47 protein-coding genes and 3 pseudogenes (1 of these 50 running past the window's edge) are annotated in these 57,671 nt (G+C 46.7%); 20 read left to right on the forward strand and 30 right to left on the reverse strand.

Annotated elements, in window-relative coordinates; genetic code table 11:
* Window positions 1–274 precede the first annotated feature (274 nt).
* Window positions 275–2,719, forward strand: coding sequence for an EAL domain-containing protein (locus tag SOHN41_RS00130; RefSeq protein WP_007644047.1), 2,445 nt, complete (start codon window positions 275–277; stop codon window positions 2,717–2,719).
* On the opposite strand, the gene SOHN41_RS00135 is transcribed toward SOHN41_RS00130, so the two are convergent.
* Together SOHN41_RS00135 and SOHN41_RS00140 are read right to left on the reverse strand one after the other, a co-directional pair.
* The gene (locus tag SOHN41_RS00135; protein ID WP_007644049.1) at window positions 2,676–3,659 is read right to left on the reverse strand and encodes an alpha/beta fold hydrolase; all 984 of its coding nucleotides are present in this window, start codon (window positions 3,657–3,659) and stop codon (window positions 2,676–2,678) included. The two genes, SOHN41_RS00130 and SOHN41_RS00135, sit on opposite strands and share 44 nt — an antisense overlap.
* Window positions 3,660–3,751: 92 nt before the next feature.
* A complete protein-coding gene (locus tag SOHN41_RS00140) occupies window positions 3,752–5,563 on the reverse strand; it encodes a DUF885 domain-containing protein (RefSeq protein ID WP_037457676.1) in 1,812 nt (603 codons plus the stop codon).
* 210 nt (window positions 5,564–5,773) lie between these two features.
* On the opposite strand from SOHN41_RS00140, the gene add reads away from it, so the two are divergent.
* Complete coding sequence (gene add, locus SOHN41_RS00145; protein ID WP_007644051.1) at window positions 5,774–6,769, forward strand: adenosine deaminase; 996 nt, start codon at window positions 5,774–5,776, stop codon at window positions 6,767–6,769.
* Between the two features lie 158 nt (window positions 6,770–6,927).
* On the forward strand, window positions 6,928–7,143 hold the full coding sequence (locus SOHN41_RS20245; protein WP_083820706.1) for a hypothetical protein: 216 nt from the start codon (window positions 6,928–6,930) through the stop codon (window positions 7,141–7,143).
* A gap of 5 nt (window positions 7,144–7,148) precedes the next feature.
* Here SOHN41_RS20245 and hemN read toward each other — a convergent pair whose 3' ends face one another.
* The 5 genes and pseudogenes from hemN to SOHN41_RS00175 all read right to left on the reverse strand — a co-directional run bounded on the left by hemN (window position 7,149) and on the right by SOHN41_RS00175 (window position 12,328).
* Window positions 7,149–8,525: an oxygen-independent coproporphyrinogen III oxidase gene (hemN, locus tag SOHN41_RS00150; protein WP_083820707.1), complete on the reverse strand. Its 1,377-nt coding sequence runs from the start codon at window positions 8,523–8,525 to the stop codon at window positions 7,149–7,151.
* A 260-nt stretch (window positions 8,526–8,785) separates the two neighbouring features.
* Window positions 8,786–9,252, reverse strand: a pseudogene (locus SOHN41_RS00155) (DUF2489 domain-containing protein).
* A 74-nt stretch (window positions 9,253–9,326) separates the two neighbouring features.
* On the reverse strand, window positions 9,327–9,887 hold the full coding sequence (yihI, locus tag SOHN41_RS00160; protein WP_007644054.1) for a Der GTPase-activating protein YihI: 561 nt from the start codon (window positions 9,885–9,887) through the stop codon (window positions 9,327–9,329).
* A gap of 90 nt (window positions 9,888–9,977) precedes the next feature.
* On the reverse strand, window positions 9,978–10,616 hold the full coding sequence (locus SOHN41_RS00165; RefSeq protein ID WP_037457678.1) for a class I SAM-dependent methyltransferase: 639 nt from the start codon (window positions 10,614–10,616) through the stop codon (window positions 9,978–9,980).
* A 1,088-nt stretch (window positions 10,617–11,704) separates the two neighbouring features.
* On the reverse strand, window positions 11,705–12,328 hold the full coding sequence (locus tag SOHN41_RS00175) for a c-type cytochrome (protein ID WP_007644057.1): 624 nt from the start codon (window positions 12,326–12,328) through the stop codon (window positions 11,705–11,707).
* 169 nt (window positions 12,329–12,497) lie between these two features.
* On the opposite strand from SOHN41_RS00175, the gene yihA reads away from it, so the two are divergent.
* Window positions 12,498–13,157: a ribosome biogenesis GTP-binding protein YihA/YsxC gene (gene yihA, locus SOHN41_RS00180; protein ID WP_007644059.1), complete on the forward strand. Its 660-nt coding sequence runs from the start codon at window positions 12,498–12,500 to the stop codon at window positions 13,155–13,157.
* Between the two features lie 999 nt (window positions 13,158–14,156).
* Here the strand turns inward: yihA and polA are convergent.
* Window positions 14,157–16,919 (reverse strand): DNA polymerase I, encoded by a 2,763-nt coding sequence (polA, locus tag SOHN41_RS00185; protein WP_007644066.1) that lies wholly within the window; start codon window positions 16,917–16,919, stop codon window positions 14,157–14,159.
* A 386-nt stretch (window positions 16,920–17,305) separates the two neighbouring features.
* On the opposite strand from polA, the gene elbB reads away from it, so the two are divergent.
* On the forward strand, window positions 17,306–17,962 hold the full coding sequence (elbB, locus tag SOHN41_RS00195) for an isoprenoid biosynthesis glyoxalase ElbB (protein ID WP_007644069.1): 657 nt from the start codon (window positions 17,306–17,308) through the stop codon (window positions 17,960–17,962).
* Between the two features lie 63 nt (window positions 17,963–18,025).
* Here the strand turns inward: elbB and glpG are convergent, their stop codons facing one another.
* From glpG to SOHN41_RS00220, 5 genes are all read right to left on the reverse strand, one after another.
* The gene (gene glpG, locus SOHN41_RS00200; protein ID WP_007644070.1) at window positions 18,026–18,865 is read right to left on the reverse strand and encodes a rhomboid family intramembrane serine protease GlpG; all 840 of its coding nucleotides are present in this window, start codon (window positions 18,863–18,865) and stop codon (window positions 18,026–18,028) included.
* A complete protein-coding gene (gene glpE, locus SOHN41_RS00205) occupies window positions 18,862–19,167 on the reverse strand; it encodes a thiosulfate sulfurtransferase GlpE (protein WP_007644071.1) in 306 nt (101 codons plus the stop codon). Before glpE ends, glpG begins: the two co-directional genes overlap by 4 nt.
* Before the next feature lie 107 nt (window positions 19,168–19,274).
* Window positions 19,275–20,300, reverse strand: a complete 1,026-nt coding sequence (gene tdh, locus SOHN41_RS00210) for an L-threonine 3-dehydrogenase (protein ID WP_007644073.1) — start codon at window positions 20,298–20,300, stop codon at window positions 19,275–19,277.
* Between the two features lie 11 nt (window positions 20,301–20,311).
* On the reverse strand, window positions 20,312–21,505 hold the full coding sequence (locus SOHN41_RS00215) for a glycine C-acetyltransferase (RefSeq protein WP_007644075.1): 1,194 nt from the start codon (window positions 21,503–21,505) through the stop codon (window positions 20,312–20,314).
* 332 nt (window positions 21,506–21,837) lie between these two features.
* Window positions 21,838–22,485 carry a TetR/AcrR family transcriptional regulator gene (locus tag SOHN41_RS00220; protein WP_007644077.1) on the reverse strand — a complete coding sequence of 216 codons (648 nt, stop codon included), beginning with the start codon at window positions 22,483–22,485 and terminating at the stop codon, window positions 21,838–21,840.
* A 183-nt stretch (window positions 22,486–22,668) separates the two neighbouring features.
* On the opposite strand from SOHN41_RS00220, the gene waaA reads away from it, so the two are divergent.
* The gene (waaA, locus tag SOHN41_RS00225) at window positions 22,669–23,934 is read left to right on the forward strand and encodes a lipid IV(A) 3-deoxy-D-manno-octulosonic acid transferase (RefSeq protein WP_007644080.1); all 1,266 of its coding nucleotides are present in this window, start codon (window positions 22,669–22,671) and stop codon (window positions 23,932–23,934) included.
* 13 nt (window positions 23,935–23,947) lie between these two features.
* Here waaA and SOHN41_RS00230 read toward each other — a convergent pair whose 3' ends face one another.
* Window positions 23,948–24,703, reverse strand: coding sequence for a 3-deoxy-D-manno-octulosonic acid kinase (locus SOHN41_RS00230; protein ID WP_007644082.1), 756 nt, complete (start codon window positions 24,701–24,703; stop codon window positions 23,948–23,950).
* A 97-nt stretch (window positions 24,704–24,800) separates the two neighbouring features.
* Here SOHN41_RS00230 and SOHN41_RS00235 point away from each other — a divergent pair, with 97 nt between their 5' ends.
* The 3 genes from SOHN41_RS00235 to SOHN41_RS00245 all read left to right on the forward strand — a co-directional run bounded on the left by SOHN41_RS00235 (window position 24,801) and on the right by SOHN41_RS00245 (window position 28,104).
* The gene (locus SOHN41_RS00235; protein WP_007644084.1) at window positions 24,801–25,844 is read left to right on the forward strand and encodes a glycosyltransferase family 9 protein; all 1,044 of its coding nucleotides are present in this window, start codon (window positions 24,801–24,803) and stop codon (window positions 25,842–25,844) included.
* Window positions 25,845–25,922: 78 nt separating this feature from the next.
* Complete coding sequence (locus SOHN41_RS00240; RefSeq protein ID WP_007644086.1) at window positions 25,923–27,008, forward strand: glycosyltransferase; 1,086 nt, start codon at window positions 25,923–25,925, stop codon at window positions 27,006–27,008.
* A 19-nt stretch (window positions 27,009–27,027) separates the two neighbouring features.
* On the forward strand, window positions 27,028–28,104 hold the full coding sequence (locus tag SOHN41_RS00245) for a CDP-glycerol--glycerophosphate glycerophosphotransferase (RefSeq protein ID WP_007644088.1): 1,077 nt from the start codon (window positions 27,028–27,030) through the stop codon (window positions 28,102–28,104).
* Between the two features lie 122 nt (window positions 28,105–28,226).
* On the opposite strand, the gene SOHN41_RS00250 is transcribed toward SOHN41_RS00245, so the two are convergent.
* The 3 genes and pseudogenes from SOHN41_RS00250 to SOHN41_RS00260 form a co-directional block, all read right to left on the reverse strand.
* The gene (locus tag SOHN41_RS00250; RefSeq protein ID WP_037457683.1) at window positions 28,227–28,622 is read right to left on the reverse strand and encodes an adenylyltransferase/cytidyltransferase family protein; all 396 of its coding nucleotides are present in this window, start codon (window positions 28,620–28,622) and stop codon (window positions 28,227–28,229) included.
* Window positions 28,615–29,382 carry a LicD family protein gene (locus tag SOHN41_RS00255; RefSeq protein ID WP_158091846.1) on the reverse strand — a complete coding sequence of 256 codons (768 nt, stop codon included), beginning with the start codon at window positions 29,380–29,382 and terminating at the stop codon, window positions 28,615–28,617. Before SOHN41_RS00255 ends, SOHN41_RS00250 begins: the two co-directional genes overlap by 8 nt.
* 249 nt (window positions 29,383–29,631) lie before the next feature.
* A pseudogene (locus SOHN41_RS00260) lies at window positions 29,632–30,703 on the reverse strand (glycosyltransferase).
* Window positions 30,704–30,996: 293 nt separating this feature from the next.
* Between SOHN41_RS00260 and coaD the strand changes: the two are divergent.
* Window positions 30,997–31,488, forward strand: coding sequence for a pantetheine-phosphate adenylyltransferase (coaD, locus tag SOHN41_RS00265; RefSeq protein WP_037457717.1), 492 nt, complete (start codon window positions 30,997–30,999; stop codon window positions 31,486–31,488).
* Window positions 31,489–31,573: 85 nt separating this feature from the next.
* Window positions 31,574–33,046 carry a capsule assembly Wzi family protein gene (locus SOHN41_RS00270; protein WP_007644097.1) on the forward strand — a complete coding sequence of 491 codons (1,473 nt, stop codon included), beginning with the start codon at window positions 31,574–31,576 and terminating at the stop codon, window positions 33,044–33,046.
* Between the two features lie 58 nt (window positions 33,047–33,104).
* Here the strand turns inward: SOHN41_RS00270 and SOHN41_RS00275 are convergent, their stop codons facing one another.
* Window positions 33,105–34,112: an NAD-dependent epimerase gene (locus SOHN41_RS00275; RefSeq protein WP_007644098.1), complete on the reverse strand. Its 1,008-nt coding sequence runs from the start codon at window positions 34,110–34,112 to the stop codon at window positions 33,105–33,107.
* 35 nt (window positions 34,113–34,147) lie between these two features.
* Window positions 34,148–35,311, reverse strand: a complete 1,164-nt coding sequence (locus SOHN41_RS00280) for a nucleotide sugar dehydrogenase (protein WP_007644100.1) — start codon at window positions 35,309–35,311, stop codon at window positions 34,148–34,150.
* Window positions 35,312–35,549: 238 nt separating this feature from the next.
* On the opposite strand from SOHN41_RS00280, the gene SOHN41_RS00285 reads away from it, so the two are divergent.
* From SOHN41_RS00285 to SOHN41_RS00295, 3 genes and pseudogenes are all read left to right on the forward strand, one after another.
* Window positions 35,550–36,281 carry a glycosyltransferase family 2 protein gene (locus SOHN41_RS00285; protein ID WP_037457718.1) on the forward strand — a complete coding sequence of 244 codons (732 nt, stop codon included), beginning with the start codon at window positions 35,550–35,552 and terminating at the stop codon, window positions 36,279–36,281.
* 2 nt (window positions 36,282–36,283) lie between these two features.
* Window positions 36,284–36,944, forward strand: a pseudogene (locus tag SOHN41_RS00290) (TVP38/TMEM64 family protein).
* 13 nt (window positions 36,945–36,957) lie between these two features.
* Complete coding sequence (locus tag SOHN41_RS00295; RefSeq protein ID WP_007644106.1) at window positions 36,958–38,682, forward strand: ArnT family glycosyltransferase; 1,725 nt, start codon at window positions 36,958–36,960, stop codon at window positions 38,680–38,682.
* Between the two features lie 52 nt (window positions 38,683–38,734).
* On the opposite strand, the gene mutM is transcribed toward SOHN41_RS00295, so the two are convergent.
* The 8 genes from mutM to SOHN41_RS00335 form a co-directional block, all read right to left on the reverse strand.
* Window positions 38,735–39,550: a bifunctional DNA-formamidopyrimidine glycosylase/DNA-(apurinic or apyrimidinic site) lyase gene (gene mutM, locus SOHN41_RS00300; RefSeq protein ID WP_007644108.1), complete on the reverse strand. Its 816-nt coding sequence runs from the start codon at window positions 39,548–39,550 to the stop codon at window positions 38,735–38,737.
* Window positions 39,551–39,584: 34 nt separating this feature from the next.
* Complete coding sequence (locus tag SOHN41_RS00305) at window positions 39,585–40,040, reverse strand: hypothetical protein (RefSeq protein WP_037457686.1); 456 nt, start codon at window positions 40,038–40,040, stop codon at window positions 39,585–39,587.
* Between the two features lie 90 nt (window positions 40,041–40,130).
* A complete protein-coding gene (moaA, locus tag SOHN41_RS00310; RefSeq protein ID WP_007644112.1) occupies window positions 40,131–41,114 on the reverse strand; it encodes a GTP 3',8-cyclase MoaA in 984 nt (327 codons plus the stop codon).
* A gap of 16 nt (window positions 41,115–41,130) precedes the next feature.
* A complete protein-coding gene (locus SOHN41_RS00315) occupies window positions 41,131–42,930 on the reverse strand; it encodes a bifunctional molybdopterin-guanine dinucleotide biosynthesis adaptor protein MobB/molybdopterin molybdotransferase MoeA (RefSeq protein ID WP_007644114.1) in 1,800 nt (599 codons plus the stop codon).
* Window positions 42,931–42,959: 29 nt separating this feature from the next.
* Entirely contained in the window at window positions 42,960–43,553 is a 594-nt protein-coding gene (gene mobA, locus SOHN41_RS00320; protein WP_007644115.1) for a molybdenum cofactor guanylyltransferase MobA, read from the reverse strand.
* The gene (locus tag SOHN41_RS00325) at window positions 43,537–44,247 is read right to left on the reverse strand and encodes an ABC transporter ATP-binding protein (RefSeq protein WP_007644117.1); all 711 of its coding nucleotides are present in this window, start codon (window positions 44,245–44,247) and stop codon (window positions 43,537–43,539) included. The genes mobA and SOHN41_RS00325 overlap by 17 nt, the downstream gene beginning before the upstream one ends.
* Window positions 44,248–44,250: 3 nt before the next feature.
* Window positions 44,251–44,958 carry an ABC transporter permease gene (locus tag SOHN41_RS00330; RefSeq protein WP_037457688.1) on the reverse strand — a complete coding sequence of 236 codons (708 nt, stop codon included), beginning with the start codon at window positions 44,956–44,958 and terminating at the stop codon, window positions 44,251–44,253.
* Window positions 44,955–45,779 (reverse strand): substrate-binding domain-containing protein, encoded by an 825-nt coding sequence (locus SOHN41_RS00335; RefSeq protein ID WP_037457690.1) that lies wholly within the window; start codon window positions 45,777–45,779, stop codon window positions 44,955–44,957. Before SOHN41_RS00335 ends, SOHN41_RS00330 begins: the two co-directional genes overlap by 4 nt.
* A 237-nt stretch (window positions 45,780–46,016) precedes the next feature.
* On the opposite strand from SOHN41_RS00335, the gene SOHN41_RS00340 reads away from it, so the two are divergent.
* A complete protein-coding gene (locus SOHN41_RS00340) occupies window positions 46,017–47,447 on the forward strand; it encodes a sigma-54-dependent transcriptional regulator (RefSeq protein ID WP_007644119.1) in 1,431 nt (476 codons plus the stop codon).
* 1 nt (window position 47,448) lies between these two features.
* Window positions 47,449–49,578: a sensor histidine kinase gene (locus SOHN41_RS00345; RefSeq protein ID WP_007644125.1), complete on the forward strand. Its 2,130-nt coding sequence runs from the start codon at window positions 47,449–47,451 to the stop codon at window positions 49,576–49,578.
* 235 nt (window positions 49,579–49,813) lie between these two features.
* Here the strand turns inward: SOHN41_RS00345 and SOHN41_RS00350 are convergent, their stop codons facing one another.
* Window positions 49,814–50,272 (reverse strand): GNAT family N-acetyltransferase, encoded by a 459-nt coding sequence (locus SOHN41_RS00350; RefSeq protein WP_007644127.1) that lies wholly within the window; start codon window positions 50,270–50,272, stop codon window positions 49,814–49,816.
* Window positions 50,273–50,370: 98 nt separating this feature from the next.
* Window positions 50,371–51,030: a 7-cyano-7-deazaguanine/7-aminomethyl-7-deazaguanine transporter gene (locus tag SOHN41_RS00355; RefSeq protein ID WP_007644129.1), complete on the reverse strand. Its 660-nt coding sequence runs from the start codon at window positions 51,028–51,030 to the stop codon at window positions 50,371–50,373.
* 263 nt (window positions 51,031–51,293) lie between these two features.
* On the opposite strand from SOHN41_RS00355, the gene SOHN41_RS00360 reads away from it, so the two are divergent.
* Entirely contained in the window at window positions 51,294–52,019 is a 726-nt protein-coding gene (locus tag SOHN41_RS00360; RefSeq protein WP_007644131.1) for an ABC transporter substrate-binding protein, read from the forward strand.
* Between the two features lie 41 nt (window positions 52,020–52,060).
* Here SOHN41_RS00360 and SOHN41_RS00365 read toward each other — a convergent pair whose 3' ends face one another.
* Window positions 52,061–53,419, reverse strand: coding sequence for an isochorismate synthase (locus SOHN41_RS00365; RefSeq protein ID WP_007644132.1), 1,359 nt, complete (start codon window positions 53,417–53,419; stop codon window positions 52,061–52,063).
* A 413-nt stretch (window positions 53,420–53,832) separates the two neighbouring features.
* Between SOHN41_RS00365 and SOHN41_RS00370 the strand changes: the two genes are divergently transcribed.
* The 3 genes in view from SOHN41_RS00370 to SOHN41_RS00380 are tightly spaced (at most 1 nt apart) and all read left to right on the forward strand, a layout consistent with a single transcriptional unit that may run on beyond the window.
* Window positions 53,833–55,914 (forward strand): TonB-dependent receptor plug domain-containing protein, encoded by a 2,082-nt coding sequence (locus SOHN41_RS00370; protein ID WP_007644137.1) that lies wholly within the window; start codon window positions 53,833–53,835, stop codon window positions 55,912–55,914.
* A gap of 1 nt (window position 55,915) precedes the next feature.
* Window positions 55,916–57,280, forward strand: a complete 1,365-nt coding sequence (locus SOHN41_RS00375; protein ID WP_007644139.1) for an ATP-binding cassette domain-containing protein — start codon at window positions 55,916–55,918, stop codon at window positions 57,278–57,280.
* On the forward strand, window positions 57,270–57,671 hold the 5' portion of the coding sequence (locus SOHN41_RS00380) for an energy-coupling factor transporter transmembrane component T (protein WP_037457694.1). It continues 285 nt past the right edge of the window; only the first 402 of its 687 coding nucleotides appear in the window; it begins with the start codon at window positions 57,270–57,272; its stop codon lies off the right edge, out of view. The genes SOHN41_RS00375 and SOHN41_RS00380 overlap by 11 nt, the downstream gene beginning before the upstream one ends.

The following is a 57,671-nucleotide window of genomic DNA, read 5'->3' on the forward strand; positions in this document are numbered from 1 at the left end:
AGTAGGTCATCGCCAAGCGCCTAATAAGCTCTGAAAAGAGCAGTAACGAAGCCAGCTGAATAAGCTGGCTTTTTTGCATTTGATGTTTTTAAATTTGAATTCCAATTGCTTGCAAATCCGTTATTTTTATTCCATTGCACACAGATGTTTGACCTGAATTTCAAAATTTTGTTGAAGATTGCTATAGGTTTCAATTAAGTCCTTTTGCTTAGTAGCTGTTTTCCCGTTAGCATACAGGGCTATTCATCATTTTGTTAAAGGTTGTCGGGCACCTATGCTTCGTAAACTTTCTCTCGCGGTATTGATCCCACTGTGCATGCTGACACTTTATTTAGTGTTAGTCGTTGGTGAGTATCTGTATGAGAGCGATGAAGTTCGTGGTGAACTTGTCGAGCGTCAGGTGAATCAGATTAAGCAACAACTATTCAGAATGCAGACGGTTGTGCAATCGGCACAGGCTTTACAGGATGTGGAGCGTATCGAGCAGGAAGTCTCCTTGGCTGCGCTGGATATGAGTACTATGGTGTATATTTTAGTCGATGCGGATAGTCGAATTCGTTTCGCTAACCATACGGTTTGGCGTGATAGTAATGCCATCCAAGTGATTGATGGCTACGATGTAGTCAAACATCATGCCGTTGTGCAATCCTCCCTGCAGCAGATATCCGTGAACCTCGAACGGTTAAGTATTCAAGCTTATTATCCGGTAGTACCTCAATACCCTGGTGCTATTGAGTTGATCTATCTTGAATCCGATCTTGCCCCCTTAGTTTCTGAAGCTTCTGCCAAATTACAGCAACGTTTTATCCGTGTCTGGGGGCTCGGTGGTTTGTTATTGATAGGTTTTACGTTAATTCTTTATTACCTATTGATTCGTCCACTTAAGATTTTAAGTGATACCGCTAAACAAGTCGGTACACCAACATTTTTGACTCAAATTCCTTGGAGTTCTGCGGAGGTATTATCCCTTCAATCTAGCCTGCAACTGGTTCATGAACGTTTAGAGCGTGCAGTTAAGCAATTGAATGACAGCGAACTGCGTTGGCTATTTGCAGTGGAGGGGTCACGCAATGGTATTTGGGATTGGGATATAGGTACTGGCCAGGTGTTTCTCTCCGATCGCTGGAAAGAGATAATTGGTTATGAGCCGGATGAGCTTGAGGGTTCTTTCCAGATTTGGGAGACGCGGTTACACCCTGCGGACCGGCGAGCGGTTTTAGATAACTTGCAGGAATATCTTAGTGGTAAGAGTAAAGAGTTTGAGAGTGTTCATCGACTTAAGCACAGGGATGGTCATTATGTGTGGGTACTCGATCGCGGCATGCTAGTCGATTGGGATCATCAGGGGCGTCCAACACGCATGATAGGTATTCATGTTGATGTCTCTGAGAGTGAGAAGAACCATGCTGCAATTGCCCTGCTAGTTGAAAACTCTGTTGCGGGGCATCGAATGCTACCTGCTACATTTATGGAGCATTTGTCTCAATTTCTTATTCAAAGAAATAGCTCGGGCAATTGGGGCGGTTTTTTCTTTGTTGAGGTTGAGTGCTCCGGGGTGAGTGATTCTCTTACGCCACATGAGCTTGAGCGGTTATTTGCCCAGCTTGGCGCACGGTTATCGAGCTATTTTGCTGAGAACATTATAGTTGGTCATTTAGAGGCTGGACGTTTTGCGCTGTTGGCAAAAGAGTTGGGTATCGATGCAGAAATGGCGGGGCGCCGTGGCTTGGCTTTGGCGACAGAACTAAGGCAAATTATAGCCCGCCCTTTCCATTATGCAGAACATCATTTCGAACTGAATGCCAATGTAGGGATTTATTTGCTCGATAGTGTTGAAACCTTAGAGCCTTCAATCGTGTTACATCGCGCAAAACTTGCTAAGCAAACAGCCAAGCTACAGGAGCAAGCGGGTTGTGCTTTCTATCATACGGGTTTAGATAAACGTCAAAGTCGTGATGAACTCCTGCAGCAAGAGCTGAAGACTTCGATAGAGCAAGATAAGTTGTCATTGATGTTCCAGCCAGTTGTTGATGTTAATGGGGATATTATTTCTGCGGAAATATTATCCCGTTGGTATCTGCCCAATGGTGATGTCATCTCACCCTCCGAATTTATCCTTCTCGCTGAGCGTAGTGGTTTAATTGCTGACTTAGATCTGAGTGTCTTTAGACGGGCCAGTCAGTTATTGCAGCAAGCGAAAACCCAAGGCCTACAGTTGCCTCGGATGACAGTCAACATTAGCTCATTATCATTTTGCCAAGTTGGTTTTATCGAGCATTTATTGGAGTTGGTTAGTACTTATGCCCTTGATGTGAATCAATTGGGAATTGAGCTCACTGAAACTACATTCTTGATGCAAGAGACCTTTGTGAGTGAACGCATTGGTAAATTGTTCGCGGCTGGTGTGCCGATTGTCTTAGATAGCTTTGGTGTGGGTCAAAGCGCTTTAAGTTGTCTAATGAAATACCCAATAAGTGAAGTGAAACTAGATATCAACTGCGCGGCTATGGCCTCATCGCGGTGGCAAAGTGCTTTAATTCAGTCGGTACAGGCATTTGAGATACAACTAGTGGCTAAAGGGATTGAATCGGTTAAGCAGCAACATGCTTTTGCTGCCCTTGGTTGCCATGCTTATCAAGGCTATTGTTTTAGCCGACCACTCAATTTCGCTGATTTTAAACAGCTTGTTTGTCCTCGTCCTTTATTACGTAGCATTTAAAGAAGTCGAGCGCATAATTTAAGGCCTGATTTCGATAGACGTCTTTTTCCATAAAAATCTCATGGGCAGCACCCGCAATTATTTTTAATTGACAGTGAGTGCTGACGGCAAGATTTTGTGCTGCATTATCAACAATTTTATCTTCGCTGGCTTGCAGGATCAGTATAGGCGTGCGGATATGTGCCGTGGCCAATACGCAGGAATCCGCCGCATCTAAAGACTCTGTTAGCCAGTGATTGGTCGGCGAGCCGAGTTGGAGTTTAGGAGCCGCATCATATAATTCCCTATAGGCTTGGTATCTTGTCTGACTGTGGGTTAAGTCATTTCCTTTAAAAGGCACGGCTTTGTAATTTTGCCCACTGAGCACAAAGTTAGGTTCACCACCATTAAGGCTGGTGTCTAACCTGCTTGCTAACCAGCGAACAAACCCCTTTGGCATTGGCAGTTTAATACCGTACATAGGCGCAGAAAATGCTGCTGCAGTGAAAATATCGGGATGCTGTTTTAAATATAAAGTACCAATCGCCCCCCCCATTGAATGTCCGAGTAGAAACAGAGGTTGTGCTGCTTGTTTTAGTACGATTTTGTGCATGAACAGCGCAAAGTCATCGATATAATCATTGAATCTGCGTACGTGGCCCATGTGTGGATTGATTGTCATGCGAGCAGATAGCCCTTGGCCGCGGTGATCTAGGGCATAAACAGAGTAACCCTGTTGGTATAAGTCAAATACCAGTTCTTGATACTTTAAATAGGATTCTACCCGGCCACTGCTAAGGACTATGCTGGCGTGTGCTTTGGGATGTAATGCCACCATATAAGCCAAAGTGATGCCATCGGCTGCTGTTAATGTTCTTTGCACTACGGTTTGCCAGAAGGCTTGCTGCTCTGAGGTATTTAAATCGTGTTCGGTTGAAAATGCAGGGGTAGCTTGGCTCATACGCAGTCGCACATATCTTGGCAAAAAAGGTTTGCTAGAGTGTAACAGAGAACCATAGGAGTCTGAAAATGTAGACTCCTATGCTGTTAGTTTTATGGCTTGGCTTTTTGAGTTGCTATAAAGCCATCTATCTGCTCTTCGAGTATCCGCATAGGGACGGAACCATTTTCAAGCACGGCATCGTGGAAGGCGCGAATATCAAATTTGTCCCCGAGCTCCTGCTGCGCTTTTGCTCTTAATCGCTTAATCGTTAATTCACCAATTTTGTAGGACAATGCTTGCCCTGGCCAAGTGATATAGCGGTCAATTTCAGTGGTGACATTGTGTAATGATAAGGCGGTATTACTGGCCATAAAGTCGATTGCCTGCTCCCGACTCCATCCTTGGGCATGCATGCCAGTGTCAACCACTAGCCTAGCTGCACGCCACATCTCATAGGTGAGACGGCCAAAGTTGCTGTAGGGATCTTGGTAGAATCCGGCTTCTAGCCCTAAATATTCACTATACAAACCCCAGCCTTCACCAAAGGCAGAGATATAGCCATAACGGCGGAAATCGGGGAGTGACGTTAGCTCAGAGTTGAGTGATATTTGCAGGTGATGTCCTGGGACTGCTTCATGCAAAGTTAAGGCTTCTAATTCGTAAAGCGGTCGTTTATCTAGGGCATAGGTGTTAACCCAATAATAACCGGGTTCGTCATCACGGTTAGATCCCGAATAGCGACCAGAAGTATATTTAGGTGCGATTTCAGCGGGAACGGGGGCGATTCCATAGGGTTGGCGAGGCAGTTTACCAAAATATCTTGGGAGCATGGCATCGGCTTTTTTAGCTATAAATGCGGCTTCTTTGAGTAACTGATCTGCACTGGTGGTGTAGAACTGAGGATCGGTGCGTAGGAAATGTAAAAAGTCGGCAAAATTGCCTTTAAAGCCAACGGATGCGATGACTTGCTCCATCTCTTGGCGGATGCGTTTCACTTCTTTTAAACCCAGTTCATGCACCTGCGTCGATGTCATATTGAGTGTGGTGTAGTAACGAACACGATTTTCATAAAACGCTTTCCCTGAGGGCAGACTGCTGGCGGCAATGTTTTCCCTCGCGTTTGGCATATATTCCCGTGTCATAAAATCATAAAAACTCTGATATGCAGGCAAGACATTTTTTGAGACCAAGGCTCGGCCTTCTTGTGTTAATTGGGCTTTCTGCGCTGCAGTAAAATAGCTTGGGTATTGAGTAAATGGCTTGAAATAACTGCTTTTTTCAACGGGAACTATATAGGCACTGATACTGTTTTCAAAGCCAGTTAGCGTGGCTTTAGGCGGCGTTATTCCCTCGGCTAAACCTTGTTTTAACCAATGGGTCTGCTGGGCAAAGTAAGTTGGTAAGGCTTTTAGCTTGCCGATGTAATTTTGATAGTCTTCTAGGGTGTTAAAGCGAGCCTGTGCAATCGATGAAATATAGGCGTGGAAGCCGCTTTCAGCCGTGATTGGCAGGTAATAATCTTTGTATTTATAGAGATCTACATCGTTTTGGATCTGATCTTCGAGTATCTGAGCGTTAATCCTATCTTCTTTACTCAGTCGGCTGCGTTCGAGCGCTTTCAATTGGGTTAAAACCGCAATCTGGCCTTGATTGAGTTTGGTTAAGGCTTCGGGTGAAAGATCTTGAAGCTTTCCTGCTGCACTCTTGTCACCCATGCTATAGGCCATCTCAGGGCTAGCACTGAGCTGTAATTGCCAGCTTTGGTCAATAATGGCTTGTAGTGCGGGCGAGATAGGGCTGGTTTGAGATTGGGATGTTGTGATGGCATTTGACGCTGATGCGGGGTTTTGTATCTGAGGAGAGCCGGCGCTACAGGCGCTTAAAGCACAAATCAAGAGGCTAGGGGTTAAGAATTTATGCATGATCATTCTCTGATATTTTCGTTGTTATTGAAGTCATTATGCCTGAGGACTTAGGCAGATTCTCGTATGGATATTAAGCGGAATTGTGACTGAATGTGAATTTAAATACCTTTGACTCATAAATGCCCCTAAAAATGCGTGTTAAACTTAGGGTCCGCCCGCGACCAAATAACAAAAGCATTGGCTGGGTAGTTCAAATAGGGGTTAATTATGATTGATACATCCATTCCCTTGGTGGATCTGCATCGTCACTTAGACGGTAACGTGCGGGTGAACACCATTTGGGAGCTAGGACACCAACACGGCATTGCGCTACCTGCCGATTCTTTAGCAACGCTTGCACCGTTTGTGCAAATTCAGGGGAAAGAAACTAGCTTAGTCGCCTTCTTAAAGAAGCTCGATTGGATGGTTGCCGTACTCGCAGATTTGGATGCGGTTAAACGCGTAGCCTATGAAAACGTCGCCGATGCGGCATTGTCGGGCTTAGACTACGCCGAATTACGTTTTAGTCCTTATTATATGGCGATGAACCATAAGTTACCGATTGAAGGCGTAGTCGAGGCGGTTATCGACGGCGTTAAAGCGGGTTTAAAAGACTATAACGTGAAGATCAATTTGATTGGCATTATGTCACGTTCATTCGGTCAAGCGGCTTGTACTCAAGAGCTCGATGGGTTACTCGCCCATAAACAACATCTAGTGGCTATGGACTTAGCCGGTGATGAATTGGGTTTCCCTGGCGAGTTATTTAATGATCACTTTAAACGTGTGCGTGATGCTGGTTTAGCAATTACCGTTCATGCCGGTGAAGCCGCGGGCTCACAAAGTATGTGGCAAGCGATTCAAGAACTAGGTGCGACACGTATTGGCCATGGTGTTAATGCGATTCACGATCCTAAGCTGATGGAATATCTTGCTAAACACCGTATCGGTATCGAATCTTGCCCAACCAGTAACTTGCACACTTCGACAGTGTCTTCGTACGCTGAACATCCCTTTAGAACCTTTATGGATGCAGGTGTATTGATAAGCCTTAACACCGATGACCCGGGCGTCAGTGCGATTGATATTAAACATGAGTATCGTATTGCTAAGTCTGAACTAGGTTTAAGTGACGCCGAGCTGGCTCAAGTGCAACGCAACGGGGTGGAAATGGCATTTTTATCAGAGAGCGAACGCAAGGCGCTGTATGCCGCTAAGGCATAAGTAATACCAATCACATTTAAATATCTAATCAGTTCAGAGCCTCACAGGCATTTCAATCCGAGGCGCATTGACGCAGAAATGGTTATTCCCTTTTAAGTCAATGCAACACGGGAGTGGGATGCCTGTGTGGCTCCCAAAGGGCGGCCGATGTTAAATACATGGCAACACGCTTTATACTGCGTTTAAGGCTTTCGACAGAGCACCACTATGCCTTTAAGCCTTCGTCTTATCTAAAGCGCGTTGAACTCCCGCTGAATGAACAGATATTTAATACGATTGGTATAAGCTCTGAGTCGTTACTAAAAATAGCCACCGATAAAAAATCCGACTCTAGAGTCGGATTTTTTTATGAACGTTCGCGAGTGCTGCGATAGTCGTTTTAGATCACGCGGGAGAACTGCTGCTGACGTGCTTTTTGGCGATAGTAAAGGTCGAAGCACATACAGATATTGCGGATCAACAGGCGGCCCGTAGGGCTGATGGTGATCTTTCTGTCGGCCACTTCGACTAATTTATCATTGATAAAGGTTTGCAGTAGTTTTAAATCTTCGGCGAAGTATTCTTCAAACTTAATCCCGAGTTTTTCGTCCATTTTTGCCATATCTAAATCGAAGTGACAGATCAGTTGTTTGATCACAACACGGCGAATTTCATCGTCACGATTTAGGCTGCAACCTTTCCACAGCGCATGTCCGTCTTTGTCGATGGCTTCATAGTAGGGACGGATGTCTTTTTGATTTTGGGCATAGCAATCACCGATTTGACTGATTGACGATACCCCAAGACCGAGCAGGTCGCATTCTTCTTGGGTGGTATAACCTTGGAAGTTGCGGTGCAGTTTGCCTTCGCGTTGTAACTTAGCGAGCTCATCGTCAGGCTTAGCGAAGTGGTCCATACCAATGTACTGATAACCTGCGCCAGTTAAGGTCTCGATAGTTTGGTGCAACATCTCAAGCTTTTGTTTAGGCGAAGGTAAATGCTCATCTTTGATCTTACGTTGAGCGGCAAAGCGCGCAGGTAAGTGAGCATAGTTAAATACCGACAGACGGTCAGGCGATAAATCTAAAACACGTTGCATAGTTGCTGCAAAGGTTTCTGGTGTTTGGTGTGGCAAGCCATAGATTAGATCTATGTTGGTAGACACAAAACCCATGGCTTTCGCTTTGGCCATCAAGTCGAAGATGAACTGTTCATCTTGCTCACGGTTTACGGCTATTTGCACTTCTTTATTGAAATCTTGTACGCCGATGGATATCCGGTTAAAGCCCGCTTCTTTCAAAGTGTCGAGCATTGAAAGCTCAATCTCGCGGGGATCGACTTCAATCGAGTATTCTCCTTCTTCCGCAAAGTTAAAATTGGCCTTAATTAAAGCGGTAAGTTTAAGAATTTGCTCTGGATTTAAGAAGGTAGGTGTACCCCCACCCCAATGCATTTGGGTCACACTGTAATGCTTAAATAGCGGTGCGCGTTTAATAATTTCTTGGCTTAAATATTCAATATACTGATCGGCTTTGTGTTGGTGGCGGGTGATGACTTTATTACAGCCACAGTAATAGCAAAGTTTAGCGCAGAAGGGGATATGAATGTACAGCGATAGTTTGTCACTCTTGCTGTTTTCAATCGCCGTTAACAGGTTTTGTTCTGTGAATGAATCATCGAACTCCAGCGCCGTTGGGTAAGACGTATAACGGGGACCGCTGTAGTTATATTTTTCGATCATCGATTGATCCCAGCTAATCTGAGTGGGCTGCTTCAAGGCGTGTCCTCCGAGGGTAAATTAGCAACAAGCGAAGTATGCAAGGTTCTTTGGTAAATAACCTTGATCTAGGTTGTAAAAATGACGTCTGTCTTTTTAGAAGTTACGCAATATCTATCAAAAAAGTACGCTTGTCTGTCGATATGTGGTGGTTTTGTGCGCAGGCTCACGGGGGGAGGAGCGTAAGATGGGTATGAGCTTTATCGGGAAGACTTCAAAACCACTGTATAAGTGATCTTGAAGTATCGAAATCCGTTTGTTCAATGCATTGCTTTGGGTTGGTAAGCCGACAGTTTTTTCGCATCATTGCTAATGTCTTGCTCTAATGTGGCTTCTGACTTCATTCTGATCAAGTCTAATCTCATCCTTTCCTGTTTAGGTAAGGCTTGACGGGCCTCCATAATAGGATGATCTTTAATTAGCTCAAAGTGTTGGAATAATGCAGGAAACTCAGGTGCGACCCGTTCACTCAGGGATAAAATTTCAAATAATCGCCCAATTCTGACCACGCCTTCGGAGATTTCACAGCGGTCTTCAATCATAGCTGTAGCGATATAGCGAATATCATCTAAAACTTGGGCGCGTTTCGCGCTTGCTATGGCTTCGCGTTCCGCAAGTGCTGCCTGCTGACGTTGTTTTTGCCGTTGCAACTTTAAGAGTAGGTAAGTGGCGTAGCTGCTGAGTGCCACTATGATAAAAAACCGAGAATGATAATGGCTGTAGACACAAAGACTCCTTATATGAACGACATAAGGAGCACAGCTTGCCAACTGAGACCCCCTATGCCTTAGCACTGAGAGGTTAGAACTTGTCTTGATAATCTTTTAATAAGTCAGCGCCTGATTCGAACTTGTCGAACAACTCATCGTCAGACAAAGACTTAGCAGGTGATGAAGGTGAGTCATCATTCATATCATCGCTGATACCTAACTTAACCATCAGAGCCTCAATCTTATTCAGTTGTTGATCTAACCATTTTTGGTCAACATCGTTGAGATCACGGCCTTCTTCAAGCATATCTAACAGCTGATTTAGTCTTGGATCTTCTTCCAATTTCAGCAGTTTCTGCTCGTCAGTCAGCTTAGCTTGTTTCACTTTTGGCTGAGCGGCTTTATCTGTTACCACTGCCGCAGGAATCGCTAAAGCAATAGGCTTTTTACTGCCATGGCGAGGATCCTTCTTTTGCGTTGCATTTTGCTGGGGCGCTTGGGCCAAGATAAGGCCTTCGTTATGACGACTGCCAGATTTATTGCCCGTTTCTTTACGTTTGCCTGTGGCTACAGCGCGATCTTGCTTCTTCACTCTTGGCTGTAACTTCGGGCTGTTCTCGCCGCCCTTGCGTGTTTTCTTGCTACGAGACATGGTTTTCTCAATTGTTTACAACGTGTGGCCTTGCAGAGATGGAATCACCCCATCTACAAGGTGCTAAATTAGGTCGGGTGTTATACCAGATTATGATGTTTTTTGCATCAAAACGAGGTCTTTCGCGGCAAATAATAGTTCAAAATGGCTATTTTGAGCTAAGTGCTCAAAGGTTTGTCTTTGATAGAAACTCACATGGGTAAGGTTGTTTTTATAGTGCCACTTAGCAAAACCTTCCAAATCAACTAATAAAGGTGTGCTGATCGCTAACCAGCCGCCGGGTCGGAGTAAACGAGTGAGTAGATTCCATTCTTTGATCGGGTACTGAAAATGCTCAAACACTCGGTAGCAACAGATAAAATCATATTCTTGTTTTAGGGTGTCATGATCCGGCGCAAAAAAAGGGTCGTATTGTTTTAGGGTGTGTCCCGCTGATTCGATAGTGGTCAGACTCGTCTGATCGAGTATACGCCCAAAATTGAGTCCCAATAAACTGCCTGCTTGCTGATATTGAAGCTGTTCTAGTAATGGCAAAATAAATTGTGATAATTGCCGCTGTTTAGATGCGACCCTAGAGCGGCCATATCTTTGTTTTTCTGCTGCAGGGGGAAGATGACTACTCGCATCGGCAAAGGTTAATCCACAAGTCATACAAACATAAAAACTCCGCTTTTTATCCTGAAGGAGTATGTAAGTTTGGCTGTTATGACAAAGGGGGCATTTGCGCATTGAGTCAGCTAGAAAGATTATTAAGGTGTTGATTGTATCAATTATATTGGGTTAGTGCACATTTTCGAAACAGCAGTGGGTTACAAATGACAACAAAGAAAAAGGCGGCAGTTAAACTGCCGCCTTACAAAGGGTGCATCTAGCACCTTATCCTGATTCCAAGTATCCGTACTTGCTATGTGACTTTCCCGGTCAGTATCCTTCTTTTTTTACTGCTTTCCCTGCAACATTTTAGTTATCGGTCTTCCAGACACTTAATTTATTTTCTGTCGCCATCCTGACCACAGTTTCCGTAGATGGTCTCAAGACACATCTTGTTTAGCAGCGTCATCATTGACGTTCAGTTAACCATCCATGTTGCTTAAGTACCTTCCAGTGATAACAAGCTTCCAGCCAGTGCATCCTAAGCTTATTAGCTTCCTTTGCTACAATTTGAATCATTCAAACTGTGTCCTGATGGGGCAAGTTACCCTGAGTGTAAGGCGTTTTGCTTAGTGCAAATTGGCGTTATCGGCCATCCCTTACAAAAATGTACTGACCTGGACTTCAACACGAAATCACGACTCTTATTATTATTAGAGAGTGGTCTTAATTATATTATTGTTATTGAATATATTTATTCTTATATCTTGAATGTTAATTATACCGAAATCTGCAAGTTATTATTAATCTTTTTGTACAAACAGATGGGTTTATCTCGGTACGGGGCTTATTAAACCCTAAATCTGTGATCTATGTCAAGCAGGAATCTTTGCCAGTTTACGTTAACGTAAACATGATGGGCCCAAAGCCAATGACAATGCCGTCTTTCCAGTGAAAACAATAGGGGAGTTTTTTAGGTTTTTCTTCGTTGAGCCGATATTTGCATGCGGTAATTCATGGAATGGCTTTTGATGCTTTGAAAAATGTTAGAGGTTGGGCAACTAGGCTAATGATACTTTCTTGCGGGTAAGTATGACTCGAAGCGGGCTGGCAGAGTGTATTAGGGGGAGGTGATCGCAAGGACGATTTATAACATAAATCATCCTTGCGGGTCTGGTGCTCACAAAATCTCTTTGACTAAAGAGATTGGACTACACTGCTTAGCCTTATTTCAGGCTAGACAGATATTTAGAAAGAGCGTCAATATCGCTGTCGCTTAACTTTTTAGCGACATCTTGCATCATGCCGTTGAGATCATTATTACGGCCTGCATCACGGAACTTAGTCAGTTGGATTTTGATATAGTTAGCGTGTTGACCAGCTAAAGCGGGGAAGCCGGCAAGCTCAGCACCTTTACCATCAGGACCATGACAAGCCATACAGGCTGTAATGCCGCGCGAAACATCCCCACCTTTGTATAACTTGGGACCAAGCTCTGGCACTTCTTTCACATCTGCGACTTGTAAGGCTTGGCTGGAGAAATATGCGGTAATATCGAGAATATCCTGATCGCTTAGAGCAATCGACATGCCACCCATGATAGGATCCATACGGCCATCTTTACCACCTGTTTGCGCAGCGCTACGGAAGTCATGTAGTTGCTTTTGTAGGTAGGTGGCGTGTTGGCCCGCAAGCTTAGGGTACATATCGATCATACTGTTACCGTCCATACCATGGCAGGCAGAGCAAACGATAATTTTAGTTTTTCCCGCTTCAGCATTACCTTCTGCAATCGCAGGTGAAGATATGGCGGCAACTACAACAGACAGCGCAAGAGCTAACTTTTTCATGGCGTTCCAACTTCTGGTTAAGATTATTATCCTGAGCTTACTAGGGTGACCCGCAAGCGTGGTAAAATATGTTTAATGTGATCGGGGTAATATTTTACACGAAAACGTGGAAAAGTAAGCAATTCTTCATTAATTATGGTATTGCGCAGAAAATATTTTGGAGTAAATAGTGACTGAATCTCATATAGATTTTCGCAGGGCGAAGTTTTTAATTAGTGCACCCGACATTGCACATTTGGATCAATATCTGCCCGGTGATGTTGGAGTTGAGATTGCTTTTGCTGGTCGCTCAAACGCCGGAAAATCAAGTGCACTCAATGCATTAACTGAGCAAAAAAACTTAGCAAGAACCAGCAAAACCCCAGGTCGAACTCAGCTTATTAACGTATTTGAGTTAGATGCACAGCGTCGTTTAGTGGACCTGCCGGGTTATGGTTTTGCACAGGTGCCATTGGCGATGAAAAATAAATGGCAACAAGCGCTTGGAGAATATTTACAGAAGCGTGCCTGCTTAAGTGGTGTAGTTGTGTTGATGGATATCCGTCACCCGCTCAAAGATCTGGATATGCAGATGATAGAGTGGGCGGTAGCGAGCGAGATACCTGTGTTGGCACTGTTGACCAAGTCTGACAAGTTAGCACAAAGCGCTAAGATGAAAACCGTAAATGAAGTCCGTAAAGCCTTAACTGATTTTGGGGATTGGGTCCAAGTTGAACCGTTTTCATCACTCAAAGGAACTGGAAAACCTAAAGTATTAAGCATACTAAATGAATGGTGTCATCCACAGTGGCTGACCGACGCATTAGATGCTGCAGATAGTGCAGAATAGTTGAATTGACAGCATATACAGCCTAAAACTTAGGTTTAGCTGTGTATGTGCATCTCTACTCTTGTCCAATCTTTCCCCAATGTTATCTAGCTCTCACCATCATAAATTTCAGGCAAAAAAATAGCCGATAACTATGTATCGGCCAAAAATATTAGCTCTTTTGGGGAGAAGCTAAATTCAACAAGACTCAAGCACCATTAAATACCTTTAACGGTTCTCAATGCAGACAGCATACATTGGATTTACTTTTTATTAAAGTAAATACTCTAAAATATATTTGCCAAAAAAAGAGCAAAAAAAAAGCCTCAGCAAACAAGTTGCTGAGGCGCCAGAATTTGGCTCATCACTATAAGTGAAATAAAGGTCTGAAAGATAGAACATCTTAACCTCTGTACCCTACGCAGAGCATAATACGCTATTTATCTTTAAATGGAAAACAGTTTTTTCAAAAATGATGTAATTGTGTGCGCTTGATCTCAGGTTTTGAGTGAAAAAACATCTCAAATTGATCTAAAAATTTCATTTAAAACGCTTAATCGGCTGATTTAGCGGAATAATTAGAAATTTATATACGAAAGAGATCAATACTCAAGATTTAATGTTTTTACTCTAAATTCAGCTAAATGTTCTAATGTACGCCTGAGAGAACAGCAGTTTTGGCACTTTTGAACATATACAGCACGACTTGAGCGCATTTGCGATTGAAGCGTAATTAGGAGCCGCTAAATGTATTGAGGGGATGATTGTGTTGCTGTGAGTTATGCATAGCGCTGCTGACTAAGATGCTAGCTTATAGGACGCTAAATATTATTCTATACCACAGGAGATGGCATGCAGGCGCGTCAGCGTTTGATCTCGCCAGAAACTCCTCTGAGGGAGACACTGCGATTGACAATTCGGAGCTGCTATTGAGTGAACTAACCTGAACTCAAAAAGTGGTTCAGGCTAGCTTTATCTTCTGTTCAATCAGATTGGTTGTTTTATGGGGATATCGAGGGACTAGTGAGCCTGATCCCAGTTATCACCAATACCCGCCTCAGCCAGTAACTCGACATCGAGATTGGCCGCTTGAGCCATAAGTTCACAAACTCTCAGCTTGAGAGCCTCAGCCTTATCTGCGTCTACTTCGAATACCAATTCGTCATGCACTTGCATGATCATCGCGATTTCGCCTTGGGTTTCTGTTTTTATCCAATTGGCAATGCTGATCATGGCTTTCTTGATGATGTCGGCAGCCGTGCCTTGCATTGGTGCGTTAATCGCGGCTCGTTCGGCGGCCTGGCGGCGCATCGCATTTCGGTCACGAATTTCGGGTAGGTAGAGACGGCGCCCAAACAGCGTCGATACATAACCTAAGTCGGCGGCACCTGCGCGGGTTTCCTCCATATATTTTAAGACGCCCGGGTAGCGGGCAAAGTAAGTGTCGATATAGGTTTGGGCCTCATGACGAGGGATATCAAGCTGACGCGCCAAACCAAAGGCTGACATACCGTAGATTAAGCCGAAATTGACCGCTTTAGCGCGGCGGCGTTGCTCGGTTGTCACATCGTCAAAGTCGGTACCAAACACTTCCGCAGCCGTCGCTCTGTGAATATCTTTGCCTTCGGCAAAGGCTTTGAGTAAACCAGCATCCTGGGATAAATGTGCCATGATCCTGAGTTCAATTTGCGAGTAGTCGGCTGCTAATATTTTGCGACCTTGTGGTGCGATAAAGGCTTGGCGAATACGGCGTCCTTCTTCCGTACGAATAGGGATATTTTGCAGATTAGGCTCGCTCGAGGATAAACGCCCTGTGGCGGCATTGGCTTGATGGTAACTGGTGTGCACGCGGCCAGTTTTGGCATTGACCATCAGTGGCAGTTTATCCGTATAGGTACTCTTTAATTTAGTCAGACTTCGATGTTCGAGAATGACTTTGGGGAGTGGATAGTCTAATGCCAATTCGACGAGCACTTCTTCTGCCGTCGATGGTGCCCCCTTTGGGGTCTTTTTCGTGATTGGATAGCCCAGTTTTTCAAAAAACAGCACTTGCAATTGTTTCGGTGAACTTAAATTGAATTTCTCGCCTGCAATATCATAGGCTTTAGACTCTAGTTCATCGATTTTACGCGCTAACTCTTCACTCTGTTGTCCGAGTAACATGCTATCAATTAATACGCCCTGGCGCTCTATGTCCGAGAGTACTTGGATAAGCGGTAATTCAATTTCAGTGAAAACGGAGGCCAACTCGGCTTCTTTCTCAAGCCTTGGCCAGAGGTGCTGATGCAAACGCAGGGTGATATCGGCATCTTCGGCGGCGTAGGGCGCGGCATTTTCCAGCGGAATTTGATTGAAGGTGAGTTGCTTAGCACCTTTGCCTGCAATATCTTCGAAGCCAATGTTTTTATGGCCTAAGTATTTGAGTGCAAGGCCATCCATATCATGGCGCGAAGCGACCGAGTTAAACACATAGGATTCGAGCATAGTATCGAATGCGACCCCCTGTAGTTTAATGCCTGCATTGGCAAGGATACTCATATCGTACTTAAGGTTTTGGCCGACTTTTTTAAGGTTTGCATCCTCAAGAATGGGGCGAAGCTTTGCTAATGCGACGGTTTTATCGATTTGAGTGGGGGCTCCAACATAATCATGGGCCAAAGGTAAGTAGACCGCTTTTCCCGCTTCGACTGCAAATGACATTCCGACGAGCTCAGCCGCCATATAATCTAAGCTGGTGGTCTCGGTATCCACCGCCACTAAGTCGGCTAGCTTAAGCTTAGCAATCCAAGTGTCTAATTCTGCTTCAGTTAGAACACAATCGTATTGGGTTTCAAGCGTTCCGGATGAGGTGGATGTTTCCTCTGTTTCAACTTTGGTGGCTGTGGTTTTGGTGATTGATTTATTATCTAATACTTCCGCTAGCCAGCGTTTGAACTCCATTTCACCATAACATTGGATCAGCTCATCTCTGTCTGCGGGTTTAACCGTGAGTTCATGCCAGTCTTGCTCGAGTTCAACATCGGTTTTGATGGTGGCGAGTTCATAGGAAAGTTTGAGCATGTCGGCATTTTCAATGATCTTCGCCGCCATGGTTTTTGCGCCCCTAAAGCCCAATTCGGAGACTTTTTCGGGTTCGGCTAATAAGTTGTTAACACTGCCTGCACCCGTCAACATTGCTAAGGCGGTTTTTTCACCGACACCGGGTAAGCCGGGGATGTTATCGGCCTTATCTCCCATTAATGCCAAAAGATCGATAATACGCTCAGGGCCGACGCCAAATTTTTCAGTGACTTCTTTTGGCCCCATGATGGTATCTGTCATGGTATTGATCAGCGTGATATTGTCATCCACGAGCTGCGCCATATCTTTATCGCCAGTACTGATCAATACCGAGCGTTTTTCGAGGCTTGCTTGGCGGGCGATGGTACCTATCACATCGTCGGCTTCAACACCCGGAATAGAGATAAGCGGTAATCCTAAGGCGTGAATAATGCGATATAAGGGCTCGATTTGTGAACGCAGATCATCGGGCATCGGGGGGCGATGTGCCTTATATTCGTCGTATAAGTCATTACGGAAAGTCTTGCCTTTGGCGTCGAATACCACGGCGATGTGGCTGGGCTGGTAACGCGTCAATAGACTACGGAGCATATTGACTACGCCATAAACGGCTCCCGTTGCTTCGCCCTTTGAGTTTGTCAGATGAGGAGGCGCATAATAGGCGCGGTACAAATAAGAAGATCCATCCACAAGGACAAGTGGGTTATTGGCAATAGTCGGCATAGGTAATTTTCGTTTATCGATGACTTAGATGGCGGTTAGCATGCCACAGATGCACTATTTCAGCCACGGCAAATTGACTCTCAGCCTGTGGATAAGTCTGTGAGTGAAAAAGTCAACTGTGAATAATGGCGTTGTTTACGGCTTAGTGCGATATTTTTAAGTTGTTGATTTTTATATTTATAAAATATTTTTGTGAGTTCAATACTGTTTCTTGAAAAATCTTCCTGATTTGTGGATTTTTTATTGACTCCGTAAAATACATCTAAGGCTGGCTTAATTTTCATCGTCCGTCAGATTCGACGAATTAAGTTAGCACGATTTTTAATCAGATCAACCAATTTGTTTATGGTTTGTTAAAATCAAATGGCATAAGAAGGATATTTTTAATGAAAAAAATCGCAGTGTTACTCAGTGGGTGCGGTGTTTTCGATGGAACAGAGATCCATGAATCGGTTTTAACCTTATTGTCCTTGTCAAAGGCGGGCGCTAGCTACCAGTGTTTTGCCCCCGATATTCAGCAGATGCATGTCGTTAATCATTTTTCTGGTGAGATTGAGAAGGCGACACAGCGTAATGTATTGGTGGAGTCGGCACGCATTGCCCGGGGAGAAATCAAAGCGACCACCGAGCTGGATGTGGGTGAATTTGATGCCTTGATCATTCCCGGAGGTTTCGGGGCGGCGAAAAATCTGTGTAATTTCGCCACTAATGGCAGCGAGTGTGAGGTAAACCCCTTAGTCGCTGATTTTATCAACGAGTTTATTTTGGCGAGAAAACCCGTTGGTTTTATCTGTATTGCACCTATGATGATCCCGCGCTTATATGGACACGGAGCAAAGGGCACAATTGGCAATGACGTTGATACTGTCGCGGCATTTAATCTGATGGGCGGCGTTCATCAAGCTGCAACAGTGCACGATATTGTAATAGATGAAGCAAACAAGATAGTCAGCACACCCGCATACATGCTGGCGGGGAATATTGCTGAGGCATATTCAGGTATCGAGAAGCTGGTCGCCAAAGTGCTGGAATTGACAAAGTAAGTGGTATCGGAATAGGACCAAGATAACGCTTTATGTGGTTATCTTGGTCAAGCGCTGATGCGCTTAGTGTGTCACTTTACGGCTATCGAACAGACCTTGGGCTAAGCCGATAATGAGGCCACCGATATGGGCGCCGTTTGCTACCGAAATTCCCAGCACGTCGGTAAAACCTAACACTAACCAAATCAGCATAAATCCCATATAGGATGGCGGTAAACCTATCCCCGCTGCGGGTTTGCGGATCCCCATCACCCAAGTGTAACCAGCAACCGCATACACTACCCCCGATAGCCCGCCAAAGTTGGGGCCGCTAACATAGTATTGGACGATATTGGGCAAAGTACCCGCGACCAGTAGGAGGATTAACAGTGGCGCAGTGCCTATACGTGTCTCGATTTTTCCACCCAAATACCACCACCAGAGTAAATTGAAGATGATATGCATGGCCGAAAAGTGCAGCAGGCTCGGGGTAAAAACGCGCCAGAACTGGCTGAAATCTGCATTAGGTACAGCACCAAAATAGGACAGAGCTTCGTAGGTTTGGTTCGCAAATCCTAAATTCATCGCCGCAAAAATAATGCTACAGAGTGCAAATATGATTAAGGTGATTGGTCCCGCACCAGTAATAAATTGGGTAAAAAGCTGTAATGACGGTGCGCCATAATCGAGCTTAGTATGAGTATCGCCGTGTTCCCACGAGGCCTGTAGGTACTTGCTATCGTAGGGATGGGCAATAAAGTGAGCAAACTCTTTGCGGGCTCGCTCTATATCTTTGTCGTGGACAACTAGAATGGCGACTCCTTGCATCTGTGGCTCAATTTGGCAGTCAATATGCTCACCCTTAAGGTAATCGACAAATGCCTGTGCGGCTCTGCTGTTTGGGAGTCGGCCTATTTCAATCATGCATTCGCCCCATGCCAGGCACTAAAGCCGCCATCTAGGCTGTAGACATCATCAAAGCCTTGCTCACAGAGATACTGCGCCGCATTTTGGCTGCTGATGCCGTGGTAACAAACCACAACCAGTGGTCTATCCATATCGGCTTGGCTAATAAATTGCGCTAGATTCTCGTTATTCAAATTGAATGCGCCGTCAATGTGGCCGTTGCTAAAGCTATTGCCATCGCGGATGTCGACGATTTGTACTGGCTTTGACTCGGTCATTTGCACTAATTGATTAACGCTTAGATGTTTAAAGGAAGACATAATAGAACCTGAAATTGCTGAGAAATGGTAAGCGATGAGATAAGTGTGCAACAAGGGGCTGTGAGTGTACAGCCCCGTGATAGGAGTGACGTATATCTTCTAGATAATTAGTCCCAGCTAAGGATGACTTTACCCGATTGACCCGAGCCCATTGCCTCGAAGCCCTGTTGGAAATCATCAATCTTGTAGTGGTGGGTGATGATTGGGGAAATATCTAACCCCGATTGGATCAAGCTCGCCATCTTGTACCAAGTTTCGAACATTTCACGGCCATAAATGCCTTTAATGACCAGACCCTTGAAGATCACTTTGCTCCAGTCGATGGCCATTTCGCCACCCGGAATACCGAGCATAGCAATTTTACCGCCGTGGTTCATGGTATCTAACATGGCGTGGAAGGCCGATGGCACGCCTGACATTTCTAGACCGACGTCGAAACCTTCGGTCATGCCGAGCTCTTTCATCACGTCTTTCAGGTTTTCTTTGGCCACGTTGACTGCGCGAGTCGCACCCATCTTGCGAGCCAACTCTAAGCGGTATTCGTTAACGTCGGTAATGACCACATGGCGGGCGCCAACATGGCGACATACGGCCGCAGCCATAATACCGATAGGGCCCGCGCCAGTGATTAATACGTCTTCGCCCACTAAGTCGAATGACAGTGCGGTGTGTACTGCGTTACCGAATGGGTCGAAGATAGAGGCTAAATCATCGCTGATATCATCGGGAATTTTGAAGGCGTTAAAGGCTGGGATAACCAAATATTCGGCAAATGAGCCTTCGCGGTTTACGCCCACACCTGAAGTATTACGGCATAAATGGGTGCGGCCTGCGCGACAGTTACGGCAGTGACCACAGGTGATATGGCCTTCGCCAGAAACGCGGTCACCAATGTTAAAACCGCGAACTTCTTGACCAATATCAACCACTTCGCCCACATACTCGTGACCAACAACCATAGGCACAGGAATGGTTTTTTGTGACCATTCGTCCCAGTTGTAGATGTGCATATCGGTGCCGCAAATGGCGGTCTTTTTAATCTTGATCAGCAGATCGTTATGGCCCATTTCAGGCTTAGGCGCATCGACTAACCAAATGCCTTTTTCGGCTTTTAACTTGCTTAGTGCTTTCATTTTGTAGGGTCCTAAATAATCGCCATTTCTTTAGCGATACGGGTAAAGGCTTCAATCGCTTTGTCGAGTTGCTCACGGGTGTGGGCCGCCGACATTTGCGTACGGATACGGGCTTGCCCCTTTGGCACGACAGGGAAGGAGAAGCCAATCACGTAGACATGTTCGTCTAATAAACGGTTAGCAAAATCGCTCGCCAGTTTGGCATCGCCAATCATCACCGGGATAATCGCATGGTCGGCGCCGCCTAAGGTAAAGCCTGCCGCTGACATCTTTTCGCGGAAATAACGGCTGTTTTCCCATACCGCTTCGCGCAGTGCTTGGCCCGATTTGAGCATCTCTAATACATGGATAGAGGCCGTTACAATCGAAGGCGCTAATGAGTTAGAGAATAGGTAAGGGCGAGAGCGTTGACGTAACCAGTCGATGACTTCTTTTTTACCTGAAGTGAAACCGCCCGAAGCGCCGCCTAGGGCTTTGCCTAAGGTGCCGGTGATAATATCGACACGGCCCATCACGCCACAGTGTTCGTGTGAACCGCGACCATTTTGGCCAACAAAACCCACGGCGTGTGAGTCGTCTACCATCACGAGTGCACCGTATTTATCGGCTAAATCACACACGCCTTTAAGGTTGGCGATTACGCCGTCCATGGAGAATACGCCGTCGGTGGCGATCAGGATGTTACGCGCGCCAGCTTCTTTCGCTGCGATAAGTTGCGTCTCTAAATCCGCCATATCGTTGTTGGCGTAACGGAAGCGTTTAGCCTTACATAAACGCACGCCGTCGATGATAGAGGCATGGTTTAAGGCGTCGGAGATGATCGCATCTTCGGCATCTAACAGGGTTTCAAACAGACCCGCATTGGCATCGAAACATGAGGAATACAGAATAGTGTCTTCCATGCCGAGGAATTCACTCAGGCTAGACTCTAGCTTTTTATGGATATCTTGGGTGCCACAGATAAACCGTACCGATGCCATACCAAAGCCGTGGCTCTCTAAACCTTGCTGGGCGGCTTTGATCAGTTCAGGATGGTTCGCTAGGCCTAAATAATTGTTCGCGCAAAAGTTAATAACTTCTTGGTGATTAACTTGAATGGCTGTCTGTTGCGGTGAGGCAATAACGCGTTCGCTTTTGTATAAGCCTTCGGCTTTAATATCTGCAAGCTGTTGATTAATCTGTGCGTAGAATGAGGTAGAGGCCACCTGATATCTCCTTAGTTAACTTTATTCTGATTCTGGGAGTGGCGGCATTCTAACTCTAAACCTAATTGGCCTACAGCCTTTTTTTCATGCAGCTTAGCCAGATAAATTAGTTTAGGGGTAAAACTGTTTTTACATTATAAAAACTAATGTGCAACATCAATTAATCGTCATTCGAAAATACCACTGTTGACCTTTCCGAGTGGCTTATTGATAAGCTTGTTACCTCGCTGGCAAAGGATAATTCCAATGAATTTGGCCGCCCGCACCAGTGCTATGACTGGACTTAAGTCTAGTACCTAATGCGGGCTTCCCGTATAGGGATTCGGGGATATTTAGATGGGATCTTGGTTGGCTAAGTCGTGGTAATGCTGCTCTAGGCGTGTAAAAGTCGCGACTGAAGTCGGTGTCGCATAGGCTTTGAAAATCATCAGTACCCTTAACACACCTTCGTAGAGGGTCGCTTTAGTGATGGTCGAGGTGCTCGACTGGGTGAGCTGATAGCCAATCCAAAAGCTGACGAGCATCTTGATGGTGTCCGCGAGCGGGGTGATTTTATCGGTATCGACGTTTAAAAAACCATCCTGTTTGAGCTGATGCAGCACTTGGCTCGAATGGGTCAAAACCTGTTGCTGGGCATGTAGATAGCGTTTTTTTAACTCTTCATCACGGGCGAGGATATCGGCAAGATTGGCGTACATAAAGCGAAATTGCCATAGGGTATAAAACATCGCATCGAAGTAGCCTATTAACAGTTCCACATTCACCTGCTTGCCTTCGTAGGGTTGGAACCCTGATTCGAGGTGATTTTCATAGAGGCTGAAAATGGAGCGAATAATGTCTTCTTTATTGCGGAAGTGATAATAAAGATTCCCGGGACTCATATTTAAGTGGGCGGCAATATGATTAGTCGTGATATTTCGTTCGCCGTGCTCATTGAACAGCTCCAGGCTGGCATAGATGATTTTGTCGCGGGTTTTCATAAGTTATCCAAATTGCGAGTGTAATTGAGAAAGCTAACCAACGACCGCCATACTGCTGGTAAATTATCCCTAAATTAAATCGTACCGAATGTTTGATTTGATGAACGAACAAAAATTCAATGTGATGGCTATTATGCTAACATTGCCGCTATTCATCAGGCAAAACCCATAAGCACGTTTTTCATGAATCGTTTTCTCTATAGCGCGATCTTATATTTATTTTCTCCCTTGCTAATCGTTTATTTAGCCTTTCGTGCTATCAAAAGTCCCGATTATCTTGGCCGTTGGGGGGAGCGTTTTGGCTTAACGGGACTTAAATCGACGGATTTGCTGATCCACTCAGTGTCTATGGGGGAAACGCTCGCGGCGATCCCGCTTATTCGCTTAATTCAGCAATCCCATCCGGAATTGAGTATTACTGTCACAACCAGCAGCCCCACGGGATCGGCTGAGGTGCACAAAGCCTTTGGTGACAGAGTACAGCACTGCTATTTGCCCTTCGATCTGCCTTGGTGTGTGAATCGGTTCTTACAGCAGTTATCCCCTAAATGGTGCATCATCATGGAGACCGAGCTGTGGCCTAACTTGGTAGCGATTACAGCCAAACGTGGTGTGCGTTTGATGTTGGCCAATGCTCGCTTGTCGGCTAAATCGGCGGCGCAATATGCTAAGCGCCCAAAGCTCAGCCAGCCGATGCTACAACGACTCGATATCATAGCGGCGCAGACACAAGTTGAAGCGCAGCGCTTTATCGAATTAGGCGTGTCACCGGATAGGGTAACAGTCTGTGGAAGCTTGAAGTTCGATCTCAGTATTACGCCCGAGCGTTTAACCAATGCTAAGTTGCTGCGTCAGATTTGGGAACGCGAAACATCACCGGTTTGGGTCGCTGGCAGCGTACACCCGGGTGAATTTGACGCTATGCTCACAGCCCATAGGCAATTATTAGCCCAATGGCCCGACGCCTTATTGATCATCGCGCCGCGCCACCCTGAACAGTTTAATGCTGTTGCTCAAGCGGTTGTAGATCAAGGCTTTGAATCTGTTCGCCGCAGTGAAAATCATCCCGTGACGGCTAAGACCCAAGTGCTGGTGGGCGATACCATGGGTGAACTTCTCACCTTTTATGGTGCTGCGGATCAAGCCTTTGTGGGCGGTACCTTGATCAACAACGGTGGTCACAATCCCTTAGAGCCTGTGGCCATGGGCGTGCCAGTCATGGTGGGGCCGAACCATTGGGACTTTGCTCAAATTACCCAAATGCTGGCTGACGCGGGTGGCCTGCGGATTGTGAGTTCGGCGCAAGAATTGGGGATAAACCTTATCCAATACTTTGAAAACCCTTCACAACGCCAGAAAGCAGCGAATGCAGGCCTTGCCGTGGTGGAGGCGAATCGTGGTGCCTTGCAGCGGCAATTTGCCCTAGTACAATCCCTAATAAAGGTTTAATTCGGTTGGTAAATCAAATGCTTGTCATCGCTGCTTGGTAGCCCTGCATCAACGATGACCAGTTATCAAGGTTAAAGGCAAGGCTTGGCAGCTTGCCTTGTTCTTTATGGAAGGAACGTAACAGTCTGTCTAGATTGGCTTTTTGCCATTGTGGGTTCGGTGTTTTTAATTCACCCCGATCGAAATCGATAAGATAAAAGCGCTCCGGCGTCACTTGTTCAGTTTGAGCAGACTGGAGCAGAATATTTTTGGCATTGAGATCGGCATGGTAGACGCCACGCCAGTGGAATTGAGCAATAGCAGCGCCCAATGCCTGCCATTGCGCCGTGCTCATTGCCCCTTTACTGAGTTTAGCGACTAAATCTTCGGCGCCTTTGACTCGCTCGATAATAATATCGGCGCGGTAAAATAACCCGTCGCGCACTATGTTGGCGGCTATGGGTTTAGGTACGGCAAAATCTTCACGATACAAAATGTCTAATAAGCGTAACTCAGCCATGGCGCGGGTGTTTTCGAGGCCAGTATAAAAGTAGGCGTCTTTACTGAATTTCTCCATTAAGCCGCCGCGCCAATAGTGGCGTAATACCCAATGGCTAACGCCAGATGCTACAAACCAGGTAGTGTAGCGGCCCTTGGATGAACCGACGACAGCCTCTTTAGCGCGCCAAAAATCCACTGAGAACCAAGTCGGAGTGATCGTTGTTGGCGTATCTTGGCAAAGTGCCATATGGCCTTGGGCGGTTTTTATGATCTGTATCTGAGCATTCATCGGAGATTTGTTGACTTAAGCGTGGCACCTCGGGCCATTCTACATTAAGATCCTTAGCTTGCGCCAAATAACCTTAAAGCTATGAGCTTCAATCCCAATGAGTTTAAATCCCAATAGCATGAATTCCCTTTGTTTGCTGCGGCTATCGGCTATCGGTGACGTCTGTCATGCCGTGGCTATGGTGCAGGCGATTCAGCGGCAATATCCCGAGCTAAAAATCACTTGGGTGATAGGCAAGCTTGAGTATCAATTATTGAAGCACTTACCCGGCATTGAGTTTGTTATTTTCGATAAATCTCAGGGATGGCGCAGCTATTTTAACTTGCGTAAGGCGTTACTGGGCCGACATTTTGACGTGCTGCTACATATGCAGGTTGCCCTACGCGCAACTTTGGCATCCCTAGCCATTTCGGCAAAAGTACGCATAGGTTTCGATCGTGCCCGTGCTAAAGAAGGCCAGTGGCTGGTCACTAATCGTAGGGTTGAGCCCTTAACCAATCCCCATGTACTCGATGGCTTTATGGGATTTGCCAAGGCGATTGGAGTTAAAGATCTCACTCCACAGTGGCATATTCCCGTCCCCGTTGCGGATACTGAATTTGCCCTGACGCAGATTAAAGATAATGACAAAGTCTTTATCATTTGTGCCGCCGCCAGTAAGGCTGAGCGCAACTGGTTGCCCGAGCGTTATGCCGCCGTCGCCAATCATGCAATTGCTCAGGGGTTTAGGGTGATGCTCTGTGGTGGCCCAACTCAGCTTGAGAAGGATTTAGCCGAGCAAATTTTGCAGGCTTGTCCCGCTAAGATAGATAATTTAGTGGGTAAGACCAGTTTGACACAATTACTGGCCCTGCTAAAACGCGCGAGCTTAGTGTTAGCGCCCGATACGGGACCCGCACATATGGCCGTTACTCAGGGCACTCCTGTCATTGGCTTATATGCCCATTCCAACCCCGGTCGCACCGGGCCCTATCTATCGCGGCAATATGTGGTGAGCGTCTACGATGAGGCGATAAGATCCCAGCATAGCGGCGAGGTAAAGTGGGGAACTCGCGCTAAGGGAGAGCATCTTATGGCATTAATTAGCGTTGAAGCCGTGATTGAGAAGTTTGATCTGGCAGTTCAGCAGACGCTCAGTTAAGGCTTGTTAGATTAGGTCTTAGGTATTTAACTGTACCGTATTTGTCGTGCGTTTTTAGATTATGTTAGGAGACAAGTCATGCGGATAGCCATTGCCATCGACAGTTTAGCGGGTGGCGGAGCCGAAAAGGTCATGATTACCTTAGCTAAGCAATTTATTCACTTAGGGCATGAGCCGCATTTCTTAGTCATGGAAGATAACCGTTACTATGAAACACCGGATAATTTACCTGTCCATCAATGTTTCGTCCCTAAGGATAAAGATTTCGACCACTTTGGACGATTAACGGCTTCGGTGAACAAACTGCGGGCGAAAATTGGAGAAATTGAGTCCCAAGTGGGCAAATTCGATTTGTTCCTCTCGAATCTGGATAAAACTAATTTGATGATGACTAAAACAGGGGTGTCGCCACTCTATGTGATCGTCCATTCATCGGTTGAAGAAGAGTTGAGTCGCCAGTTTAAGTTGGGCCCCTTCGCCTATTTTAAAAAGCTAAGGGCCAAAAAATCCCTCAATGGCCAGCATTTAATTACCGTGTCTAACGGCATAGCAAAAGAGATTAAAGAGAAAGGTCGTTTGCACCCTGCATCCATGCAAACTATTTATAATCCCTTTGAATTTAATGAAATTAGTGCTCAGTCGCAGCAAGATAATCCGCAAATTCCTCAGGGAGAATACCTCATTCATGTCGGCCGTTTTGCCAAGCAGAAGCGCCATGATGTGTTGTTTGAAGCCCTTAAGCTCACACAAAATCAGCTGCCTGTTGTGCTTTTGTGCCATAACCACAAAAAAGCGATAAAAGTGGCGAAAAAGTACGGCATTGAGAAACGCTTAATCATTCCGGGGTTTCAGAGTAATCCCTTCCCTTGGATAAAACGCGCTAAGGCGCTCGTGCTCAGCTCTGATTTTGAAGGCTTGCCGACAGTCTTGATTGAGTCATTAGCCTGCGGAACCCCAGTCGTGAGTACCGATTGTCCCCATGGGCCGAGTGAGATTCTGACTGGAAATCTGGCTCCCTATCTTGTGCCTCGCCGCAATCCAGCTGCCTTGGCCAAGATGATTGACGCCGTCGTTGCACAGCCGCCATCCCTCGAAAATGTTGAGATTTTAGCTAAGGTGGATGCCACTGCGATTGCCGAGCAATATTTAGCGCTAGCGAAATAATTTACCCGAGGAGAAAGCGGTGGAAGCGTGCAAATCAAGCAAAAGACGTTATTTGTTATACATAGCACAGAACTATTCCTATGCGATGTTAAGACCAATCCAGCAAGTTATTTTGGATAGAGGCGATGAAGTCTGCTGGTTTCTAGAGGGGAAGGAGGTCGATCCTAAGTTTCTAAAGGCCGATGAGCTGCGCTTACTGAGTATCGACGCCGTTAAGGCATGGAAACCCGATGCAGTATTTGTCCCTGGTAATGTCGTACCCAGTTTTATCCCTGGGGTAAAAGTCGGTGTATTCCATGGCTTTAATGCGGGGAAAATGAATCATAAGGGCCGTGAAGATCACTTCGAGATCCGCGATTGCTTTGATCTATATTGCACTCAAGGCCCTGCGACGACTCTGCCTTTCCTTGAGCTAGAGAAAAAGTTCGGTACTTTTACCGTCACCGAAACGGGCTGGCCTGCGTTAGATCCCCTCTTTCTTGAGAATAAAGATAATCCCTATATTAAGCAGGATGACCCAAGGCCCGTCGTACTCTTTTGCTCGACATTTTCCCCCAGCTTGACCTGTGCGCCAGCGGTATTTGAGCAGATAAAAGCCCTGTCGCAAAAGAGCCAATGGCGCTGGTTGGTACAATTCCATCCAAAGATGAATCCTAGGATTGTTGAGCAGTACAAGGCGCTGGAAAACGAGAATTTACAGTTTGTTGAAACCGATAATGTGATCCCACTATTGCAGGCGGGGGATGTGATGCTGTGCGATACCTCATCGATCCTGTTGATGTTTTTAATGCAGCGTAAGCCGGTTGTGACCTTTAAAAATCAGTCGCCGAAGGCGCATTTAATCGATATTAGCCGAGTCGAAGATATTGAGCCTGCATTAGCCAGAGCCCTCAGCCGCCCCGATGATTTAATGGCGCATATCCATGATTACTGTAATCAAATTCATCCTACTGGAGATGGCCAGTCTAGCCAACGCGTACTCGCGGCCACCGATGCCTTGATTGATAAAGGAACCGCTTGGCTTAAACCTAAGCCATTGAACCTACTGCGACACTTTAAAATGCGCCGTAAGCTAGGTTATTGGAAGCTGTTTTAACCCTAGAGCAGTATGGATAATGCCATCCGAGCCGAATGATTTGCATGTTCGGCTTTGGCTATTTTGATCTAAAACCCGTAGGATTTATCTCAGATTGAGCACATGGGATCGGAAAGTAGTATTTATAGTTTTCTCGCAATTTCAATGATTTCAGTTGTTGATATTGATGGTGTTCTAGGGAAGTAGGTGACTTCACAGATATCCCTTAAATCATCAAAACGACCTTCCCAATCATCACCCATTGCTAGAATATTGGCCCGATAATAATTAATGTAGTGACGCTTTTGTTCCAAAGACTCTTCAATGAAAACCTCGTTAACAAATTTTAACGATTTAATAATTTTCAAGCGGCTGTATTCATCGTAAACTGGATAGCGATTTTTCTTTTTAAAATTCAAGGCATCACTCGATACGCCAACGATTAGTTCAGAGCCTAATTGGGAACATTTTTCTAAAATATTAACATGCCCAACATGGAACACATCAAATGTTCCAAATGTAATTACCCTATTACCCATTATTATTCTCTCGATGAATATTAAACTCTATTTGTATCGGGTTATGATTAATTCGTTCACTCTCTTTGGGGATTGTCATGTAATCACCATATTTTTCAGTAAGGTATCTCTCTACGTTTTTTGGACACGGCAATTCAATTGATTCAAATTTGAGCATTTGTAGAGGATAAAGATCCGTGAGGTATATAGTATCATTAAATGTGACATTGCCTATTTTACCTGTGTCTACATCATTGTGCTTTTTATATAGCATATCAATTTTTTTAAAAAGAGTATCTTGACAATACTCCTTATAAAACCAGCGATAAAAATAAGTTTTAAATTTGCGTAAAAAATTTTCCTCCTTATATTTTGTCATGGATATTCTGCGGAATTTGTGTGAAAGACTTTTTATTTCATTTTTATCATTATTCGGTTTACTTATATTATCCCAAGGAAATATATCTATAAAAATCCCATGGTTTATATTTTTATTCTTCTTTGAGTTTTCTATAAATAATGTATTTTTATCTCTTATTTTTGCAAAATATAAAGGATATTCTTTTTCAGTATAAAAATGCTGTATAAATAGGTGTGAAGGCAATTTATTTTGAAGTTGTAAGAATCTTTCATAATCAGCTCTAGGCATCGCAATATCTATATCATCGTCCCAAGGGATAAATCCTTCATGTCTAACTGCACCAAGGGCTGTGCCTCCGATAGCAAAATAGGTAAGATTCTCTTCGCGGAATATTTTTTGCAGTTCTGATACCATTTGCATCTGATGTAACTGCACTTTTCTAACTAAATTCATAGACTAGATATTATAAAATAAGACGATGAATGGATTCTAATCCAAGTGGACAGTTAAAAACACAAAAATGATAAACTTTCTATGGATATATAATTTCTAGATTGTAGTTGATGCATATGTTACTTTTTCTTTAAGTATTTTAATTTATATGAATACCTATCAAAAATGACTCTCTAACAAGCTTTCTTTAGGCAACGATTTTATTAGCGAGTACTTTTATTCAGTTAATTTCAAATATTGCTGTGCAATATATTTACTATCAACGGCTTTGAGAATTTCAAGATCCTCAAGTGAAGGTGGAGATGCCAGACACTCGAGCGCCTTTTGTGCTAATAATGCAGGCTGACGCACTGGTACTAAATATTTGGCTAAATGGCCTGTGAGAATTTCATTGGGACCATGGGGGCAATCTGTGCTCACGACTGGCGTGCCGCAGACTAATGATTCAATGACAACTGTCGGTAAGCCTTCAAAATCAGAGCTCAGCAACATCAACTCGGCTTTGGCAATCCAGGCATAGGGGTTGTGTTGAAATCCAGGGGTGATGATACGGTGTTCAACACCATATTTTTTAGCTAATTTTCGTGCCTTGTTTGGTCTATTGCACAGTAGGACTAATTTAGGCGCCGTTGGCATGTCCCGCAAAGCTTTGAAGAGAATATCATGGCGCTTCTGGCGAGTGACTCGACCAACATGGATCATAAAAGGCTCGTTGGGAATTTCAGCGATGACCTCTTGAGCCTTGTTTTGGATTTCTGCGAGGCGAAATGGGTTGTATATGGTTTGCACACTCTGGGGTTTTAGCCATGAGGTGGCTCTTAGTTCATCGGCAATACCATTAGAGACGGTGATAATTTTTTTGCCGATCAGAGCCTTGGCTTTTTTCCAGCGTCGCCAAAAATGCACTGGACCGCGTTTTAGCTCCATCAATAATTCTTGCTTTAACGCACAGTGGCAGAAGTAGTAACAAGGTTCAAAATGGCAACCGGAAACAACCACATCACAGTCGGTCGAGTTGCTTAAAAATAGTGAAAATTTACCCGTTTTCTCAACCTCGTTCACTTTAGCCTTGAGGCGTGACCTTTGTTCATCTAACGAGGTTTTTTGACCTGCTTCAAATAGATAGTGAATGGTTACATCTTTAGGGGGGATAAAATCGCCTTCTTTGTGAAACACAAATAAGTGAACGTCTTGTCCGGCTTCCTGCAGCACTTCTGCCTGGGATAAGGCAATTTTTACTGTGCCGTTGGAGAAAAAGTTATGGCAAAAAAATCGCGATTTTTTTCATAGGAATGCTCTAATTGTGTTGCTCTGTAAGCCTTTGCTTTTAATAAAGTTGTTTAAGCTACAACCTCAAGTAAAGACGGGGTGCCATTTAGGGTGATGTCATCCCCTATGCTAAGTGGTTGCATTATATCAGTTCGGACCTTTACATGGGCTTAATCCCAAGTATTCTTGCCATTTTTTTAGTTTTTTATGGGTATTTAAAGCGGTTTTGGCCGTGATTATTCACTCGCTTGGCTAAAACGAGTAGACTGGCGGGCAATGTTTTATGGCATCCATATAAGTTGGGTCAGCAAAGTGCACACAAGAGCAGTTTATCCAGGGACCTTCGATCCCATTACTAATGGCCATGCCGATTTGATTGAGCGTGCGGCTAAGTTATTCAAGCATGTGGTCATTGGTATTGCGGCCAATCCATCAAAGCAACCTAGATTTACCCTCGAGGAGCGCGTTGAACTGGTGAATCGTGTCACCGCCCATTTGGATAATGTAGAAGTGGTCGGGTTTTCTGGCTTGTTGGTGGATTTTGCGAAGGAACAAAGGGCCAGTGTGTTGGTGCGTGGCCTGCGGGCGGTGTCTGATTTCGAATACGAGTTCCAATTGGCGAATATGAATCGCAGATTGAGTCCAGAGCTTGAAAGTGTGTTTTTAACTCCCGCCGAGGAGAACTCCTTTATTTCTTCGACCTTAGTAAAGGAAGTCGCCTTACATGGTGGCGATGTGAGCCAATTTGTTCACCCTGAGGTGGCCATGGCATTAGCGGCAAAGCTTAAACTCGTTAAGGCGTAGAACCTGCAAAGCTGATGATTTTCTGTGGTATTTCTATGTTAATTTTGAGGTATTGTGACCTCGCGATGATAATTAAAAGGATGTTATGAAGGCTTTTTTTTCCCCCACTATCCTCGCTACTAGCGTTGTCTCAGGCTTATTTTTTTGCTCTACACTCGCCGCTGCGCCTTGGGTGGATGCCTCGGATATTTATCTTCGAGCCGATATTCAAGCATTGGCCGATGCGGGTGTTATCACCGTGCCTGTGAATACTTTCCCCTTGATGTGGTCGGGAATCGGTGGCGATTTAGCGAACGTCGAGCCAGAACTTCTTTCGCCTGCATTAGTGCAAGCCTTTGCCCGCGTTAACTTCTATTACCACAATGCGGTCGAGAATCGTGGCAATACCAGAGTAAAAGTGTCGGCGGCAACGGATCCGGCAAGGTTTCAGCACTATGGTTCTGACTACCGTGAGAAGGGTGAGGTCAAAGGTTCTTACGAATACCTAGGCTCACGCGTGGCCTATAAAGCCACAGTCGCCGAGACGTACGATCCGCAAGATAACAAAAATTTCCGTCTCGACGAGTCTTATTTTGCGGTGATCATGGGGAACTGGATTGCCACCTTAGGTACGGTTGAGCAGTGGTGGGGCCCAGGATCCGATTCGGCATTGCATCGCTCTAATAATGCGCGTCCAATGCAGTCACTGTTGCTGAGTCGCAATAATGCCGCCGCCTTTGAAACGCCATGGTTATCTTGGATTGGGCCTTGGACCTTCAAAACTGGTTTTAGCATGGCTGAAAATGAGCGCGCCGTGCCTAAAACGGCGGAATGGGATATGCGCTTTACCGCAAAACCGATCCAGCAGTTAGAAATTGGCTTATCTTGGTCGACGCTCTTTTGCGGTGAAGGGCAAAATTGCGACTTCGATTCCTGGAGGGATTCAGTGGCAGGCAATGAGGTATGTATCGACGGTGCGGATTCTTGCCTTGCCGATCAACGCCGTGACGCGGGCCATAGGACACAAAGCATCGATTTACGCTATGCGGACACTTGGCAGGATATTCCCGTTGGTTTGTACCTAGAGCACAGCTGTGAGAATGGCAGCGATTGCGGTTCACTCTGGGGTATAGATACCCATTTCGGTACTTCGGGTAAACAGTTCAAGCTGTTTATGGAATACTCGGATACCTTTGTGGAGTGTGGTGGCAAGGCGAATTGCTTCTATGAGGACCCTGTTTACCTGAGTGGGGCGCGGTACTACGGCAGATCCTTAGGCTCGACCTATGATAGCGATGCGCAAGTCTTTGTGTTTGGTTTGGTTGGCCAGTTCCATAACAGCCGTGGTTTTACCTCACTGTTGCGTTATGCCAAGTTGAATAAAGACGGCACCAATGTGGCGACCACTTGGGCGCCGCAGCCACCGAAGGAAGATTTGTTGATGTTAGAACTGTCCTACCGCATGCCCGTATGGAAGGGTATGTGGAGTTTAGGGGGAACTGTGTCCAGATCGGAGTTTGATATTCAAGAAAACGATACCAATGCCACTCTCTTTAGCAGTTTCGAATATCGTTTTTAGATTTTTTTATAAACAAAGGCCTGCATATTAGCAGGCCTTTTTTATGTCTTAAACGAGGTTACTGCGGGTAAAACTCGCGGTACCAATTCACAAACCTTGTCACCCCTGTATTGATATCCACTTGGGGTTTATATCCCACCGCCTTAAACAGATCACTGGTATCCGCCCAAGTCGAGTGCACATCGCCGGGCTGCATTGACAAGAAATTCTTCTTGGCCTCTATCCCGAGTGCATGTTCGAGTGCAGTAATAAAATCGAGTAATTGCACTGGGCTACCGTTGCCTATGTTAAAGACACGGTAAGGAGCACTGCTGGTGGCGGGTGAGCCTGTTTCCACTGTCCAGCCTGGCGTTGGGCGAGGTGGCTTGTCCTGGACTCTAATTATTCCCTCAACAATATCATCAATATAGGTAAAATCACGGCTAAGGTCGCCATGGTTATACACATCGATAACTTCACCTGCGAGTATGGCTTTAGTGAATTTAAATAACGCCATATCCGGGCGCCCCCAGGGGCCATAGACGGTGAAAAAACGCAGTCCAGTGGTGGGCAACTGATATAAATGTGAGTAAGTGTGGGACATTAACTCATTGGCTTTTTTCGTTGCGGCATAGAGGGAGATTGGATGATCTATGCTGTCTTCGGTGGAGAAGGGCATCTTCTGATTTAACCCATACACAGACGAAGAAGAAGCATAGACGAGATGCTCAATTTGGTGATGGCGGCAGCCTTCTAAAATCGTCAGATGCCCCACTAGGTTGCTATCGGCGTAGGCCAAGGGATTGTCGAGTGAGTAACGCACACCCGCTTGGGCTGCCAAATGAATCACCCGTTGAAAACCATGTTGGGCAAACAGGGCGGCAATACCTTCTCTGTCGGCGAGATCCAGTTTGATAAAACGGAAATTATCCAAGATTTGTAAGGGCGCAAGACGGGCCTGTTTGAGTCCTACATCGTAGTAGTCATTAAGATTATCAATGCCGATAACGTCGTGGCCGAGGGCACATAGACGTTCACTGACTTTGGCGCCAATAAAACCTGCGGCACCTGTGACTAAGTATTTCATGTTAAACCTTTTACTGTCGGCTCAATGGCTGAGCATTAATCCTGATGGAACAGATCTCGGGTATAGACTTTGTCTGCAACATCGTTGAGTTCATCAACCATTCGATTGGAGACGATCACATCACACATGGCTTTAAATTCATTTAAATCTCGAATCACTCTCGATTTAAAAAACTCATCTTCCTTGAGTACAGGCTCATAGACTACGACTTCGATACCTTTGGCCTTGATACGCTTCATCACGCCTTGCACGGCGGAGGCCCGGAAGTTATCTGAGTCGGCTTTCATGATCAAACGGTATATACCGACGCATTTGGGGTGCTTGCGGATAATCGCATCGGCAATAAAGTCTTTGCGAGTGGTGTTCGAGTCGACGATGGCGCTGATGAGATTATTGGGCACATCATTGTAGTTTGCCAGCAACTGTTTAGTGTCTTTCGGTAGGCAGTATCCACCATAACCGAAGGAGGGATTGTTGTAATAGTTTCCGATACGGGGATCGAGGCTCACCCCCTCGATAATTTGGCGCGTGTTTAAGCCTCGGCTCTGGGCGTAGGTATCGAGTTCATTAAAGTAAGCGACTCGCATAGCGAGAAACGTATTGGCAAACAACTTTATCGCTTCGGCCTCTGTGCTGTCGGTGAGCAAAATAGGAATATCTTGCTTGATTGCCGCTTTGGCTAAGAGATCGGCAAAGGCTTGGGCGCGGGGTGAACGTTCCCCTACAATAATGCGTGAGGGATAAAGATTGTCATACAGTGCCTTGCCCTCTCGTAAAAACTCAGGGGAAAACAGTATATTATCACTGTTGAGTTTTTGTCTTAGGGTCGCAGTAAAGCCAACGGGGACGGTCGATTTAATGATGACAGTCGTATTCGGATTTGCGGCTAGGACATCCCTAGCGACATTTTCAACCGACTGGGTATTAAAGTAATTAGTCTGGGGATCATAGTCCGTTGGGGTGGCAACAATTACAAAGTCGGCCGATTGAAAGGCCACATTCTGTGTGGTTGCCGTTAAATTCAGCGGTTTGTTTTTCAGGTAATCTTCGATTTGTTCATCGACAACGGTTGACCTATGTGCGTTAACTTGTGCGACACGTTCCGGCGATACGTCGATGGCGGTGACTCGATTTTGCTGGGCTAACAGGACAGCATTTGATAGGCCAACGTAACCCATACCCACAACAACGATATTCATAGATAGCTCCGGTGACATACCTTTTGTTCTTAGTAAATTAACATAGTCTTATTGCAAAAAAGTACAATCTAATGAAAGTGACAGTTCCAAATTCAGTCTTCTTCTAGAATATTTTCCTAGTTTACAATACCCGGCTTGCATTCTGTTTGATTCAAATAACACTCGATCAAGACAGATTTTTATTTTGCAATAATCATATGATACCGTATTGATGGTGTTAAAGTTTTGGAGCCTTGAATTGATTTCTATCGTGATCCCCGCTAAAGATGAGGTAGGTAATATTGGTCCTCTGATGGAAGAGATATGCCATGCTCTCAAAGGTGTGACTGAGTTTGAAATTCTTGTTGTCGATGATGGTAGTCAAGACGATACCTTTGGCGAAGTGATGCGCACCGCCACTGAGCAGCAATGCGATGCTAAAGCGATTCGCCATGAGCGCAGTACGGGGCAAAGCACCGCGATTTCCACCGGTGTCTTACATGCTCGCGGTAAATATATCGTCACCTTAGATGCCGATGGACAAAATGACCCCGCGGATATTCCCGCCATGTTGGCACAATTGCCGCAAATCCATGCCGAACATTTTTGTATCGCAGGCTACCGTAAGAACCGTAAAGATACGGCATGGAAGCGATTTCAATCTCGCTTCGCCAATAAGGTTCGTGATGCGCTCTTGCACGATGGTGTGCCAGATACTGGCTGCGGCCTTAAACTCTTCCCCCGCGAAACCTTCCTGCGTTTGCCTTATTTCGATCATATGCATAGATACATTCCTGCATTAGTGCGCCGTATGGGTGGAGAGATTTTTATTTCTGTAGTTAATCATAGGGATCGCCAAGTGGGCGTTTCCAAATATACCGCTTGGAATCGGGTCTGGGTTGGGATTGTCGACATTATGGGCGTGATGTGGCTCGGTCGCAGGGCAAAAATCGCTAAGGTTGCTCGCAGTCAAGCAAGCTGGCGTGACTGACAATGAAGCGATTCTATAAGGCGATTTTTATCGTCTGCATCCTGCTGGTGTTGATGTTTGCCGTCCAGAAGGGGATGTTTGAGCATTTAACCGATAGCAACTGGGTGGCGCATTTTTATTGCTGCCCAAGGGGTCTATGCGCTGGCGGTGTTGCTGGTGGTGGGCGGCTTGTTTACTGCTGTGGGAGGGCCAAGGCAGGTGATTGCCTTTGTATTTGGCTTTGCCCTCGGCGGTCTCTATGGCGGTTTATTTTCCACCTTGGCTGCTTTACTCGGCTGTGTGCTGGCGTTTTATACCGCGAGATTGACTATCCGCAGCAGTTTGCAACGCCGTTTTGGTAATCGTCTCCAAAAGTTTGAGGCCCTGATCATCAACAAAACTTGGTTGAAAGTCTTGATGATCCGTCTGTTGCCCGTTGGCAGTAATTTACTCACTAATCTGTTCGCGGGGGCAACCCACGTTCCTGCTGGGGGATTTATGCTGGGCAGCGTATTAGGTTATTTGCCACAGATGCTGATCTTCAGTTTTGCGGGCGCAGGCATTGGCTTGTCTGATCATAACCAACTGGGGATCAGCATCGGGTTGTTTATTATCTCGAGTCTTATCGGCGCTTACCTTTACCGTTCGAGCCTGCGCAAGCAGGTGGATGAATTGGAAAACTAAATAGGGATTAGGAATGGATGCATTGAATCGTCGTTTCAATAGCGAAGATTATTACCAAGTACTCTGGCCGCTGCTGTTGATGAGTTTGCTTATCTTACTGGTTGGCATAGGTTTTCGTTCTCCTTGGCCCGCCGATGAGCCACGGTTTGTTGAGGTCGCGCGGGAAATGGTGGCATCGGGACAGTGGTTATTTCCTACTCGAGGTGGTGAATATTATCCCGATAAACCCCCCGTATTTATGTGGGCCATCGCCCTATTTTACCAACTGACGGGTTCCCTTAAGTTCGCCTTCTTATTACCCAATGCCCTGTGCGGGCTATTGACCATATTCCTCGTTTACGATCTTGGTGCAAAACTATGGAATGTGCGCGTAGGCCGCAATGCCGCATTGCTACTCTTGATTGTGCCGCAGTTTTTAATGCAGGTTAAAAATGCTCAGATAGATGCCATGGTGATGTGTTGGATAACCGTGGGATGCTATGGCCTGATACGCCATTTTATGCTCGGCCCCCAGTGGCGCTGGTATTTTATTGGTTGGGGGTTTATGGGGCTTGGGGTGATCACTAAGGGGGTTGGCTTTTTACCCTTATTGTTGCTCATTCCGATTGGGATTTATGCCATCAAAGATAAAACCCGTTTCGAGGGCCGCTTAACTTGGCTCTGCCTCGCGGGGCCTTTGGCTATGCTCGCCGTGATCGCCTGTTGGTTAGTGCCTATGGTGATGACGGTGCAAGCCCATGGCACGCCTGAGCTTGTCGCTTACCAAAACAATATTTTGTTTAAGCAGACGGGCGAGCGTTACGTCAATGCTTGGCATCATATTAAGCCTTGGTATTTCTTTATCTTAAGTGTTATTCCGTGGATGTGGTTCCCGATTTCTCTGCTGGTGGTCGCCTATTGGAAGCAATGGGTACAAAAGGTTAAGGCCGATCCCACTATTGCGATTCTGCTGATTTGGGTGGGACTTGTGGTGCTGTTTTTTAGCATCAGCCCGGGTAAGCGCAACGTGTATATTCTGCCCGCATTACCAATGTTGGCTTTAGTTGCATCGGCGGTATTAACGGGTGTTTCACCGAAAGCTTGGTTTGAAAAACTGGTCACAGGTGTGCTGTGGTTCTTAGGCGCGCTTGTGTTAGTTGCTGGCGTGCTGGCATTTATTCATCATCCTGCATTAGTTAAAGCCCTTGCCGACTATACCGATGATCTGACTGGTATTGGCTATCTCTTTATTTTGCTTGGTTTACTCTGGTTTTTGTTACTTTGGCTTGCTCGCAAACAGTTTGTCCTCGTGAAGGTGGGTATTGTCTCTGCCTTAGGTTGGGTGCTGGTGAGTACTTGGGGTTATTCGATGCTCGATGAGATGCGCACCCCAAGAAGCTTGATGCTGCACACCGCCGAAGTGATAGGTGAAGATGCCGAGTTAGGTCTAGTAAACTTTAAAGAGCAGTTTATTTTGTTCTCGCCCATGAGCGTGACGCACTTTAGTTATCTCGCGCCGGTAGAAGAACAAGAGCGCAACGCCTGGCAATGGATGCAGGAGAACAAACAGCGTTATGTGTTAGTGCCTAGCGGTGCTGAGCTGAGTTGTTTCGATATCAAAGGCGGTAAGAGCATGGGGATTGCCCACCGTGATGAGTGGATTTTGCTCTCGGCCTCGGACATGACACCAGAGTGTGTCTCACCAACGCGGGAATACCGCTACTTTACCGATCATCCTGGGCGCTGGTTAAAAGAGTAACTAATACAAAATCATATAAAAATGCCTGCAATTGCAGGCATTTTTACGGCGATTAGCGTGTCTGGCAAATACCACAAAAGACGGTGGTGCGCTGACCTAAACGGATTTCGCTGAGTAGATTGCCGCACTGAGTGCAGGTTTCACCGCCGCGGCCGTAAACATGGAGTTTTTGGGCGAAGTAGCCGGGTTTACCATCGGCGTTGGTGAAGTCTTTTAGCGTAGTGCCGCCCTGTTTAATGGCATGGGCGAGGATTTGCTTAACCTCGGTAACCAGCAAAGTTAACCGCTCAATATCGATATTACCCGCCTGTGCCTCTGGATGAATGCCAGCGGCAAAGAGGGCTTCGTTAGCATAAATATTGCCCACTCCGACGACGATGTGATTATCCATCAAACAAAGCTTAATGGCCTTTTTCTTGCCCGCTAATGCTGCGGCTAATTGATTGACATTAAACGCATTGGTTAAAGGTTCCGGTCCGAGTTTTGCGAGTAATGGATGGGCTTCTTCTGGAAGTTCGCACCAGAGCCAAGCGCCAAAACGTCGCGGGTCGTTAAAGCGTAGTATTCGGCCGTTGGCAAGCACTAAGTCGATATGGTCATGCTTTTCCACTGGGGTGTCATGGGGCAGAATTCGTAAACTGCCCGACATGCCTAAATGCACTATGCTAGTGCCCGCATCGGTGTCGATTAACAGGTACTTGGCCCGGCGGCGCACTTGGCGTATGACTTGGCCGATAATTTGTTTGGCGATTGCTGGCACTGGCCAGCGCAGCGAGCCATTGCGGATCACAAGATCAACCACGGTTTGCTCGACAAGGAAGGGGGCAATACCCTGACGGGTGACTTCAACTTCTGGTAATTCCGGCATGGATTCTTTCTTATCTTAAGTCGAATGGACCGCATTAAGCCGCGGGTTTGGCATCGATGATAGGTTGTAGTTTGGCACGTAAACTAGGGGGAACTTGGTACCAATTGGCTGCGGGGGATTTTAGGGCGCCCTCAATGGGGAAATAAAGCCACAGCTGTGAATGGGGAATGTCCGCAATCTGAATCACTAATTCCTGTGGTTTATCTGTAAGTTGTGGCGCTATCGCTAAAGGAGATACCAGTACCGTTTGCCACGCATTTGCCCATTCATCACAGTTGAGTACTTTAGTATCGCACTCCCATTGTGCGGCTTGCTTATGTAGCCACAAGCCATCGAGTTGCAACTGTGCCAGCGGGGCATTGTCGTCAAACAGGCGCTGTGCATCACTGGGGATATTATGGGTTTTTCTATCCATAAAAGTAAGCACTGCAATCATAAAGATGCAGGCTAAAATGATGATGTTATTCCACTGTTTACGAGTTAGGGCCATGATAATGCGCGACAACGAGTAAGGGATAATACCCGAGTTTATCACGCCCAAAGTGAGATGCTAGCCCTGCGAGCGCTTTCAACTCAGAGGTTAGCCGCCCGTTGCATTCATAAAACGTAGGATTTGTACTGCGTTATGATTGAACTCATGTTGTTTGGGCTTAAGGTTAATGCCCGTGAGAATGGCGGCTTTAAGCCTCTCAATATCCCCTGGGAACTTACGCACTATGCTTTTAAGATCAACGGCATGCTCATTACCCAAACAGAGTAGCAATTGGCCTTCGACTGTGACTCTGACCCTGTTGCACTCATGGCAAAAGTTGTGGCTATGGGGCGAGATAAAACCGATATGGATTGGGCTATTGGCCATAGTGTAATAACGCGCTGGGCCACCGGTGCGCTTATCCGAGAGTGTGAGTGGATAGCGTGCTTCTATGATGGCTTTTACTTCATCACTGCTGCAGTGGCGGGCGCGCTTACGTTCATCGATTTCGCCGAGGGGCATTTCTTCGATAAAGGCGATATCTAAGCTGCGCTCGCGGCAAAAATCCACTAGATCAATGACTTCATTATCATTTTGCTGTTTTAAAATAACGGCATTTATCTTAATACGCTCAAAGCCTGCGGCAATGGCGGCATCGATGCCTTCGATAACTCGCTCGAGCTTACCGTTGCGGGTTAATTGAGTAAAAAGTGTGGGATTTAAGGTGTCCAGGCTGATATTGAGGCGTGTTAATCCCGCATCGAATATAGGTTTAGCAAACTTGGTCAGCCTCGAGCCATTAGTCGTCATGGACAAATCCTTAAGTCCAGGAAGTTTGCCGAGCAGACTGACAAGCCGATCGCAATCGGTGCGCACTAAGGGCTCGCCCCCCGTTAGGCGGATTTTAGTCACGCCTAGCTCGGTAAAGGCTTGGGCAATCCAAGCTAACTCCTCGAGGTGCAGCACTTGCTCCCTTGGCAGAAAACAGGGATCTTCGGTCATGCAATAGACACAGCGAAAGTCGCAGCGGTCGGTGACCGAAAGCCTTAAGTATTCGACCCGGCGGCCAAAGGGATCCACTAGTAAACCCATAGGTGCTCACCGGCTCCTAAAGCAAATCGGCAAAGGGTTGAATAAATACGGTTTCGCCTGTATTCACCACTTCAGCCTCATCGCCAATAATGATAAGGCAATTCCCTTTGACCATGGAACTTAACATGCCTGAACCTTGGTTGCCTGTGCTGCTCACGTGTAGGCGTCCGTCTTTGCCTAGGTGATAAATACCGCGAATAAACTCGGTGCGACCCTGGCGGCTTCGCAAGGTTTCATCAGTGATGGCTGGAAATAATGGCGCTTGCCAATTGAGTTCACCACCTAATTTACGCAGCGCTGGTTGCACAAATTGCAGGAAAGACACCATAACGGCCACGGGATTGCCCGGCAGACCGAAGAACAGTGTCTCCCCAATTTTACCAAAGGCGAGCGGGCGGCCTGGACGCATATTGATCCGCCAGAAATCGATATTACCGAGGCGGGCGAGCACAGTCTTAATGTAATCGGCATCACCAACGGATACTCCGCCTGAGCTAATCACCACATCGGCCTGGGTCGCTGCCTGTGCAAGGGTGGCTTCGAGGGCGGCCTCAGAATCTTCGATAATGCCTAAATCTATGACATCACAGCCTAAACGCTTTGCCATCGCCTTGATAGTAAAGCGATTTGAATCATAGATGCAGTTAGCCTTAAGCTCATCGCCGGGTTGGCTCACCTCATCGCCCGTAGAAAACACGGCAACCGTGGGGCGGCGATAGACACTGACACTGTTGAGACCAAGGGATGCGAGCAAACCTTGCTCCGCGGCGCCTAGGCGGGTGGCTTTTTCGAGGGCGACTTGCCCCTTGGCGATATCCTCCCCCGCGAGACGTACATGTTGACCCGCCAGAATACGACCGTCGAAGCTAACATTACCGTCGACTTCCTTGGCAAGTTCTCGGGGCTGCACAGTGTCGGCGCCTGCGGGTACTGGCGCGCCCGTCATAATTCGAACCGTCTCGCCCGCCTTAAGAGTGCCCGAATATTGATGTCCGGCTAAGACCTCACCGACTAAAGTGAAACTCTCTGGCATTGGCTCTTGATAGGCGAAGGCATAGCCGTCCATTGCCGAGTTAGTCTGCTGTGGCACGTCGATGGGTGAAATGCTGTCACTGGCGAGCACGCGATTATCTAAGGCGTCTAAGTCAAGCACTTCAACCTCTGCTACGGGGGACACATGGGATAAAATCTGTGCTAACCCTTGGCTCACGGTGAGGTTTTTATCGTTGCCTATGGTGCAGGCATCCACAGTGTGGATCGGCAGATTGATATTGGGTGCTTGCCAGTTGTGGGCATATTCCATCACAAAGTCGGCAATTTGGTTGACATTGTTCAGATCGAGTCGGCGCAGCTCGCTTGGAAGCTCAGTGTCATCGCAGCAGGCGATGGCAAGAATATTGTCATCTTGGGTGTAGATAAAAGGTTTGCCGTGGGCGGCGCGGTGCAATTCAATCTTAGGTAATGCGAGTTTCTTAAAACCTTCGACGAGGACGATATCGACTTTGTCGGCTTCGATTTGCTTGAGCAAATGGACTAACTCAGGGTCGCCATCGCGTGCATCTTCCGTCATCAGTGCCCAACGTACATGGGAAGCAACCAGCATTTGCCGCGCGCCAGCCTTACGCATTTCGTAACTGTCTTTGCCGGGAATATCCACATCGAAATTATGGTGGGCATGTTTAATAACGGCTAAGCGCAGGCCACGTTGGTTCAATTCGGGGATCAATTGCTTGAGTAAGGTGGTTTTCCCCGTGCCACTGTAGGCACAAAATCCGAGAACGGGAATAGCGAGCGGATTGACAAAGGGGTTACTCATTTGCACCTCTAATCTGGGTTATGGGGGCTTTAGCTTTTGATTATTTCCGCCGCCAGTCGTTGTTTTTGTTCCGGCGTATTCACATTCACAAAGGCGTTGGCCTGGTCGGCGAAAGATTCAACGACAAAGTGATGCTTGGCATACCAAAAGTCTACTTTACGCTCACCCGCCTCGAGAAAGGCTTTCATCGAGTCACGTAAGCTAGGTTTTAACAGTAAGACGACGGGTTGTTCATATTCACCGTCACTGGCGACGGCGATCTCTGCATCTTCCGTCTTAATCGCTGCCAACATCCGTGGCACAAGATCCAATGGTAGTAGTGGGCAGTCACAGGGGACGACTAATAAATAGTCTGCCTCGGTCTGGCCCATAGCGGTAACCATGCCCGCGAGGGGGCCGAGAAAACCACTATGCTCATCGCTTATCACCTTAAAACCAAACTCAGCATACCGTATCTGGTTGCGATTTGCGTTGATCAGGATCTCCTTAACCTGAGGTTTTATCCTGTCAATCGTGTGTTCAATCATGGTCTTGCCATTTAATTCGACTAAACCTTTATCGTCCCCGCCCATACGGCGTGCCATGCCACCGGCGAGAATTACAGCATCAATGTGCAACGGCATATAAAGATCCCTCGATTGGAGCTGTGTGTATGGACTGAGGTGAGATTAGCACTCGCTCACCCTCTATGTACCATTGTTGCTTGCAGATGGCGGTTAAAGCGCAATTTTGGTGACTACTGAGCAGCATGCCTGTGCCTTCTTGTTTTAATTGTTGGATCATCTGCAACACCAGTGCTTGGGAATCCTTGTCCATATTGGAGGTCGGTTCATCGAGCATCAATAGTTTAGGTTGCAGTATCCAGGCTCGTGCAATGGCGAGGCGTTGCCTTTCGCCGCCGGATAGATTGCTGGCACTGGCGTGTAATAGCGAACCTAGTTGAGCCATTTCGATGGCTTGCGCTGTGCGCTGTTTCGCCTTGGCCTTAGCTTCAGCGTTGAAACTGAGGCCATAGTTAAGATTGTACTCTACTGTGCCATCGAACAAATAAGGGTGCTGATGTAGGTAAACAGCTTTACCTAGCAGAGGATTATGCTGCCACCACGCGTCAGTAGCAAAGCCAACGGCCTCGATATTCCCCTTGGTGGGTTGCATTAACCCCGCCAGAATTTTCATTAGGGTGGATTTACCCGACCCATTATCACCTTGAAGATAAATTACATCTCCTTGATGTAATTCGAGCAACTTAGCTTGAAAAAGTCGGCGCGAGCCAAATGACACTTCCAAGTCTCGGGCGGTGAGTTTTACCTGAGTCATAGGTTAATGGCTCCTTGGCATGGCTTTGCCACGTAAACTACCCAAAGCAAAGTTAAGGATCAAGGCCAAGATGAGCAGCACGAGTCCAAGGGCGATAGCTTGAGCAAAATCACCTTTGCTGGTTTCCAGCGCGATGGCGGTGGGGATATTACGGGTCACGTTTAAAATATTGCCACCAACCATCATAGAACAACCTACTTCGGTCAGAATCCGGCTAAATGCGGCGACAATGGCCAAGAGTAGGGGCATTCGTAGCTCGCGGCATACTGTCCATACGGCTCGTCCCCATGAGGCGCCTAAGGTGCGTGAGGTTTCCCATGCCCTGCGATCGACGCTGGTAAAGGCGGCTTGGCTCATGGCGATCAGCACTGGCGCGCAGATCAACATCTGCCCTAGGATCATGCCTTCTTGAGTGAATAACCACTTTAAATCACCCAGTGGACCATTGCGGGTCAGGAGTAGATACACCAGCAAACCTATTACCACAGTGGGGATAGATTGCAGAGTTTGGACTAGGTTAGTGACTAACCATTTGCCGCGAAAGGGTGCAAAGGCCAGCACAAAGCCGAGTACCATTGAGGGGACTAAGGTGATCAGTAGCGCCGCGAAAGAAACTGAAAACGAGACAGATATGATGGACCAAACGTCTGGGTCCAGTGAAAACAGCAGGCTCAACGCCTGCTGTAACAGTGCTAGCCAGCCGTCGTTCATTCGCTATAGGTTGCCTTGAACAGTTGCTCGCCTTCAACTTTGAAGTTGTTGATCATGCTTTGGCCTTCCTTGCTGATTAACCAATCGCTGAACGCTTTAGCACCCTTGTGGTTCAGATCTGGGTATTTCGCAGGGTTGATAAGGATAACTTGGTATGGGTTCGCTAGGGTTTTTCCACCATCGAAATCTACGCCCAGATCCAGCTTAGTCTTGTAAGCCACAAATGTACCACGATCCGATAGGGTATAACCTTGTAACTCATTTGCCATCAGCAGGGTTTTACCCATGCCTTGGCCTACCGAGGTATAGCCTTTAAAATCGGGAGTCACGCCAGCGGCTTTCCATACTTCTAACTCTTTGATGTGAGTGCCAGAGTTATCACCACGAGAGACGAAAGGTAAGCCTGATTGGGCTATTTTCGCAAAGGCTTCTTCGGCGGTTTTACTGTCGCGCAGTTTAGCTGGATCGTTTTTAGGGCCTAAGACAACAAAATCGTTTTCCATAATGCCACGGGGTTCAACACCAAAACCATTGGCAACAAATTTTGCCTCGGCACTTGGGGCGTGGGTCATCACTAGATCCACATCACCTTGCTCACCCAGTTTCAGCGCCTTACCTGTACCCGTTGCGATAACTTGGACTTTATAACCCGATTCGCTCTCGAACTTAGGCAGGAGTTCTTTTAACAAACCTGAGTTGTCGGTACTTGTGGTGGTCGCTAGCTTAATGACTTCAGTAGCTTGAGCGGGTAATACTGTGAGCATGCTGGCAGCAATAACCAGGCCCAGTAGTGACTTCATATGGGATTTCATGTTTAGCATGGATACTCCTTGGCAAAAAAAATAGATTTCCGGCTCAAATGCCTATTGAGCGGAGGGGGGGTAAATTGTAATGCGTTCGATTGAAAGCAATTTAGATGCCAAGCCGATAATTGCCGTTTTTCCTTCACAGGCAGATCTAAACTGTGAGCTTGATCTCAGGCTCAACAAATAGTCGGCAGACAAATTGTCTCAGCACACGCTTCTCATGGTTCATAGTGACCTATTAACCGAGTTTCAATGCTAGAATTGGTCGCAATTGAGTCAAAATGTCCAGAAGTGACCACTATGAGCCAGATAGATAATAACCTCAAGCCTCTTCCTTCGGCCGTTTCAGTGCTTATCGTCGACGATGAGCCCGGGATGCGTAGTTTTTTAAATAAGGCACTTTCAAAGAAATTCGCCTTAGTTGAAACCGCGGGCAGTATTGAAGATGCGGAGCAGTTGCGTAGCCGGTGCCACTTCGACCTGTTGATTGTCGATATTCGCCTACCGGGCCGTTCTGGGATCGAATGGCACGAAGCCCTAGATGAGCAGGGCCGTCGTTCGGATATTATTTTTATGACGGGTTATGCCGATATGGAAGTGGCTATTACTGCGCTTCGTGCCGGGGCTTCTGACTTTATCATGAAGCCTTTCCATCTTGAGCAGATGATGTCGGCGGTCGACCGTTGTATCGAGCGCCGCTTGCTTAAGCGTGAAAATCTGATGCTGCGCCGCGAGGTCTCTATTGGTTATTCCTCGACCATTATTGGCAGCAGTGAGGCCATGAAATCGGTCAAACATGTTATCGAGCGGGTGGCGCCAACCAATGCCGTAGTGCTAATCCAAGGCGAATCGGGTACGGGTAAAGAATTGGTTGCAAGACAACTGCATCTACTCAGTGGCCGTCAGGGGCCATTTGTGCCCGTCAATTGTGGCTCCATCGCCCCTGAGTTACTCGAGAGCGAGTTATTTGGCCATACGGCGGGGGCCTTTACGGGGGCGAAAGGCAATCGTGAAGGGTTATTTAGTTTTGCCTCCGGTGGCACGATTTTCCTCGATGAAATTGGTGAGATGCCCCTGAAAATGCAAACGGCTCTACTCAGAGTGTTGGAGCAGAAAGCGATTCGTCCCGTGGGCAGCGAGAAGGAGGTCAATATTGATGTCCGCGTGATTGCCGCGACTAACCGTACACTTGTCGAGGAGGTCGAAGCCGGAAATTTCCGCCGTGATCTATATTATCGTTTGAATGTGCTCGATATTTTAATTCCTCCCTTGCGCGAGCGTCCTGAGGATGTGGTGGAATTGACCCATCATTTTACTCGGCAATTGGCCGCCGAATTGGGTGTGAGGGAAGTCGTGTGGAGCCATGAAGATATGGTGAAGTTACAACAGCATGAGTGGCCAGGAAATATCCGTGAGCTGCGAAATATGATTGAGCGCTGTATTTTACTCGGCAAGCCTCCGGCGGAATATTGGAAACAACAGATTAAGAGCGAGTCCTTACCTTCCCAGGGTTACCCCCTAGATTGGCCATTGAAAGAGGTTGAAAAACACCATGTTACTAGTGTGGTGGATCTGCACTATGGCAATAAGTCGGCCGCCGCGCGTGATCTAGGCGTATCCCGCAAGACCTTAGATCGCAAATATAAAGAATGGTTTGACTTTAGCGGCGAACAGGAGTCCTAGGGTGTCATTTTTTACTCACTTTTTTGGTGTCAGTTGGCAGCAAATGCAGGCCAAAGTGCGCTATCGCATATTAATCCTGACTTTACTGCCTATTCTGCTGACCTTAGTGAGTTTAGTGTTTATCACTATCTACTGGAATATCAGCTATACAGGCAAACAGCTGTTTATGAAGGTAAAGGCCGATCTCGCCGTGGCCGAAAACACCCTGCAGCAAGTGCAAGTCCGCCAAGAAAAACAGCTCGAGCGGGTGATGACGTCGTGGACCTTTCAGAATGACTTCCGACCTATCTTAGGGGGAGACTTGGGCCATAGGGCGAGTATTGATACCTTCCTTCACGAGCAGAAAATGCTGCTCAATCTCGATTATTTGCGTTTAGTCAGTGTCGATGAAGCGGCTGCGGATCCCGATCTACGGTTGATATTGCCCAAGATGGGAGGCTTATTGCCTTACTCTGGGCTGATGGTGTTATCGCCAGAACGTTTATCCCGCATTGATCCTGAGTTAGTAGCCACGGCCAGTATTCCCATTGTGGCGACATTAAGAGCGCAGAATCCGAGCAAGGCAGTGGAAGAGCGAGGCTTACTCAGTCGTAGCCTGTTACCCGTGCCGGATGCCGAGGGGAAAGTGGCTTGGTATCTCGACGGCGGCATTTTATTTAACCGCGATACTCGGATTGTCGATCATATTCGTGATCTGGTATACGACAAAGGGACGCTGCCCGAGCGTTCGATCGGCACAGTCACGATTTTCTTAGACAATATTCGTGTTTCAACCAACGTACCGCTGCACTTTTATCCAACGGGCACTGAGACCCAAGGGCGCGCGTTGGGGAGTTTAGTGTCTGAGGAAGTGCGTGAAAAAGTATTAGTGCAGGGGGACTTATGGGTCGATAGAGCGTTTGTGTTTAACGATTGGTTTATCTCTGCCTATGCGCCCTTAGAGGATATTCGGGGTGAACGGGTAGGCATGATCTATACGGGTTTTTCTGAGTCGCCTTTTATCCATAATTATCTACTTAATATTATTGAGTTAGGTACGATTTTGATGTTAGTGCTGCTGGTATCTGGCCTACTGGTTTACCGTGGTGCTTACAGCCTGCTGCAACCGATAGAACGTATTCACCACGTGGTACAGGCGGTGCAGTCTGGCCGTAATATTCGTATTGGCGCCCTAGGGTTAGATAGGGATAACGAGCTATCTAACTTAGCGGAGCAGTTCGATAGTATGCTCGATCTGTTGCAGCGGCGTAATGCACAGATCCAAGCGGCGGCAGAGCAACTTGAAATGAAAGTTGAAGAGCGAACCCGCAGCTTGCAGGATAAGACCCTAGAGCTGCAACGGAACGTGGCGCTACTCAACGAGACCCGTCAGCAGCTAGTCACCAACGAGAAGCTCACCGCCCTAGGTGAATTGACGGCGGGCATCGCCCATGAAATTAACAATCCGACCGCCGTTATTCTCGGCAATATGGAACTACTACGCTACGAACTTGGCGACAATGCCGAAGTAGTAAAAGAAGAAATAGATCTCGTTATTCAGCAAGTTGGACGGATAAGCACTATTATCCGCAGCTTATTGCAATACAGCCGCCCAGGTGAATTCAATGCGCCTCTAGAGATGCACCCTATTACGCCTATTATCGAAGAAATGTCAGTGTTAGTGCGACATTCAATTAAAAAACAAGAAGTTGTGCTTATCACTGAACTTAATGCCACTTGTCCTGTGCAGGTTAATCGGCCGCAATTACTGCAGGTCTTGATTAATCTAGTGGTGAACGCGGCACATGCTATGGATGGCAAGGGCCGAATTTGGGTGCGGACCTATGACTGGCTGCAGCAGGATATGCCGATTGGCGTCAAAATCGAAGTAGAGGATGAAGGTTCTGGGATTGCACCTGAACAACTTGGGCGGATTTTCGACCCATTTTACACCACACGCAAAGATGGCACTGGCCTAGGGCTTTCCCTTAGCTACGGTATTATTAAGCGAATTGGCGGCACTATCGAAGTGAGTTCCATATTAGGCAAAGGCTCTATCTTTACGATAGGTTTGTACCATGAAGCTAAGGAGGAACAGCAAAATAATCCCTACGAGGGCTTACATTTTTCAGGTTGTTCTACCGAGATTTAGATAAATTTAAGGCAAAAAAAAAGCCGGATGATGAATCCGGCCACAAAAGAGTGTGTGAGCAATGTCGTGCTTGCAAACTCAGGAGCACTTTAACCACTTCAGATTACCAGTCATCGGTGTTAAAGATGAGTTTTGGAACGCACGTTAACGATAATCATTCTCAATTGTGTTTGCAAGTTATTTAATGAAAAAATGCAAATCTTTACAATAGAGTGGTACTGGTCTCCCTTAACCCTTAGATAGTCTTGCTTAAATGCAGTTTATGGTCGATAAGGTTTTTGGGGTCGGTTTTGAGTTCAGTAATCAAATACTGGTTACTGATCAATAAATTAAGCATCGCAGGAAAACGGTTCATCGTCTTAACTTGAATATGGCGATAACCTTGGCGATGGGCCCAAGTCTCTTGATATTCCAGCAGACTCTGCGCCAGCCCTAAACGCCTAAAGTCGCTGGCAACTCCCCCTAACCAACTGTAAAAATGGGTTTCATCTTGTCCGTATCCCAGCTTAAAACCCGCGAGTTCACCCTCAACATAGGCTAATAGAATCAAGCATGTTTTGTCTGTCAGCCGCTCCGCTAGGACTTGGCCAGTTAGTGGGCGATCGAGTTCTGGGATCTGCTGGCTAAGTGCAGCGAGTTGCTCGGTTAGCTCGGGGGTCAGTGCTGTCAGCGCTTTGATTTCAATAGAATACATAATTTTCTCTCATGAAAATCGACCCCATTGGACTGCGATATGCAATGGGGCCGAGGATAAACTGGCTAAATTATAACAGGTCTGGCCAGTTGAGTTAATCAGGAAACTATTTTTTGCGGGCTGGTTTGCAAAATCTTGTCTTGTAAGACTTTTAGCAAAACACCGTAGGCAGGAAGGAAAAGACCTAAGCTCACGAGTAACTTAAAACCGTAATCGACACTGGCAATCTCAGGCCAATTGGCGGCCATAAAGCTGTCGGACGAGGCATAAAACGCGACGCTAAAGAAAACTAAGGTATCGACTAAATTACCCACTATGGTGGATGCAGCAGGTGCGACCCACCAAGAGCGGCTGGCCCGCAGGCGGGCGAAGACTGTGATATCCATCAGTTGGCCAATCAAGTAGGCGGCAAAACTTGCAAAGGCGATGCGGAACACAAAAGTATTCCACTGCGCAAGTGAATCTGCGCCTTGGAAGCTGCCTTGGTGAAACAGCACACCCATTACGTAGGAAATCATCAGTGCAGGCACCATGGCCTTAAGGATAATGCTACGGGCAGCCGTTTGGCCGAAAATACGTACCGTGAGATCTGTGGCTAAATACACAAATGGAAAGCTGAATGCGCCCCAAGTGGTGTGGTAACCAAATAGCTGAAATGGTAGTTGTACTAAGTAGTTGCTGACGCAAATAATCAGTATGTGGAATCCTACTAATAGGAGTAGGGCGCGGCGGAGCTGCGCTGTGGTTAACATTAACATTCTGTGGCCTTTTTAGTTGTGTAGGGCGGGGTGAGGGAACCCGCTAATGATCATTTTATTATATTGACTCGCCTATGGACCGATCCCAGTACACTGCAATCGGAGGGCCGCCATTATAATGACTGCCCCTTAAGATGCAAGCTAACGTTATATACCCAACCGATTCCTAGCGATGTGGCGGAGGCGCTCTATGCTTTAGGTATATTACACAACACAGATATAGAAACTATCCTACACTTCTAATACATCGAAGGAGGGGCGCGATGAGATCATTCCTTACTGTATTTTGCTTGTGTTTATTGAGTTTTTTTACTTCGGCGGCGCCCACCAGTCCTGTTGTTATTAACCTAGTGACAGCGACATGGGAGGGCTTCGCTAATCCCGATGAAACCGGATACTACTTCGATATTCTCAACCGCGTTTTTCCGGCGCCAGAATGGCAGCTCAATGTGCAGTTTATTCCCTTTGCGCGCACGCTTTATCTTATTGAAAACAATCGAGTCGATATGATACTCAGCGTGTATAAGGGGGATATTAAAAAGAGTCTTTTGAGTGAGAATGCGGTCGAGATCGATTCTATTGATGCCGCAGTGACTCCTGCCATTGCCGACAATTGGGTGGGGATTGAGAGTTTATCCCATAAGAAAGTGCGGGCCATGTTGGCCTATCGCTACAATATGCTGACACCCGTACCCATGTACTATGAAGAAAGCAGTGATATGCTCACTATGCTTAATAGCTTAAATGCGGGTCGTATCGATGCCGTGCTGGACTATCGGAAGGATATTCTATCTCTAGTCCCTAAGCTAAAAGACCAGCAAAATTTTGTAATTATTCAAGGCGTACTAAAGACGGAAAGTTTTTTTGCCTTTGCTAATACCGAAAAAGGCCGCATGTTGAAACAGCATTTTGATATAGTCCATAGGCGCTTAATTGACTCGGGTGAACAAGAGCGGCTCTTTAATGAGACAAAGGCGAATGGCTATTAAAACCGCATTAACGGTAGCTCTAGAAGCGATAGTACTAGAAGTTACAGTTCGATCAGAATCGACATAATCGTCGCGAGTTTATTCTCCAGCTCTTGCCACTCGGCCTGTGGATCTGAACCTGCAATAATTCCCGCACCGGCAAATAGATTAATTCGACCGGGCTCGATGAGGGCACTGCGAATTGCTACCGAAAACTCACTCTCGTACTTATTGAAATAACCACAGGCCCCAGCATACCAACCGCGCATATAACCTTCGCGCTGACGAATGAAGTTCATCGCCGAATGCCGAGGTAAGCCCCCAACTGCGGGTGTGGGGTGTAGTGCCTGCAGGAGCTGAAAATCATTTACCCCCGCCTTTAGTTCGGCCCGAATAGCGCGGTGTAAATGTTGAATATGGGTCAGTTTAAAGATAGTGGCCGATTCCTCTGCGCCCACATAATGGCTCAGAGGCGTGAGCATATTCACTATATGGCTGCGTACTAACTGGTTTTCGACACTATTTTTATTGTCTTCGAGTAGGGCATTCGCCAGGGCAATATCCTCCTCCTGATTTAACCCTCGCACTGTCGTACCCGCTAAAGCCTCGGTAAACAGCTCCTGTTGGCGGCGGCGGAATAAACGCTCGGGTGAGCAAGAGATAAAGGTGCTATCTGGGCTAAATTGAAAACCAAATTGGAAACTATTGGGATTACGTCCCTGCCAACAGGCGAGCACCATCCAAGGGTCAACCCGCTCATTGACCTCGAGCTGTGTTAATCGGGATAGCACCACTTTTGGGGTGTCTTGGTTAAATTTGGGATCGACCACTTGCTCGACTAATGTCTTCCAGCGCTGAAAGTCGGGTCTATCGCTACGCCCCAATAATGCGAGTTTGTTTGGGGGGGCTAAGGGTCTCGCGGGCAAAACGGCTTCGATGGCCGCGATCGCCTTATCTATTTCCGAGTGGGGATCGTTATCGGCAAAATTGAGGTTGATCCTCAAACTGTATTGAGCCCCGCTGCGCCTAAACTCGATACGAGGCAGCACAAAACGGCTATTACCGAACTCGGGCCAAGATTCTATGCTGCGATCGAAGGCCACGCCGCCATAGTAGCGAATGTCCTGATTGGTCGAGAGCGCGCGTTGTGCTTGGTAAGCCTGCACCAGTTGCTGATCATCGACACCGGTTTCAAATTTAAAGTCTTTACAAGCGCCTATGGTCGCTACTTCTTCAATTCGATCGCGCCCATGCCAGTAGATTCTGGGGTATTGGGTCTGGGATGCCAGCCATGAAATTAAAGGCATAGATACAGTTGGTTGGGATAGCTGTACTATCGGTTCAGTGGGAGGAACCCGCTTTAATTGAATGAGTTTGTCGATGAGACTCTTGAGGTCTTCAGACAGGGCATGGACGGGCAAATAAAACTCCAAAGATAATGAATGAAGGCTCAGTGCCTATGGACACCAGTGGTTTTTTGATTAAGTGAATACATTCTTTTTACAGTACTTTGAATCTTTTCGGTATCCGTTCGTAAATAAGAATCTTTCGCTCAAATTAAAGGCCGTGGCCTTGGGTGTCAAGATGTAAGCCGCAGGCCTGTGACTTTTGCCATAGTCTCATTTTGTGATGATAAAAAATGTGACTTAAGTGGGTCTTTTTGTCGGTGAGCGATCCATTGATGGACATTTTGTCTCTTAACTGTGTATAGGCTTTCCCCTTTTGTTTCAATTAGTCGATCTGGGTTGGTTTTTGACAGTTTTTTGGTTGAGACAGAATAGCCACAGCCCACAATAAGCGACACATCTTACATTTTCTATGTGACAACAATAACATGATTACCACGAATACCCTCTTTAGCGTGTCGTCTTTAGCCTTGGCTATTGGTCTTAGTTTTGTGGCTCAAGCCGATGATATTTCCCGAGATCCGCTACTCAATATCGGTGAAGTGATCGTCGTTCACGGTGACGGCGAGGAAGCCAGTGAAATGGCGACAACCCACTGGAGCATTAGTGAGGAGGAAATCCGCGCAACGGGAGCACAGACCTTAGATCAAGTCTTAAAGAATGTGCCTGGTGTGTACATTCGCGTGGGGGGAGACGGCACTCCGAGAGTCGATATTCGTGGTTTTAAAACTCGCCATGTCACTCTTTTAGTCAATGGTGTGCCTATGGGTAGCGCCGATGATGGGCAATTCGACCCGAGTGTGATCCCTACCAGTCAAATCGCCTCGGTGGAGGTTTCTGTGGGGCCGACGTCGGTACTCTATGGTCCGAGTGGTGCGGGCGGGGTGATCAATATTATTACCAAGCAAGGCGATATGGCTCCTGCGCTTTCCGGGCGTTTGGAGGCGGGTAAGGATAATACCTTCAATGGTGATATGAGTGCCGCGGGTGCAGGAGATGATTGGCAGGGGTTAGTCAGTGTCAGCCGCCAGCAGACGGACGGCTTCCCAATGTCGAGTGATTTTGAACCTACGCCATCTCAAGATGGGGAGCTGCGAGTGAACTCGGATAAAGAAGTCACTAACTTCTATGCTCAAGGCAGCTACTGGTTATCCGATAAGACGCAGTTGATTGCAAATATGGCGTTGCGCAGCGGTGAATGGGGTAAACCCGCCCGTGACGGTACTGGCAGTGGCAAGATGAAATATGAACGTACCGATGACTATGACTCACATACTGCCCAGTTAGGTTTGGCACATCGGTTTGATGACACTTTTACGCTGCGTGGATTTGGTTATCACAACCAAAGCGATACCTTAGAATCCTCCTATGCCGACGAAACCTATCAGGCGGTGACTCAGTCCCAAGATGGCCGCTCGGTAGTCCAAGGTATTAATCTACAATTAATCACGGATTTACATGCAGCAGGCTTGTTGACCACCTCGGTGATTGCAGAAGAGCAACGTTGGAAGTCGACAGTCACTACTTATACACCAGATACAGGCAGTAATAGTGGCTCAGGTACGGGCTCTGGTGGCGGTAGCGGCGGTGGAAGTGGCTCTGGTGGTGGAACTGGTGGCGGTACGGGCTCTGGCAGCGGAAGTGGCAGTGGAACCAGCGGCGCCGAAAAGTTAAATGATTCCGCATGGTTATATACAGCGGCGGCTGAATATCAATATCGGTCTGAGCATCAATACGGCTTTACCTTAGGCGGTGCTTATCATTCACTCGATGCCAGTGATGGCACGGATGATAACTATTCGGCCATGGCCTCTAGCTATTGGCAGTTGCTGCCAGATTCGCGCCTGAGTTTGAGTGTTGCACGTAAGGTACGCTTCCCCTCTATGGTGAACTTGTATTCACAACTCTCTGGTAATAGCGATTTAGAGGCCGAAGAATCTAAACATTTGGAGTTGGGCTTAGAGCAGGATCTGCCCGAGGGCACGGACTTTTCTGTTTATGGTTACTACACGGATGCGGAAAATTATATCGCTAAGGATATCGATGGTGTTTATCAAAATATGGGGCGCTATAAGTTCAAAGGAATTGATTTTCAAATTAATAATCACGCCATTGAACATTTAGATCTGAGCCTCTCCTACAGCTTCCTAGACTCGGAAGAGATGGACGGTGACGATACCTTAGATGCGCTGCAATACCGCCCTCGCCATCAATTACGCTGGCAGATGAGTTACGAGTTTCCCTTCGAAACTCAAATTCATTTGAATGTGGAGCGTATTTTGGATCAAGTCTATGCGACTCAAGTGAAGGTTAACGGCCAGACACAATATCAACAACAGTCTCTGGACAACTACACCTTAGTCGATATGAATCTGGTACAGCCATTAATCCATGACAAATTAGATGTTTATCTACGAGCAACTAACCTGCTTGATGAAAATTACTACCAGAGTGAAGCGTTGCCACAGGCGGGACGCCAGATCTTTATCGGTGTGAATTGGCAGATTTAAGATGACACTCCTAGAGCTAAAAGGCGTTAGCTTCAACTATGGTAGCCAGTTGCCGGCTGTACTGCAGGAGGTCAACTTAAGGATTGGCCCCGGCCAATGCCACTGTGTGAGCGGGCCTACGGGGTCTGGGAAGTCGAGTCTGTTAAACCTACTGGCGGGGGTGTTAAATCGCCCCCATGAAGGTGAAATCTGGCGTAAGCCTAAGCTAGTGACGGGGCTGGTGATGCAGGACCCGCAAATTCAACTCATTAGGCAGACCGTGGGGGCTGAGGTTGCCTTTGCGCTGGAAAATCTCAGCATTCCCACAGAGAAAATGCTACCTAAGGTGCAGCTTGCATTGCGACGGGTGGGGTTGTATTTGCGCCTCGATACCCCAGTGAATACGCTGTCACTCGGTCAGAAATATCGGCTAATGATTGCCGCCCAACTGGTGTGTGAGCCCCATTTACTGTTACTCGATGAGCCTTGGGCGCAACTAGACGATCACGGCGTAAGCGAGCTTTTAAGCGTACTGCGCAATCTTATCCAAGAAGGGATGGCGCTGGTGTTGGTCGAGCATAATGCCTCCGCCTTCTCCGAAATTATTCAATATTACTGGCAGTTAGAGACGGGCAAGCTATCCGAGGGCATTTATACAGTGAAGGATACGCCGCCAGTTGAGACGCCCGTGTGGCACAGTCAGTTTAATCACTTAGGTAAAGTGCTCGTCAGTGCCGAGGCCTTCGATTTTGGTTTCGATGGCAGTCCAGTGCTCTTTGCTTGTCCACGGGGATTTCAACTACGGGCGGGTGAAGTCGTGGCCTTAGTGGGGGATAATGGCTCAGGCAAAACCAGCCTATTAAAAACCATCGCTGGCGTGTTGTGTTTAAGGCAGCGATTACCCCTCAAAGTGCTAGGGCGAAGACCTAAGCTTGGGATCTATGGCGCCGAACTGGGGTTGCTGATGCAAAGGCCGAGTCGACAATTATTCGAGACCAGCGTGCTAGCCGAAATGCAGTTCAGTCTTAAGCGGTTTGCACTCCCCAAAGAGCGCGCGGCGCAGATGTTGGACGAGTTGCAGTTATCCGACTTAGCTGAATTGTCGCCCCATAAATTATCCTACGGCCAACAGCACTTGATTGCCTTAGCCTCATTAGCCTGTTTATGCCCTAAAGTGTTGCTACTTGATGATCCTTTAGCGGGAATGGACAAGTATTACCACGGCAAAGTATGGCATTTGCTGCAGCGTCTCAGTGCTCAGGGTACTGCTATCTTACTCACTAGCCATAGACACATTGAGCATAGGGCTGTGTCACGGCAACTTAGCCTACGTAATGGCCAATTGGCGGAAGACCCTGTGGGGATGGAGGCACGTTATGTGGGTTAGCTGTCGCCGTTTGCGCCGGCGAACACGGGGGCATTGGAGTCACGAACGGCGTGAAACTATCATCTGCAGTTTGTCATTGCTATTCGCCTGTGTGCTCTCGGCCTGTGCTTTTGTATTACCGACATATTTACTCCTGCCACTCGCAGGGCTTAATGGGCTCTTAGTTATCCACGGTTTGCTGCGTCGTGGCAGTATTTTGGGAGTGCTAAAGCTAAGTTTAGTGCAACTGTGCATCACCCTGAGTCTGTACTTAATCTTCTATGGCATAGCGCATTTAGCTCAAGGCGCCGTAGTGGTTGCACGTATTGTTCTGGCCACCATTCCCGGTTGGTGGCTTTGTATTACGGCGGCCCCCGAGCGCATTGGCGAAGTGTTAAGTGTGTTTTTACCG

It is taken from the genome of Shewanella sp. HN-41 (assembly GCF_000217915.1).
In the GTDB taxonomy this organism is placed as follows: domain Bacteria; phylum Pseudomonadota; class Gammaproteobacteria; order Enterobacterales; family Shewanellaceae; genus Shewanella.

What these genes read in the sequence shown, in the direction of transcription:
- glpG (WP_007644070.1), bottom strand. Translation starts at nt 18,865, where the DNA reads ATGATTGAAATAGGCCGACTCCCAAACAGCAGAGCCGCACAGGCATTT.
- moaA (WP_007644112.1), bottom strand. Translation starts at nt 41,114, where the DNA reads ATGGGTTTACTAGTGGATCCCTTTGGCCGCCGGGTCGAATACTTAAGG.
- mobA (WP_007644115.1), bottom strand. Translation starts at nt 43,553, where the DNA reads ATGCCGTTGCACATTGATGCTGTAATTCTCGCCGGTGGCATGGCACGC.
- tdh (WP_007644073.1), bottom strand. Translation starts at nt 20,300, where the DNA reads ATGAAAGCACTAAGCAAGTTAAAAGCCGAAAAAGGCATTTGGTTAGTC.
- SOHN41_RS00220 (WP_007644077.1), bottom strand. Translation starts at nt 22,485, where the DNA reads ATGAAAACCCGCGACAAAATCATCTATGCCAGCCTGGAGCTGTTCAAT.
- polA (WP_007644066.1), bottom strand. Translation starts at nt 16,919, where the DNA reads ATGCCGACTATTGCCAATAACCCACTTGTCCTTGTGGATGGATCTTCT.
- SOHN41_RS00135 (WP_007644049.1), bottom strand. Translation starts at nt 3,659, where the DNA reads ATGAGCCAAGCTACCCCTGCATTTTCAACCGAACACGATTTAAATACC.
- SOHN41_RS00235 (WP_007644084.1), top strand. Translation starts at nt 24,801, where the DNA reads ATGAGTTTAAATCCCAATAGCATGAATTCCCTTTGTTTGCTGCGGCTA.
- SOHN41_RS00270 (WP_007644097.1), top strand. Translation starts at nt 31,574, where the DNA reads ATGAAGGCTTTTTTTTCCCCCACTATCCTCGCTACTAGCGTTGTCTCA.
- elbB (WP_007644069.1), top strand. Translation starts at nt 17,306, where the DNA reads ATGAAAAAAATCGCAGTGTTACTCAGTGGGTGCGGTGTTTTCGATGGA.
- SOHN41_RS00335 (WP_037457690.1), bottom strand. Translation starts at nt 45,779, where the DNA reads ATGCTAAACATGAAATCCCATATGAAGTCACTACTGGGCCTGGTTATT.
- SOHN41_RS00370 (WP_007644137.1), top strand. Translation starts at nt 53,833, where the DNA reads ATGATTACCACGAATACCCTCTTTAGCGTGTCGTCTTTAGCCTTGGCT.
- SOHN41_RS00340 (WP_007644119.1), top strand. Translation starts at nt 46,017, where the DNA reads ATGCTAGAATTGGTCGCAATTGAGTCAAAATGTCCAGAAGTGACCACT.
- SOHN41_RS00350 (WP_007644127.1), bottom strand. Translation starts at nt 50,272, where the DNA reads ATGTATTCTATTGAAATCAAAGCGCTGACAGCACTGACCCCCGAGCTA.
- SOHN41_RS00130 (WP_007644047.1), top strand. Translation starts at nt 275, where the DNA reads ATGCTTCGTAAACTTTCTCTCGCGGTATTGATCCCACTGTGCATGCTG.
- SOHN41_RS00295 (WP_007644106.1), top strand. Translation starts at nt 36,958, where the DNA reads ATGGATGCATTGAATCGTCGTTTCAATAGCGAAGATTATTACCAAGTA.
- SOHN41_RS00315 (WP_007644114.1), bottom strand. Translation starts at nt 42,930, where the DNA reads ATGAGTAACCCCTTTGTCAATCCGCTCGCTATTCCCGTTCTCGGATTT.
- SOHN41_RS00165 (WP_037457678.1), bottom strand. Translation starts at nt 10,616, where the DNA reads ATGCGCAAATGCCCCCTTTGTCATAACAGCCAAACTTACATACTCCTT.
- SOHN41_RS00175 (WP_007644057.1), bottom strand. Translation starts at nt 12,328, where the DNA reads ATGAAAAAGTTAGCTCTTGCGCTGTCTGTTGTAGTTGCCGCCATATCT.
- SOHN41_RS00330 (WP_037457688.1), bottom strand. Translation starts at nt 44,958, where the DNA reads ATGAACGACGGCTGGCTAGCACTGTTACAGCAGGCGTTGAGCCTGCTG.
- glpE (WP_007644071.1), bottom strand. Translation starts at nt 19,167, where the DNA reads ATGTCTTCCTTTAAACATCTAAGCGTTAATCAATTAGTGCAAATGACC.
- waaA (WP_007644080.1), top strand. Translation starts at nt 22,669, where the DNA reads ATGAATCGTTTTCTCTATAGCGCGATCTTATATTTATTTTCTCCCTTG.
- SOHN41_RS20245 (WP_083820706.1), top strand. Translation starts at nt 6,928, where the DNA reads ATGGCAACACGCTTTATACTGCGTTTAAGGCTTTCGACAGAGCACCAC.
- SOHN41_RS00140 (WP_037457676.1), bottom strand. Translation starts at nt 5,563, where the DNA reads ATGCATAAATTCTTAACCCCTAGCCTCTTGATTTGTGCTTTAAGCGCC.
- mutM (WP_007644108.1), bottom strand. Translation starts at nt 39,550, where the DNA reads ATGCCGGAATTACCAGAAGTTGAAGTCACCCGTCAGGGTATTGCCCCC.
- SOHN41_RS00275 (WP_007644098.1), bottom strand. Translation starts at nt 34,112, where the DNA reads ATGAAATACTTAGTCACAGGTGCCGCAGGTTTTATTGGCGCCAAAGTC.
- SOHN41_RS00280 (WP_007644100.1), bottom strand. Translation starts at nt 35,311, where the DNA reads ATGAATATCGTTGTTGTGGGTATGGGTTACGTTGGCCTATCAAATGCT.
- SOHN41_RS00305 (WP_037457686.1), bottom strand. Translation starts at nt 40,040, where the DNA reads ATGGCCCTAACTCGTAAACAGTGGAATAACATCATCATTTTAGCCTGC.
- SOHN41_RS00240 (WP_007644086.1), top strand. Translation starts at nt 25,923, where the DNA reads ATGCGGATAGCCATTGCCATCGACAGTTTAGCGGGTGGCGGAGCCGAA.
- SOHN41_RS00360 (WP_007644131.1), top strand. Translation starts at nt 51,294, where the DNA reads ATGAGATCATTCCTTACTGTATTTTGCTTGTGTTTATTGAGTTTTTTT.
- yihI (WP_007644054.1), bottom strand. Translation starts at nt 9,887, where the DNA reads ATGTCTCGTAGCAAGAAAACACGCAAGGGCGGCGAGAACAGCCCGAAG.
- SOHN41_RS00230 (WP_007644082.1), bottom strand. Translation starts at nt 24,703, where the DNA reads ATGAATGCTCAGATACAGATCATAAAAACCGCCCAAGGCCATATGGCA.
- SOHN41_RS00375 (WP_007644139.1), top strand. Translation starts at nt 55,916, where the DNA reads ATGACACTCCTAGAGCTAAAAGGCGTTAGCTTCAACTATGGTAGCCAG.
- SOHN41_RS00255 (WP_158091846.1), bottom strand. Translation starts at nt 29,382, where the DNA reads ATGCAAATGGTATCAGAACTGCAAAAAATATTCCGCGAAGAGAATCTT.
- SOHN41_RS00325 (WP_007644117.1), bottom strand. Translation starts at nt 44,247, where the DNA reads ATGACTCAGGTAAAACTCACCGCCCGAGACTTGGAAGTGTCATTTGGC.
- add (WP_007644051.1), top strand. Translation starts at nt 5,774, where the DNA reads ATGATTGATACATCCATTCCCTTGGTGGATCTGCATCGTCACTTAGAC.
- SOHN41_RS00250 (WP_037457683.1), bottom strand. Translation starts at nt 28,622, where the DNA reads ATGGGTAATAGGGTAATTACATTTGGAACATTTGATGTGTTCCATGTT.
- SOHN41_RS00355 (WP_007644129.1), bottom strand. Translation starts at nt 51,030, where the DNA reads ATGTTAATGTTAACCACAGCGCAGCTCCGCCGCGCCCTACTCCTATTA.